Origin of the sequence: Ancylomarina sp. 16SWW S1-10-2, assembly GCF_009669305.1 — a bacterium.
In the GTDB taxonomy this organism is placed as follows: domain Bacteria; phylum Bacteroidota; class Bacteroidia; order Bacteroidales; family Marinifilaceae; genus Ancylomarina.
This window is the reverse complement of sequence record NZ_SADB01000012.1, coordinates 1-57,671: the sequence shown is the minus strand read 5'-3', so window position 1 is coordinate 57,671 and position 57,671 is coordinate 1. Positions and strand designations below refer to the sequence as shown.

The 57,671-nt window shown below is 33.4% G+C and carries 45 protein-coding genes; 27 read left to right on the top strand and 18 right to left on the bottom strand.

Annotation, left to right across the window (positions count from 1 at the left end):
• Positions 1-406: 406 nt before the first annotated feature.
• The 6 genes from EMN46_RS11630 (at position 407) to EMN46_RS11605 (ending at position 5,121) form a co-directional block, all read left to right on the top strand.
• Complete coding sequence (locus EMN46_RS11630; protein WP_154200983.1) at positions 407-733, top strand: hypothetical protein; 327 nt, start codon at positions 407-409, stop codon at positions 731-733.
• A gap of 41 nt (positions 734-774) precedes the next feature.
• Positions 775-1,191 (top strand): hypothetical protein, encoded by a 417-nt coding sequence (locus EMN46_RS11625; protein WP_154200982.1) that lies wholly within the window; start codon positions 775-777, stop codon positions 1,189-1,191.
• 158 nt (positions 1,192-1,349) lie between these two features.
• Positions 1,350-2,279 carry a glyoxylate/hydroxypyruvate reductase A gene (locus EMN46_RS11620; RefSeq protein WP_154200981.1) on the top strand — a complete coding sequence of 310 codons (930 nt, stop codon included), beginning with the start codon at positions 1,350-1,352 and terminating at the stop codon, positions 2,277-2,279.
• A 154-nt stretch (positions 2,280-2,433) separates the two neighbouring features.
• Positions 2,434-3,078, top strand: a complete 645-nt coding sequence (locus EMN46_RS11615) for a flavodoxin family protein (RefSeq protein ID WP_154200980.1) — start codon at positions 2,434-2,436, stop codon at positions 3,076-3,078.
• A gap of 96 nt (positions 3,079-3,174) precedes the next feature.
• Positions 3,175-3,852: a 4Fe-4S binding protein gene (locus EMN46_RS19975; protein ID WP_229130347.1), complete on the top strand. Its 678-nt coding sequence runs from the start codon at positions 3,175-3,177 to the stop codon at positions 3,850-3,852.
• Between the two features lie 261 nt (positions 3,853-4,113).
• Positions 4,114-5,121: a 4Fe-4S binding protein gene (locus EMN46_RS11605; protein ID WP_154200979.1), complete on the top strand. Its 1,008-nt coding sequence runs from the start codon at positions 4,114-4,116 to the stop codon at positions 5,119-5,121.
• A 397-nt stretch (positions 5,122-5,518) separates the two neighbouring features.
• Here the strand turns inward: EMN46_RS11605 and EMN46_RS11600 are convergent, their stop codons facing one another.
• The gene (locus EMN46_RS11600) at positions 5,519-6,031 is read right to left on the bottom strand and encodes a hemerythrin domain-containing protein (protein ID WP_154200978.1); all 513 of its coding nucleotides are present in this window, start codon (positions 6,029-6,031) and stop codon (positions 5,519-5,521) included.
• A gap of 261 nt (positions 6,032-6,292) precedes the next feature.
• On the opposite strand from EMN46_RS11600, the gene EMN46_RS11595 reads away from it, so the two are divergent.
• Both EMN46_RS11595 and EMN46_RS11590 read left to right on the top strand, forming a co-directional pair.
• Positions 6,293-6,703: an NUDIX hydrolase gene (locus EMN46_RS11595; protein WP_154200977.1), complete on the top strand. Its 411-nt coding sequence runs from the start codon at positions 6,293-6,295 to the stop codon at positions 6,701-6,703.
• 187 nt (positions 6,704-6,890) lie between these two features.
• Positions 6,891-8,903, top strand: coding sequence for a cation:proton antiporter (locus EMN46_RS11590; RefSeq protein WP_154200976.1), 2,013 nt, complete (start codon positions 6,891-6,893; stop codon positions 8,901-8,903).
• A gap of 392 nt (positions 8,904-9,295) precedes the next feature.
• On the opposite strand, the gene EMN46_RS11585 is transcribed toward EMN46_RS11590, so the two are convergent.
• The 4 genes from EMN46_RS11585 to EMN46_RS11570 form a co-directional block, all read right to left on the bottom strand.
• Positions 9,296-9,502, bottom strand: a complete 207-nt coding sequence (locus EMN46_RS11585) for a DUF2892 domain-containing protein (RefSeq protein WP_154200975.1) — start codon at positions 9,500-9,502, stop codon at positions 9,296-9,298.
• 33 nt (positions 9,503-9,535) lie between these two features.
• Positions 9,536-10,060, bottom strand: coding sequence for an SRPBCC family protein (locus EMN46_RS11580; protein WP_154200974.1), 525 nt, complete (start codon positions 10,058-10,060; stop codon positions 9,536-9,538).
• 159 nt (positions 10,061-10,219) lie between these two features.
• Positions 10,220-11,257 carry an aspartate--ammonia ligase gene (gene asnA, locus EMN46_RS11575; protein WP_154200973.1) on the bottom strand — a complete coding sequence of 346 codons (1,038 nt, stop codon included), beginning with the start codon at positions 11,255-11,257 and terminating at the stop codon, positions 10,220-10,222.
• 399 nt (positions 11,258-11,656) lie between these two features.
• The gene (locus EMN46_RS11570) at positions 11,657-12,181 is read right to left on the bottom strand and encodes a DUF4251 domain-containing protein (RefSeq protein WP_154200972.1); all 525 of its coding nucleotides are present in this window, start codon (positions 12,179-12,181) and stop codon (positions 11,657-11,659) included.
• A gap of 491 nt (positions 12,182-12,672) precedes the next feature.
• Here EMN46_RS11570 and EMN46_RS11565 point away from each other — a divergent pair, with 491 nt between their 5' ends.
• From EMN46_RS11565 to EMN46_RS11550, 4 genes are all read left to right on the top strand, one after another.
• Positions 12,673-13,263, top strand: a complete 591-nt coding sequence (locus tag EMN46_RS11565) for a hypothetical protein (RefSeq protein WP_154200971.1) — start codon at positions 12,673-12,675, stop codon at positions 13,261-13,263.
• A gap of 232 nt (positions 13,264-13,495) precedes the next feature.
• Entirely contained in the window at positions 13,496-14,173 is a 678-nt protein-coding gene (locus EMN46_RS11560) for a hypothetical protein (RefSeq protein ID WP_154200970.1), read from the top strand.
• A 1,448-nt stretch (positions 14,174-15,621) separates the two neighbouring features.
• Positions 15,622-16,554: an alpha/beta fold hydrolase gene (locus EMN46_RS11555; protein ID WP_154200969.1), complete on the top strand. Its 933-nt coding sequence runs from the start codon at positions 15,622-15,624 to the stop codon at positions 16,552-16,554.
• Positions 16,555-16,821: 267 nt separating this feature from the next.
• Positions 16,822-17,364 carry a DUF4287 domain-containing protein gene (locus EMN46_RS11550; protein WP_154200968.1) on the top strand — a complete coding sequence of 181 codons (543 nt, stop codon included), beginning with the start codon at positions 16,822-16,824 and terminating at the stop codon, positions 17,362-17,364.
• A 289-nt stretch (positions 17,365-17,653) separates the two neighbouring features.
• Here EMN46_RS11550 and EMN46_RS11545 read toward each other — a convergent pair whose 3' ends face one another.
• Positions 17,654-18,028 (bottom strand): thioesterase family protein, encoded by a 375-nt coding sequence (locus tag EMN46_RS11545; RefSeq protein WP_154200967.1) that lies wholly within the window; start codon positions 18,026-18,028, stop codon positions 17,654-17,656.
• A 130-nt stretch (positions 18,029-18,158) separates the two neighbouring features.
• Positions 18,159-19,733, bottom strand: a complete 1,575-nt coding sequence (locus EMN46_RS11540) for a peptide chain release factor 3 (RefSeq protein WP_154200966.1) — start codon at positions 19,731-19,733, stop codon at positions 18,159-18,161.
• A 584-nt stretch (positions 19,734-20,317) separates the two neighbouring features.
• On the opposite strand from EMN46_RS11540, the gene EMN46_RS11535 reads away from it, so the two are divergent.
• The 3 genes from EMN46_RS11535 (at position 20,318) to EMN46_RS11525 (ending at position 26,253) form a co-directional block, all read left to right on the top strand.
• The gene (locus tag EMN46_RS11535; protein ID WP_154200965.1) at positions 20,318-20,818 is read left to right on the top strand and encodes a metallophosphoesterase; all 501 of its coding nucleotides are present in this window, start codon (positions 20,318-20,320) and stop codon (positions 20,816-20,818) included.
• Between the two features lie 1,764 nt (positions 20,819-22,582).
• Positions 22,583-24,847: an aconitate hydratase gene (locus EMN46_RS11530; protein ID WP_154200964.1), complete on the top strand. Its 2,265-nt coding sequence runs from the start codon at positions 22,583-22,585 to the stop codon at positions 24,845-24,847.
• Between the two features lie 95 nt (positions 24,848-24,942).
• Positions 24,943-26,253 carry a citrate (Si)-synthase gene (locus tag EMN46_RS11525; protein ID WP_154200963.1) on the top strand — a complete coding sequence of 437 codons (1,311 nt, stop codon included), beginning with the start codon at positions 24,943-24,945 and terminating at the stop codon, positions 26,251-26,253.
• 67 nt (positions 26,254-26,320) lie between these two features.
• On the opposite strand, the gene EMN46_RS11520 is transcribed toward EMN46_RS11525, so the two are convergent.
• From EMN46_RS11520 to EMN46_RS11505, 4 genes are all read right to left on the bottom strand, one after another.
• On the bottom strand, positions 26,321-28,111 hold the full coding sequence (locus tag EMN46_RS11520) for a hypothetical protein (protein ID WP_154200962.1): 1,791 nt from the start codon (positions 28,109-28,111) through the stop codon (positions 26,321-26,323).
• 166 nt (positions 28,112-28,277) lie between these two features.
• On the bottom strand, positions 28,278-28,787 hold the full coding sequence (locus tag EMN46_RS11515) for a methylated-DNA--[protein]-cysteine S-methyltransferase (protein WP_154200961.1): 510 nt from the start codon (positions 28,785-28,787) through the stop codon (positions 28,278-28,280).
• A 356-nt stretch (positions 28,788-29,143) separates the two neighbouring features.
• Complete coding sequence (locus tag EMN46_RS11510) at positions 29,144-29,869, bottom strand: ThiF family adenylyltransferase (RefSeq protein ID WP_154200960.1); 726 nt, start codon at positions 29,867-29,869, stop codon at positions 29,144-29,146.
• A gap of 28 nt (positions 29,870-29,897) precedes the next feature.
• A complete protein-coding gene (locus EMN46_RS11505) occupies positions 29,898-30,569 on the bottom strand; it encodes a TatD family hydrolase (RefSeq protein ID WP_154200959.1) in 672 nt (223 codons plus the stop codon).
• 560 nt (positions 30,570-31,129) lie between these two features.
• Between EMN46_RS11505 and truA the strand changes: the two genes are divergently transcribed.
• Complete coding sequence (gene truA / locus EMN46_RS11500; protein ID WP_154200958.1) at positions 31,130-31,894, top strand: tRNA pseudouridine(38-40) synthase TruA; 765 nt, start codon at positions 31,130-31,132, stop codon at positions 31,892-31,894.
• Positions 31,887-32,366, top strand: a complete 480-nt coding sequence (locus tag EMN46_RS11495) for a ribonuclease HI (RefSeq protein ID WP_154200957.1) — start codon at positions 31,887-31,889, stop codon at positions 32,364-32,366. Before truA ends, EMN46_RS11495 begins: the two co-directional genes overlap by 8 nt.
• A 101-nt stretch (positions 32,367-32,467) precedes the next feature.
• On the opposite strand, the gene EMN46_RS11490 is transcribed toward EMN46_RS11495, so the two are convergent.
• The 5 genes from EMN46_RS11490 to EMN46_RS11470 form a co-directional block, all read right to left on the bottom strand.
• Positions 32,468-33,703 (bottom strand): DUF3999 family protein, encoded by a 1,236-nt coding sequence (locus EMN46_RS11490; RefSeq protein WP_154200956.1) that lies wholly within the window; start codon positions 33,701-33,703, stop codon positions 32,468-32,470.
• 45 nt (positions 33,704-33,748) lie between these two features.
• Positions 33,749-36,118 carry a DUF2339 domain-containing protein gene (locus EMN46_RS11485; protein WP_154200955.1) on the bottom strand — a complete coding sequence of 790 codons (2,370 nt, stop codon included), beginning with the start codon at positions 36,116-36,118 and terminating at the stop codon, positions 33,749-33,751.
• Between the two features lie 186 nt (positions 36,119-36,304).
• On the bottom strand, positions 36,305-37,045 hold the full coding sequence (locus EMN46_RS11480; protein WP_154200954.1) for a shikimate dehydrogenase: 741 nt from the start codon (positions 37,043-37,045) through the stop codon (positions 36,305-36,307).
• Positions 37,046-37,354: 309 nt separating this feature from the next.
• Positions 37,355-38,290: a DUF368 domain-containing protein gene (locus tag EMN46_RS11475; RefSeq protein ID WP_154200953.1), complete on the bottom strand. Its 936-nt coding sequence runs from the start codon at positions 38,288-38,290 to the stop codon at positions 37,355-37,357.
• Positions 38,291-38,365: 75 nt separating this feature from the next.
• A complete protein-coding gene (locus EMN46_RS11470) occupies positions 38,366-39,769 on the bottom strand; it encodes a lipopolysaccharide assembly protein LapB (protein ID WP_154200952.1) in 1,404 nt (467 codons plus the stop codon).
• Between the two features lie 723 nt (positions 39,770-40,492).
• On the opposite strand from EMN46_RS11470, the gene EMN46_RS11465 reads away from it, so the two are divergent.
• The 4 genes from EMN46_RS11465 to EMN46_RS11450 all read left to right on the top strand — a co-directional run bounded on the left by EMN46_RS11465 (position 40,493) and on the right by EMN46_RS11450 (position 44,843).
• The gene (locus EMN46_RS11465; RefSeq protein ID WP_154200951.1) at positions 40,493-41,641 is read left to right on the top strand and encodes a hypothetical protein; all 1,149 of its coding nucleotides are present in this window, start codon (positions 40,493-40,495) and stop codon (positions 41,639-41,641) included.
• Between the two features lie 198 nt (positions 41,642-41,839).
• Entirely contained in the window at positions 41,840-43,084 is a 1,245-nt protein-coding gene (locus EMN46_RS11460) for a glycine betaine/L-proline ABC transporter ATP-binding protein (protein ID WP_154200950.1), read from the top strand.
• Between the two features lies 1 nt (position 43,085).
• Complete coding sequence (locus tag EMN46_RS11455; RefSeq protein WP_154200949.1) at positions 43,086-43,946, top strand: proline/glycine betaine ABC transporter permease; 861 nt, start codon at positions 43,086-43,088, stop codon at positions 43,944-43,946.
• Positions 43,947-43,973: 27 nt separating this feature from the next.
• Positions 43,974-44,843 carry a glycine betaine ABC transporter substrate-binding protein gene (locus tag EMN46_RS11450; RefSeq protein ID WP_229130346.1) on the top strand — a complete coding sequence of 290 codons (870 nt, stop codon included), beginning with the start codon at positions 43,974-43,976 and terminating at the stop codon, positions 44,841-44,843.
• A gap of 178 nt (positions 44,844-45,021) precedes the next feature.
• Here EMN46_RS11450 and EMN46_RS11445 read toward each other — a convergent pair whose 3' ends face one another.
• Positions 45,022-45,597, bottom strand: coding sequence for a GPR1/FUN34/YaaH family transporter (locus tag EMN46_RS11445; RefSeq protein WP_154200947.1), 576 nt, complete (start codon positions 45,595-45,597; stop codon positions 45,022-45,024).
• An 844-nt stretch (positions 45,598-46,441) separates the two neighbouring features.
• Entirely contained in the window at positions 46,442-47,662 is a 1,221-nt protein-coding gene (locus EMN46_RS11440) for a 6-phosphofructokinase (RefSeq protein WP_154200946.1), read from the bottom strand.
• A gap of 272 nt (positions 47,663-47,934) precedes the next feature.
• On the opposite strand from EMN46_RS11440, the gene EMN46_RS11435 reads away from it, so the two are divergent.
• The 6 genes from EMN46_RS11435 (at position 47,935) to EMN46_RS11415 (ending at position 57,287) form a co-directional block, all read left to right on the top strand.
• Positions 47,935-49,266, top strand: coding sequence for a TolC family protein (locus EMN46_RS11435; protein WP_154200945.1), 1,332 nt, complete (start codon positions 47,935-47,937; stop codon positions 49,264-49,266).
• 40 nt (positions 49,267-49,306) lie between these two features.
• Positions 49,307-50,392: an efflux RND transporter periplasmic adaptor subunit gene (locus tag EMN46_RS11430; RefSeq protein WP_154200944.1), complete on the top strand. Its 1,086-nt coding sequence runs from the start codon at positions 49,307-49,309 to the stop codon at positions 50,390-50,392.
• A 34-nt stretch (positions 50,393-50,426) separates the two neighbouring features.
• Positions 50,427-53,621, top strand: a complete 3,195-nt coding sequence (locus EMN46_RS11425) for an efflux RND transporter permease subunit (protein WP_154200943.1) — start codon at positions 50,427-50,429, stop codon at positions 53,619-53,621.
• A 1,155-nt stretch (positions 53,622-54,776) separates the two neighbouring features.
• Positions 54,777-54,905: a hypothetical protein gene (locus tag EMN46_RS20230; RefSeq protein WP_255447786.1), complete on the top strand. Its 129-nt coding sequence runs from the start codon at positions 54,777-54,779 to the stop codon at positions 54,903-54,905.
• A gap of 83 nt (positions 54,906-54,988) precedes the next feature.
• The gene (locus EMN46_RS11420) at positions 54,989-55,909 is read left to right on the top strand and encodes an NAD(P)-dependent oxidoreductase (RefSeq protein ID WP_154200942.1); all 921 of its coding nucleotides are present in this window, start codon (positions 54,989-54,991) and stop codon (positions 55,907-55,909) included.
• Positions 55,910-56,387: 478 nt separating this feature from the next.
• A complete protein-coding gene (locus EMN46_RS11415) occupies positions 56,388-57,287 on the top strand; it encodes a hypothetical protein (protein ID WP_154200941.1) in 900 nt (299 codons plus the stop codon).
• Positions 57,288-57,671: the final 384 nt, after the last annotated feature.

The following is a 57,671-nucleotide window of genomic DNA, read 5'->3' as shown; positions in this document are numbered from 1 at the left end:
GCTGTCGGATTCTAAATAATGTATAATTAATGTGAATGAAAACATAATAATGTAAAAATAGGGTGATGGACAATCTTATAAATGTAGAGAAGATCAGTTTGGCACCAAAAATTTGGAAACCTGCAATATTGGGGTGATTATAGTTATATAAGATCTACCAATATGCATTTTTTAAATAAACATTGAACAGGTCCGTTCCAACACCTAGTTGACCTGTTTGTATTTTTATATTTCACTTGGCTTGAACGATTCCTACGTATGTAAATTCATTTTTTTTCTCATATTATGTATTGTTTAATAGTATTTATCCTTAACTTTAATTTGATAAATGAGAGTTACATTTATATACGTTGTTTAAGTGACTATTTTAGGATCGCTAAATCAAATCTGAAAACTAAATAATAAGATGAACGAACAAAAGAATAATTCGAAACTGATTTTTGCTTTATCAATGCTTTGGGGACTTTCACTCATAGCTGCACAATTTTGTTATTACCTAGGCAGTACTGAAGAGCTTGCAGGCGCAATGGATGAAATGATTCAATATATACCTACATCAGTGGCCATATTAATGTGTAGTTGGGTTGCTGGGCGAAGTGCGGCTAGTGCACAGTTCAATATTAAACTAACAAAGAGTAGATTTATTTTAATCGGAATACTATGTTTATTCTTTTTTCCAATTGGATTATTCTTCTTATTTGGTACAACGAAATATAAAGAATTAGAGAGTTAAGTATATCAATCGACATAATATTAACCAGATATATATAGAGAATGTCTAAACTAACTATAAAACGTAATTCGGAATGGAATAACCGATCAAGATTCTTCAAGGTTTATATTGATGGAGAAAAAATAGATGTGATTGGAGATAATGAAATTAAAGATTTTCAGCTTAAATCAGGTAAGCATAAACTGGTATTAAAAATTGACTGGTGTCGAAGTCGAATCTTTGAATTTGACCTTAATGAAGGTGATGGTAAGATAGTTGAGGTGTCTGGTTTTAAATATGGAAATATACTAACACCTGTCGTGTTTTTATTATTCCCCTTATTTTATATTGATTCACACGTTGAATATAATCTACAATTTTTATTGGTTATACCAATTCTAAGTTTTGCCTACGTGATGTTCTTTGTAACATTTGGAAAGAATCGTTACATAAGATTAGTATCAGACTGTATTGATTAAACCAAATAAGAATGAATTTTTATGATCTTGTTGATTTGAATTACAAGCTTCTATTTTTTAATCTAATAAGGCATGTGTTCGTATCTCCAAAACTTATTAATCTTTTAAGTTTGTAAACTCAATCGATTTTATACAGTTTTGTATTAAATATTGATGACATGAGCATACTATTGGTTTTTGAGAACAAGGATGTGAAACCTTGGGCGGATTTATTAAGAGCAAAATTACCTAATACGCGTATTGAAGTATATCCTGATGTTAAGGATAAATCCTTGGTCGATTTCCTTATTTGTTGGAAACCCAAAAAGAATCTATTAAATGACTTTCCTAATGTGAAAGTTATTCAATCGGTTGGAGCATCTATAGATCATATTACGAATTCCCAAACTTTAAATAAACATCAACAGCTTACAAGAATTGTTGATGAAAATTTGTCTAATGATATGTGGGAATTTCTGTTGACAGTTGTTTTAGCAGAGATGAAAAATATAGACCGTTATCGCCAATCTCAAAGGACGAAGAATTGGTTCCCGTTAAGTTATAATTCAATTCGCAGCACATCGATATCTATTCTGGGCCTAGGATGTATTGGAGGCTATGTTGCTGCAAAATTTGCCCAACTTGGATTCAATATAAAAGGGTGGAGCAGTTCTGAAAAACAAATTTTGGGTGTTGAAAGTTTTACTGGTGACAAAGGACTTGATGCCTGTTTAAAAGATTCGGATTTTCTTATCAATCTACTGCCTTTAACAGATAAAACAAGGGATATCTTAAATAAAGAAATTCTTCAAAAATTACTTAATCATGCTTTTTTTATCAATGTTGGGAGAGGAGAGCATTTAGTCGAATCGGATTTAATAGATCTTATTGATTCCTCAAAATTGGCAGGTGCTTTACTCGATGTTTTTAGAACAGAACCTTTACCTTTGGAACATCCCTTTTGGAATCATCCTAAAATTCAGATAACACCACATATAGCTAGTTTAACAAATGTGATAAGTGCTGCAGATCAAATTATCGAAAATTATAGACGTTTTCAGAATAAGGAAGATCTTCTGCACAGGGTATCAATAGAGAAAGGTTATTAGAACAAAAAATTGAAACTAGCCTCAAAATTCAGGATTGCTATGTGCTTATTGTTTAAAAAGTTGAGAAATATAGCAAGATGATGTGATTGACAGAAAGACAATGATTTGAGGCAGTAAATATTTATATTATCGTAATAAAATTTAAAAAGTATATATGACTTATTTTGAGGAACTCAAAAAAAAAGCCCAAGAGATTACTAAGCCAACGAATCAAGTTTTAGCTGTTTCTGGGAGTCCCAGAAAAGGTGGTAATTCAGATGTTATCATGAAGCAAATACTTTTAGGTTTGGAATCTGAAAATATTGCTTCAGAGAGTACTAATCTTGGCAGTATCGATTTTAGCGGATGTATTGGCTGTGAAAAGTGCAGAAAAGATAAAATTTGTACAATGCTTCAAGATGGAATGTCTGTTTTGTACCCAAGTATTATGGATTCCAGAGGTTTAGTTTTAGTATCTCCTGTGCATAATTATAACGTAACTTCTTGGATGAAAGCTTTTATAGATAGATTATATTGCTTTTATGAATTTGACAATAATACAAGACCACGCAATTGGAGTTCTAATCTTGCAAACCAAAATAGGAAAGTCGTTATTGCTGCAATTTGTGAGCAAGATAATATAGAAGATTTGGGATTTGCTATTGAGGCAATGCAAAGACCTATGGAGGCTTTAGGTTTTGAGATTGTTGGAACGCTACCTGTTTTTAATTCCTTTGAAAAAGGTGCCGTAAAAAAACAAAAAGAGATAATGGATAAAGCATTTGAACTAGGAGTTCTAATGGGACAACAACTAAAATAAACTGTGATTTTAGGTTGTTTTGTGTTTGTAATGCTTAGAAAAGTATTAAAACATGTTCTTTTGCCTGATTTAATGACTTATAAGAAATAATGAAATATGGATATAGCTGAAATTTACAAGTATGCAGACCAAATAGGCGTTTTAACTTTTTCGACAATTTGCGATGGGGAAGTGCATTCTCGTTCTGCTCATTTTAATGGTTTTGATGAAGATGGTATCTATTTTAGAACTATGGTTAATAAACCTTTTGGAAAACAATTGATTGAAACAGGAAAAGTAACAGTTTGTGCTTGTTCCGACCCAAGAGTATTGGAGCACAATGAGGATGGAATTCCTGTATTCACAAGAAGTTATACCATTCGTATTATTGGTGAGGTAAGGAGAGTAAGTGCCAATGAAATAAGAGAGAAAGCTAAAACGAATAAAGCATTACAAACAGCAGCTACCGATATCGATAAATATCCAGCAATGGCCGAAGGTAATTTTATAATACACAAAGCTAAAGGTGAAATTTTTGATGTGGATTTCGAAATGGAATGTAGAGACCATAAGGTTTTGAGAACGCGATTTGCTTTTGGTGGTGCCAAGGTTAATCCCGCTGGAGTGCGTATTACAGACGCTTGTATTTCCTGTGGTGCTTGTTTCGAGGTGTGCTCGTTTAAAGCTATTCAAGAAGGTGTTCCCTATAAAGTTATTAGCGAAAATTGTGACGATTGTGGAAGTTGCTTGCAGGTGTGTCCCGTTGGTGCAATCATGGAATCGCTGGCCATGTAAGTTAAGAATTCATTTTTGTTGTCAGGCACTTGTGTATTTGGTGTTTAGTTATCCTTCTGCGTTTTCGAAAGTGATGTGATTTTCGGTTAATGATGAAATTTCAAACTCTAGAATATTGGGGTTGGTGTCATTTCCCGTTTCACAAATAAAGTAGACTTGCCTTTTGTGTTATCTCCAAGAATAAAGAAATTGATAGAATATGAGTTTAAACATTGAGCGCAAGTTATATATGAGCTATTTTTTTAGCTTAAATTAAATATTATGAAATTTTTTAGCAATATAAAAGGTTTACAAAAGTGGAGGCTTTTGATACAGGTTATTTTTATTCTTCTTAGTATATGGATAGGAATTGATTTTTATCTTTTTAATCATTATTTAGCAACAGATGGACAGGCAGTTTTTTATAGTCGTCCTCCAGGTGTCGATGCTTTTTTACCTATTAGTGGGTTTTTGAGTCTGATTTACTTTTTTAAAACAGGGATTATTCATCCAGTTCATCCAGCAGGATTTGCTCTTTTAGTTAGTTTTCTACTGATGTCTTTTGTTTTTGCGAAGTCGTTTTGTAGTTGGGTATGTGTATTTGGAACTTTATCGGAAAAGCTGGCTGATTTTGGCGAATTTATCTTCAAGAGAAAGATAAAAATGCCTAAGGTTTTAGATATCATTTTCAGAAGTTTAAAATACCTTTTGTTAGCCTTTATCATTTTTGCCTTTTTAGGCATGTCAACTCCAGCATTAAAGGCATTTCTCGATGGAGATTTTAATGTAATCTGCGATGTTCGAATGTTTAATTTCTTCGCTGAAATTAGCAATTTAACGATTCTAATATTTTGGGGCTTAATGCTACTGTCTCTTGTTTTTAGAGGTTTTTGGTGTCGTTATTTGTGTCCTCTCGGTGGTGTAATGAATATTATGGGGCTTTTAAGTCCTCATAAAATAAAAAGGAATAGCGAATCGTGTATCAATTGCAAGAAATGTTCGGAAGTGTGCCCTGCTTTTATAAAAGTTGACAGTCTTAAAATGGTTGTTTCTGATGAATGTTCGTCATGTATGAAATGTATTGACATTTGTCCTGTGAAAGATACATTAACGCTTAAGCCCATTGTATCCAAAAAAAGTATACAGAAAAAATGGGTTATGATTTCGGTCGTTTTTATCTTTTTGGCAATTACTGCTATTGCAATGTTGATGGGGAAATGGCAAAATAATGTAACCAAAGAAGACTATTTGGAGATTTATCAGAATAGTAAAGAATTAAGGTATTATTAAATTTGGCTCCATGTCAAATACAGTGGGTAACTATAATATACCACAAAGTGGTTAAATTTGAATAAGCACACCTTGAAAAGTGTGGTAGTAATTGTGTAAATCATCATCCCTGAAAGGGATGAACTAATTAAAATTTACCCACTTTGTAAATTCTTACCGATTGATATAATTAACCACGGCAGGTGGTTATCAAATTCAGCCCTATTTTGCTTTTTTTAAGAAGTATCTTAAGAAACATATCATCCAGCTAAAACAACTTAGAACCATAAGTTTTAATGAATTGAATTTCATGACTAATCAATCATGCAGTGTTTGACCGTTCTAAGAGGAACTATCTTAAACCAAAAATAGGCTTGTCACTAATGACAAGCCTATTCCCATATTTTTAAGCTATATACTATCCTTTAAGCTTATCGAAAAGCACTTTAGTTTCAAGCTCTCTATAGTTCGTTAATTTGTCGTTCAATGCTTTTAAAGAATCATAAACCAGGTTGTAAGTTCTGCATGCGCCTTCAGGAACGGTAAATGTATTGGTAAGTCCTGAGATATTTTCTAGAACGCTTTCAAAAGCAATATGGTTGCCTGCTAATGATGAAATTTCAAACTCCAGAATATTGGCATCACTCTTAATATCATCAATCAAATCAAATAGCATCGCTTCTTTTTGAGTATGTACTCTAAGCTCTGCTACAAGTTGTAGAAAAAGGCTACGAACCGCTGGTAGGTGAGGATGCAATTCACCATGAACTTTAACCACCTTATCGATGTGAGGCATTAAATCATTTATGCTAGCTTCAGTATTTTTGTGATATTCAGTTTCAATAAACGTAATGAGTTTTGCTAAATCCCAACTTTTATAGGTTTCTATGCTTTCAATATTGGTTTTAGGTGCTTGGTATGATAATTCCATCTGTTTGGGTTTTATTTTGTAATCAAAAGTAGCGGACGCGTATGTCTCTTTCTCTTGTGTATCGCAAAGCTAAACTTAATATTCAATATACCATACGCTAGAGCTTGATTTTGAATAGGGGAATATTGATATAATATTCTAGATTGAATTACTGAAACTTTTTATGATATAATTCTAGAATTCTTGTTTTACTTAAAATGAAGCAATTGTAAGCTTTATTTTCTAAATTTGATAACATTATAAAAGATATAGCTTAATATGATGGAGAATTTAAGGCCAAAAGTTGGTGTTGGAGTTGCTGTGATAAAAGAAGGCAAAGTACTGTTGGGCAAAAGGAAAAATGCACATGGTGAGGGAACATGGTCTTTTCCTGGTGGACATTTGGAGTATCAAGAAACTTGGACCGATTGTGCTATTCGTGAAACGCTTGAAGAAACGGGTTTATCCATAAAGAATGTACGATTTGGAACTGTAACAAATGATATTTTTTATGCAGAACAAAAGCATTACGTCACCATTATTATGCTGTCGGACTATGAGTCGGGCGATTTACGAATTATGGAACCTGATAAATGTGAGAAGTGGGAATGGTTCACATGGGAAAAACTCCCTGCTCCACTTTTTGTATCTATTCAGAGTCTTTTGAAAGAGAATTTTAATCCTTTGAAATAAGGATATGACAATTTTCATTATATATAAAAATTATATTTAACTACTTTAATCTATATTGAAAATTAATGTCTATTTATAATAAGAAGTGATTGGTGAGTATAGCCTGTGTAAAAAAGAAGATCATAAGCTTTCATTTGAAAAAAAAGATTAACTTATAAGTCAGATTTAGCAACTGACCTAATAGCCTATGGATACCTATCTTGATATAATTCTCTTCTTAGCTGGATTTTTAATTGTAGCTGTTGCAGCCAGTCGACTTTCCCTCTATTTTTTAAAAGTAAAATTGCCAATAATTACTGGTCTTCTAGTCATCGGAATTATTGCTGGGCCTTTTGTTTTGAAACTTATTCCTGGAGAATCCTTATCTCAACTTAATTTTATTAATGATATATCGCTTTCTTTTATTGCTTTTGCAGCAGGAGCAGAGCTCTATCTGGCAGAATTGAAGGGGCGCATGAAGAGTATTAAATGGATGACTTTTTCGCAGCTCTTTTTTACTTTTGTTTTGAGTTCCATCGTTATTTTCTATTTTAGTGAGCGTATTCCATTCATGTCAGGATTTACCAACGGGGTTAAAATTGCCATTTCTTTGTTGATAGGAGTCATTTTTGTGGCTCGTTCGCCAGTTTCAGCCATAGCTATTATTAATGAGATGCGTGCAAAAGGGCCATTTGTTAAAACTGCAATTGGTGTAACAGTAGTGAAAGATGTTATTGTTATTATTTTATTCACGGTTTGTTTTGCTATTGCCGATGCTCTTATTTCAAATATTCCCATAGACTTTATTCTAATCGTTATTCTTATTGGAGAACTTTTATTGTCTTTCTTTTTAGGATGGCTATTAGGTAAGCTGATGAATTTTGTTCTTGGCTTGAATATGGGAACAGGAATGAAAGCCTTTGCATTAATTACTTTGGGTTATCTATCTTTTTTTCTTGCTCATCAGTTGCATCATTATAGTGAATTATGGTTGGGTTTCCATATTTATATAGAGCCATTGTTAATTTGTATTCTAGCAAGTTTCTATGTGGTTAATTATGGTAATTACCGTCGCGAGTTTAATAAGATAATTGAGCGTGTGGTGCCTAAAATTTATATTCTGTTTTTTACATTAACTGGAGCTGCACTATCTCTAGATAGTTTTGTAGAAGCTTTTAGTATTGCGATTATCTTCTTTTTTATTCGTCTGATAAGTATGGCAATTGGAGCTTACGTTGGAGGACGCCTGGCAGGTGATCCTAAGTCTTACAATAAAATCTCGTGGACGCCATATGTTACTCAAGCTGGAGTTGCTTTAGGTCTAGTATCTATTGTAAGTCAGAAATATCCTGAGTGGGGAGCTGAGTTTGCTACTGTTCTTATTACGCTTATTGTTATTAATCAGATTGTTGGTCCTCCCTTATTTAAATGGGCAATTTTAAAAGTTGGAGAATCTCATATTAAGCACGATATTCTGAATGAGAAGCGAAATAAAAAGGTATATATTTTTGGAATAGAGGGTGAATCGTTGGCTTTAGCTCGTCAACTTAATGCAGCTGATGTTCAGGTAACGATGGTAACTAGAGATAGAAATAAATCCATGCATGAATATGATGGTGTGAAGGTTGTGCAGATGAAAAATTTTGGTTTAGAAGAAATGAAACGTAATGGGGCTGATAAGGCTGATAGTTTTGTTCTTTTTTATCAAGACGAAGAGAGTTTAGAAATTTGTGAATTGGCTTATGAGCATTTTGGTACGCGTCATTTGGTTGTGCGTTTGAATAATAGAAAATTTATGAAACGTTTCAACGAATTGGGCGCTCTTATTGTTGAACCTGCATCTATGCTGATTAATTTAATGGATCATTTGGTTCGTTCACCAATCGCAACTTCTATTATTCTGGGAATGGACGAGAATCAAGATACTGTTGATGTTGAAATGCAGAATCAAGATTTTCATGGTATGAGTTTGCGTGAATTACAAATGCCTGGGGATATAATTATTTTAGCAACCAAGCGAAATGAGAGTCCTATTATTTCAACAGGTTATACCCGATTGAGAATGGGTGATGTTTTAACGCTTGTTGGTTCTAGAGAAAGCCTTGAAAAAGTAGAACTGAAGTTTGGACATAAAAACGAGGCTGATTTTAGTCGATTGAAAGGCATGCAAATGAATTTGTTAACCAAACAGAGATCTTCCAAAGAAGATGATTCTTTTTAGATAGAAACACAAAATAATAAAGGCTGCTTTATTAAGCAGCCTTTATTATATCAATATCCAATCCCGTCCAAAATGTTTTTGTTTATGCCGTGTATTTCATTTCTAGATATACACTTAAGCTTAATAACAGAAATGAGGGGTTCTTTTTAAGCTCCTCAAAATATGGCATCTCTTTTAAATGTTTTTTGTTTTACGAAAGCTTTAGAAAGACCGGGAAGTTCCGAGCTTGCCGAGGAAATCACCCGGCCGCACTTAAGTATGAGGCAAATAAGAAAGATATTTAAAAAGTAGCCTTGATCTTTTTTGCTTCGTTTTTTGGATCAAGCCAAAAAATGAAGTCGGGTTTGGGCGAAGCGCCAATTTATTTTGGACGGTATAGTTCAATAGCCTTCTTATTCTTTCCTTTTGCAGGAGTTGAAGCCCATTAGAGCGTATGGAGGACAATTACCAATGATAGCTGAAATTAGCATGATCGAAGCAAGAACGGTAACAATAATTCCAATAGTTCCTGTAATCACGTTAAAAATGAATAAGGTAATTAATGTTAGTGCGACTATCGAACGTATAATACGGTCGATAGGACCCATGTTTTTTTTCATATCTTTTAGATTAAATGATTAATGACTTGCTTACTATTTTTCGATATAATTTTTAAACTTGCTTAAGCCTTTTTCAAAGCTAGGCGCAATCTGATCTTCCATGTCCATAAACAACATGATAACGCTTATTGGAAATTTGTGTTCTCCACGAAATCCCCAAGTCACTTCGGTGTTGTTTTCTATTTCTTTAAGCTTGAAGAAACCTATACTTGTTGATTCGATAGGTTTAAAAAAGCGTAATTCTGTTTCAATAGCTGTGTTAGGATTAATTTTCATCATTTCTTGTTCCCCTACGCCAACTTCTTCGTTACCTGTCCAGTATGTGACAGAACCAACTTCACCATCAATACCTCTGTAATCAACCTTCATATCAGGATCCAAATCGGCCCATGGAGACCATTTTTGTTGTTCTTTTAAAGAACAAAGACTTTTAAATACAGTATCAATTTGAGAAGTAACAACAACTTTTCGTTCAACTTGATAAGTTTTGGGTGCAAACAAATGAAGAATAAATACTAAGATGACTAAAATGCTAAAGATCCAAATAACTTTTTTCATAAAGCAAGGTTTATAGTTTAGTTTGTAAGTGAATAGTTTGGCTTCTGTCATAAATAAAAGACAAGCGTCTCCTAAATTTAAGAAAATATTCTTAAATAGGATTTACTTGTCTTAATATTCTTGTTAACCTTATGATTATCTTTTGATAAGAAGTGTTTTTTAGAGTATGAAAATTGACGATTCTTTACACTTTTCTTTTAATTCATCGGGCCAAATACTTGATTGTACTTCTCCAATGTGTGCTTTTTTAAGAAGAAACATACATAATCTCGATTGACCAATTCCACCACCAATTGTATAAGGTAATTCGCCTGCCAGTAGTTTTTTATGAAACATTAAAGTCTTTCTCTGTTCTTCGCCTCTAATTTTTAGTTGTCTTTCGAGGGCCTCTTCGTCAACACGAACACCCATCGATGAAATTTCAAAAGCTATTTCTAGTACAGAGTTCCAAAGAATAATATCGCCGTTTAAGCCTTTATAACCGTTAAGGGTAGGGGTACTCCAATCATCATAATCTGGGGCACGGCCATCATGTGGTTCACCGTTTGCCATTTCTCCACCAATTCCAATTATAAAGACAGCGCCAAATTCTTTAGCCACTTTTGTTTCTCTTTCCTTTGGTGTTAAATCAGGATATTGAAGTAAAAGTTCTTCGGCATGAATAAAATAAATATCTTCGGGCAGCATCGATTTAATACTCGGATAATTCTCCTCTAGCATGTACTCAGTTCTTTTAAGTGCAGCATAAATTTGTTTAACCGTCTTTTTTAAAGTGTCGAGGCTACGTTCTTCTTTGGTAATTGTCTTTTCCCAATCCCACTGATCAACATAAAGGGAATGAATGTTAGTGAAATCTTCATCAGGACGAAGGGCGTTCATATCCGTATAAAGACCTTTTCCCGCTGGTACTTTAAGCTCCCCAAGCATATATCGCTTCCATTTGGCTAAGGAGTGAACAACCTCAGCTTTATCATCGCCCAAGGCTTTTATGGGAAAAGCAACAGGACGTTCAACTCCGTTTAAGTCATCGTTTAATCCCGTATGTTTCATTACAATTAGAGGTGCTGTAACACGTTTAAGGCGAAGATCTGCCGATAAATGCAATTGGAATTGATCTTTGATAAGTTTAATGGCTTTTTCTGTTTGATCTAGGCAAAGTAAGCTTTTGTAATCCTTTGGAATAATTAAGTTTTTCATGATTCTGGTTCTATTTGAAATTGATTTTTTGATATAAAAAAAGCCTTTCCGAATGTGGAAAGGCTAAACAAATGCATGTTGGTATCCTTTCTCACCTTTTAGGGAAAATTATTATTATTATTATTATTATTATTTAGATTGAAAAGATACATGGTCAAGTAAAATAAGGTTAAAAAAAAAGCCTTCCGTTTCGGGAAGGCTTAAAAGTTATATGTTTTGTTAAACAACTACAAGCTTCCCATTTTCGATGAATTATTATTCATCAAATTATTAAAAGCATTATTGTTGTTGAATGATCTCATTAATTTGTCTTTGTTTGTGACTGCTAAACTAGATAAGTTTTTTAGAAAACAGCATACATTATTGATTTTTTTTCAAAATAAATTTTCGAATTCTAATTTACTTGTTCGTTAAATCTCCTTTTTTAAGTTCAATAATTCTTCCTGAATAAGAGATATGAGCTCTGCTGCTACATTGGATAATAACTGATACAGATTCGTTTGAAAAAGCTTCTAGGATTACCTTAAATAGCTCTTTGTCTCTGACTTCAAAGGTGTAAGTGAATTTATTTTTTTTACTATTCTGATTAAATTTTTCATTAAGAATTTCGCCTTTGAAAATCATTCCACCGTCACCACCATATTTCAATTGATAGGCACGACCAAAAAAAGGCAGATCTGCTTCACTTTTATTTTCGGAAATAGTCACAAAGCCATAATTTGTTGTCAAATCTATGGACGAACCACCTTGAGGATAGGCTTTTTTTGCCTCAAATTTAAATTCACCACTTTTTATCAATTGCACAGACTCTTGTAGAGCTATCAACTTTTTAGCCCTTCGTTCTAGTTTATTTTGAGCAGAAATTTCCGTTACAAGAACAATAAGCAGGAGGGAAGCAATTAGTTTTTTCAATATTGATTTCATAGCTCATTATTTTGATTTATACCCCATAAGTTAATCAAAATAGATGTCATAAAAAAAGGCTTAAGGCTAAACGAAACGTTATACCTTAGTCCAAGTAACATAAAAATATTTTTATGTAGATATTTCTTATTTTATTACAAGTCCAATTCCCGATTATGTAATTACCCCACCTTATTTTTAAGGAGGGGTGGCAAGCTTTGCTTGTCTGGGTGGTTTAAAATTTAACTAAGTAGATGCTTTTTATTTCCTGTATAATTAATAAACTTTTCATACCAAATATATTGTTTGCTATCTATTTTTCATAACTTTGATCGACGTGGAAATAATGTGTTTATTTTAATAATTGAACTTATTAATTAAACCAGGACAATAAGTACACAATACTGACTTATTTGGTATGTATTGTGCACTTTCAAACTCGATATATTAAAAGTATGTGTATTTGTAGTGTATATCCTAAGAAGTTGATTCTCATTTTATAAAAAACAAAAATGACATTAATACACAGAACATGGATGGATTTAAAGCCCAATGAAAATATGGAAGGAAATCCAGAAGTGTTCAATGATTATTATGCTAGAATGAGCACCAGATTTGAATATGAAAATATTCCTAAAGAAGTTTTTAAGCAATGGATCTATCCCCACCATGGAAATCCCAGAACTTTAAATAATTATTCATGGATTGATTACGAATCTGTTGAATTTGAATTAGTAGAATGGGATTATGAATTGCTCAAAGATTTATATGTAATTGAGAAATATAGAACATTGACAGACTTAAGAGGTAACTATAATGATTTTAATGACTTCTGTTGTATTGAAAAAGATCTGAAATATTGGAAAGAAAAAGGTACATGGAGAACACCATCTATAATATTGGATGTTAGATCATTAAATGAAAACTATCCTGAGTGGAGCGAATTACATGGCTATTATCAATTAGTAGAAGGTCATTCACGATTTGGATATTTAAATTCAATGAAGAGAATCTGTGATATTGGTAAAGGAAACATTACTGAGAAACATAAAATATATCTAATGAAAAACGTACGAATGTACAGCAAAAGCTTAATTTCATGAGCATATTGAACGTTTGTACAATTAATAAACATAAGGAAGCCAATATAATTTAACTTTCACAAAATATAAGAAGTAAATTTAATAGGCTTGCTTCTTTGGTGGCTTAATAAATTACTCTTTTAAATTGTCTTCGCAACTTAAGTAAGCCCGTTACCAGCAATTTATTAGGAATAATAATCTCTGCTTTGGATTAGAATGAAATAAGAAATTTAATGAACACAAAAATAGCCATATGCCACATGTAGTCGAGTACAATCAAAATCAATCATTGAGTAAGAACTTCACAGCAGAAATTCTTGCACCTTCAATTGATCTTTCTGTGGATTACTCTGAAATCTATTTAGATGATCTTATTGAAAACGAAGCATTAAAAGAAATTCCGTTAGTTAAGAGTGTAGTTGGAGTAATAAAGGCTGGGATTTCAATCAATCAGTTTTGGTTTGCTAAAAAGCTATTGACATTTATCCAAGAATTTAATTCTAATTCTATAGAGCCAGAGAAGAAAGAGAAATTTCAAACGAGAGTTTTAAATGATTGTAAGTTCAGAAAAAAAGTTGTTGAACAAACTATGGTATTTATCGATCGACACATAGTGGTAACCAAAACGAAAATATCTGCTCAACTCTTTAAAGCTTTTGTAGAAGAAAAAATTGACTTTAGCGAATACACCGCTCTTAATATTAGTTTAGAGGAAATGCATCCTGATTCATTTCAATTCCTAGATGAACTATCATTATCCAATTTTGAAGTTAGTCAAGATAAGAAAGCAGACAAAAAATTTGATGAACAAGCGCTTTTATTGTCCTCAGGTCTCGCTAGGGAAACTTCATCATGGTCACATGGTTTTATAGTTAGTGAAAGTGGCAAAAAGCTATTTGAGCTGGGAATAAATCCAATATTTAAAAAATAAAAAGCTGGTAACAAAAGCTATATGTAATGCGGGTTCAGCAGGTAAATCAACCGCAGTTCTCCGTTGCAATATCGTCAAATCTTTGATTTGACGCAGATTTGAATTTAAGGGAAATAAAAGATTTGGCTAAGTGTGGATTTGAAAGTGAAATGTTTCGAAATTCCGCAAGTTTCTAGATATATGAAAAAATCAACATTAAAATTTACATTAATAGCTTTAGTTCTTTTAAGCATCTTAGCTGACATTTTACTTATAGATATTAGTGTAGAACAGATACCTCGGAGCTTTGATGCATTCGTTTCAATCCTAAAACCAACATATTGGAATTCAATCCTACCATATTTTCACATAAGTAATTTATTGATACACTCATTCAATATCTTTCTTATCCTTTTTGCTATGATTGGAGTTTATAAATATATGCGATATGATAAATCTAACAAACTCCTTTTGATATATTTGAACTATAAAATTATTTTTTCTTTAATCACGACTTTTGTTTGGTTAAAGTATTTCCCTCAAGGCATGCATTCTCTGAATTTAACTTCTAAAATTGGGTATTATGTTAACACAACAACACCTTTCTTTTTTTTGATATTACTTTATCCATCGAATTATCTAAAGACAATAATTCGTCCAAACTACGAGCAAAATATTGGGAAAATGCCAAATTTGTCTAGATTATTAAATGTTATTATTGACTCATTTATAGTCATAGTGTTTTTTTTAAGTCTACCATCAGTACTGAATGGTTTATGTATAAATTTGATAATTGATTTAATTGTTATTCTCTCTATTTATGTGTTTGTATGCATAATATACTTTCAGAATTCAATTTCAACGATTGTTACAAAGAAAATGTTTTATAATATGTTGAAGAAAAACCGCTAACAACTAAGCGTTCGTATGGCAGGAACTGCCCATCATGTACGGTAGCTTGACTTAACCGTTAAGAGAATTGTTACATTATAGGGAATGATCTAATTTGCGGAACTTTTAGGAAAGTGAATCTTGCAATAGAAAGTCCTTTAAATGCAGTGATTTCCCCCGTCTACCGCAAGTCTGTGACTTGTGGTCATAACAATGTATGTAAGCCCAATGTTTAATTATTAAATGTATTGGGCTTCGTTCTATATTTGACTGCCGATCTAGCTAAATGATGTTACATTAGTTTATTCTTATCTATAAAACAATTATAGGGGGAGTTACAAATTTCTAATTTATGTCAACAGAATAGTAAGCTCATAGAGTTAGTAGTTGGGAAAATCTTAATTCATATTATTCAGGATTAAAGACCACAAGTTGCAAACTTAAGGCATGTGGGGGGAATCTCCAAAACGGTTCGTTGACGTTTAGAAAGATTATGTGTTTTTAAGTCCATTAGCCCATTCAGTTCACCCTTAGCGGTAAACTAAAAGACAGAATTGATAATTATAAATAAAACCAATATGAAATTTCGTGCAGCAATTAAATTAATTGCATTTTTATTAATTAGTAACTCTTGTTTTTCTCAAGAGATAAAATATGAAGAATGGTATCTTAATACAAAAGATACAGTTCAAATTTATGTTAAGGAATTTGGACAAGGGAAAGATACAGTAATAGTAGTTCATGGTGGGTTTGGAGCAAACCAAAATTATATGTGGAAAGCTGTAGAAGGATTAGAAGACGATTTTCATTTTGTTTTTTACGATCAACGTGGGTCATTATTATCTCCTTGTAAATCATCTAAAATCACCCTTGATAATCACATTGAAGATTTAAAAAGATTAACAGATGAGTTAAATCTAAAAAAAACAAAACTATTCTGTCATTCTATGGGAACAAGAATCGGGATGGAATTTATTAATAAATATCCAGAAAGAACCTCCAATTTAGTGTTAGTGGGTTCTGTATTCTCAAAAATGGATAGTCTTACAGATCTATTTGACAAAAGGTTTTATAATCAAGTAAAATACTTGCATGAACGTAAGGAAGTGCAGAAACTATTAGCATCATACAAAAACGATTCATTACTCACTGATAAAGAGAAAACTAAAAAATGGCGTATCAGATTTGCATCGCTTAATGTTTTTGACATATCCAAAAGAAAAGAAATGCAGGGGAGTGGATATGCATTTTACAAGCAAAGTTCAGCGAATGCAATAATGAAAAATGGATTAACTTGGAATTACGATTACAGAAAAGTATTAAATAATGGCAACGTTACTATTATAATGGGCTCGCATGACTATATAGATTTTAGCGCAGAAAAACACAAAGAGCAACTTAAAGACTACCCAAATATAACGTTAAAAGTAATTGAAAATTCATGTCACTCTGTATGGGTTGATAATCCAGACATATTTAGAGCTGAACTAAAGAAGGCTTTGATAAAATAAAAGTCTACAGCTAACAACGAAGCGATGATATGGCTGTTTTTTCCCAACATGAACCGTTGGTTGCCCTATGCGATGACAGAATTCATACTCTTATGGTGAATGGTGTTTGGAAAGTATTTTATCGTAATGTATTTTTAGGCTACATAAACGATATAAAACAAAGAGGAAATTGTATTCGGTTAACAGACAATATAGTGTAAACCATGTGACTTGTACAAGAGTAAACTATCTCCCTTTATATATATATTCTAAACGAACTAAAACAATATGGATAAAGCCTTACAAACAATGATTGATAATATGCCTGAAAAAACAGGTAAATCATTAGCGGAATGGAAAAAAATTCTCCTAGGAAAATCCTTTGTTAAACATTCTGAAGGAGTTAAATACCTAAAAACTGAGCATGGTGTAACACACGGATTTGCTAATACCATAGTGACTTTATCTAAGGAAGAAAAAAACACTTCAGATGACTTAATAGAAGCACAATATAATGGTAAAGAACATTTAATACCGCTTTATGAAAAACTAGTTGAATTTGTCAATACCTTGGGTTCTGATGTAATAATTACTCCGAAAAAAGGCAGTGTAAGTATTATACGCAAGCGACAATTTGTTTTAATTAAACCGGCTACTAAAACAAGAATTGATCTAGGCTTCAAACTGAATGACAAACCAATAACCGAAAGACTTGAAAATTCTGGACCTTTTGGTACAATGTGCACACACAGAGTTAGATTATCTGAGATAACTGAAATTGATGATGAATTAAAAGGATGGATTACTGAGTCTTACGTAAAATCAATATAAAAACTGGCGCTAACAACTAAGCGTTGATATGGCTGTTTTTTCCCAATAAGAACTCTGAATTTACACAACCTATACTAGGGTTGTTATTTATGGTTAATGCTTTGCCAAGGAGAACTTTTAAGAAAGAAAATTGCAAAAAGAAGCCCATTCGGATGATCTCCAAATGGGCTATTATTTATCTTTCTAACAGTCTAATAGTCTAATAGTCTAATAGTCTAACAGTCTGTCAATTAAGCAATTTAACCATCTAACTCCCGATGACTATCGGGATAAACAATCTAGCAATTTATTAAGCTCTCTCCATAAATTTAACAGGATCAATAATATAGCGTTTGTGTAAAGCTGAACCAATTTTTCCATCTTCGTCAGCAGCTTCAATTTCGAAAGTCAATTTTTTACCATCAACCTCAGTTAATTTAGCAGTACAAGTTACTTTTTTACCAACTTTTGTTGCTTTTTGATGCTTAATATTTATCTGAATACCAACTGTGTCAAGTTTTTTATCCAAATCATTAGCGATACATTTTACAGCTGTACTTTCCATAAATGCAGCCATTGCAGGTGTTGCATAAACAGGAAGACTTCCAGAGCCATGAGCAATGGCTGTATTTTCTTCTTTAACAGTTAGTTCTTGTGTGCAGCTTAATCCTTTTTCTAAAGACATATTTATATTTTTTAAAAATCTAAAATCTATATGACCGTTGACGATCGTTAATATTTATGAACTGATATGATTTTAGATTATCAATTAGTATTACTTAATCTGTGCAAATCGGTGTTATCTGCGGGATAAATTAGAATTCTGAAGTGAAATGGAACTCCAAATTCTTATAATTTGCTTGTGCCATTTGTAACATATAACCCGAATCAGCTAAGAAAACATCTCTTCCTTGCTTGTCTTTGGCTATAAATTGGTATTTCGCTTTTTTAAATTCTTTCAATTCTTCATCGTCGTTCGATTTAATCCAACAAGCCTTGTGCAGGTTAATGTGTTCCCAACGACACGATGCGCTATACTCGTGAAGCAAACGGTATTCGATAACCTCGAACTGAAGAGCACCTACGGTACCAATAACCTTACGACCGTTAAATTGCGAGGTGAAAAGCTGTGCCACACCTTCGTCCATTAACTGATCGATCCCTTTAGCAAGTTGCTTCGATTTCATTGGATCAGCATTCTCAATATATTTAAACAGTTCTGGAGAGAATGATGGAATACCTTTAAAGTTGATCTTTTCACCTTCGGTTAAAGTATCACCAATTTTAAAGTTTCCGGTATCGTGTAAACCAATAATATCACCAGGATACGCTTCTTCAACAATCGATTTTTTCTCGGCCATAAAAGCTGTCGGACTCGAGAATTTCATTTTTTTTCCATTTCGAACGTGCAGGTAAGGGGTATTTCGTTTAAAAGTTCCCGATACAATTTTCACAAAGGCAATACGGTCTCTGTGATTTGGGTCCATATTAGCATGAATCTTAAATACAAAACCAGAGAATTTTTCTTCTGTTGGTTGTATAATACGCTCAACAGTTTGGCATGGAAGTGGAGAAGGAGCAATTTTTATAAAGACATCAAGCAACTCTTGTACACCAAAGTTATTTAAGGCAGAACCAAAAAATACAGGTGCAATTTCAGCATTAAGATAATCTTCAACACTAAATTCAGGATAAACACCCGATATGAGGTCTAGCTCTTCACGAAGTACTTTAGCATCTTCACCAATATGATCTTCTAATTCAGGACTAGATATATCGTTAAATTCGATAGTTTCCTGAATAGTTTGAGTTGCAGGTGTGAATAAACTTAAATTCTTATGGTAAATATTGTAAACACCTTTAAAATCTGGTCCCATATTAATAGGCCAACTCAAAGGATTTACATTCAGTTGTAATTCTGCCTCAATTTCATCGAGCAAATCGAAAGCATCCTTACCCGATCTATCCATTTTATTAATGAATACGATAACTGGCGTTTTTCTCATACGACAAACCTTCATCAATTTTCTGGTTTGTGCCTCAACCCCTTTGGCAACATCAATTACGATAATAACTGAATCACAAGCAGTAAGTGTACGAAAAGTATCCTCAGCAAAATCCTGGTGACCTGGCGTATCAAGAATATTTATTTTATGTCCTTTGTATTCAAAACCCATTACCGATGTAGCAACAGAAATACCTCTTTGTCGTTCAATCTCCATAAAATCGGAGGTTGCCGTTTTCTTAATTTTATTTGATTTAACGGCACCAGCTACATGGATTGCTCCACCAAATAACAAAAGTTTTTCGGTTAGTGTCGTTTTACCTGCATCGGGGTGAGAGATGATACCAAAAGTACGTCTTCTCTTTATTTCGTCTAAAAAAGCCATTGCTAGTCGTTTTCTTTCAATTAAAAGGATTGTTGAATTCTATATCGAGAATTTGATTCATCGGTTTACAAAATTCAAACTTGCTTATTTGTCTATATAAAAAGCACGCAAAATTAAGCATTTTTAGTGGATTTTAGACTTTGCTTTTTAGAAAATATGGAAATCAAATTTGTTTCAATTTCATTCAGCAAAAACAATAGGGTAATCTACTTTTTTAATCATTCATATTTCTTTGGGCAAACCCCTTCGGGTCGGGCTATTCGCACTCGCTCTTTGTCAAAAAAAAAGACAAAGGAGCTCAAACAAATGCTACTATCCCTTTTGCAAAACACGAGCACTTATACATCTGTGAGGTATGAGAAGTAGAAAAGCTTTGAAAACGTCTATTTATTTTCTGTGATTATCTGCGAAATTTGCGGGATATATTTATAGTTCCTAACTCATAATTTTAAAAAATACGTTTAATAAAAGGAAGCTTTTCTAAAGAAAACACGTCAATATTATCATACGAATGAATATATCAATGAAAATTCAATTATTTTTGACTTTCATAAAAATTCACATTACGCAAAATACTTATATTCATGAAAAGAATAGCCTTACTTTCAGATACGCATACCTATCTCGATGAAAAATTATTTAAACATTTGGAAGGTTGCGATGAAATTTGGCATGCAGGTGATATTGGCAATATTGAAACAGCCGATCGTTTGGCAGCAGTAGCACCTTTAACAGCTGTTTATGGTAATGCTGATGGACAAGATGTTCGCTTAGTTTATCCATTGCATCAAAGATTCAAATGTGAAGATGTTGATGTGTGGTTGACGCATATTGGTGGTTATCCCAAAAGATATGATAAAACGATTAGAGAGGAGATAAAACGAAATCCGCCAGCACTTTTTATCTCAGGACATTCACATATTCTTAAGGTGATGTTCGATAAGGAACTCAATTTGTTGCACATGAATCCTGGCGCAGCAGGTTTGCAAGGATTCCATAAAGTACAAACCCTACTTCAATTCACGATTGATGGCAAACAAATAAAGGATCTAGAGGTTCATGAATTTGGCACAAAAGGCTTGTAGTTTGATTTAAAATTTCATTTTGCTACTCCTGATTTGTAATCAGGAGTTAATGAGTGGGTGATTTGTAATCACCTAAGCTAAAAATTAGGAATTGTAAATCCCAAACTCTAAATCTGTAGTAGTTGACCTTTTCTCAAAATATGCTTATGTTTCTCTTTTTAGTTCCGTTAGGAACGCTAGTATGGTAGCAGAGGAATAGCGTATATCTTTTTAAGCTCCGTAGGAGCGATAGAGTTAATGTATTCGAAATAATTTATCTGTCATCCCTCTGGGATTTTGTTAGTATTATATGGTAATTCTACCATACTGTTAGCTCACCGAGCTTTTCCACCCTCGCTGCTTTTTATTTGTAATTAGGAGTTTATGAGTAGGTGATTTGTAATCACCAAAGCTGAAAATTGGGAATTGTAAATCCCTTTCTCAAAATCTGTAGTAGCTAAGTTTTTTTATAAAGTTGCTTGTGTTTTTCATTATTTAGTTCCGTAGGAACGTAAGTGTGTTAGCTAAAGAATTGTGTATGTCTTTTTAAAGCTCCGTAGGAGCGATAGAGTCAAATGTATTCGAAATAATTTATCTGTCATCCCTACGGGATTTTGTTATGATTCTATTTTAATTCTACCATACTGCCAGCTCTCCGAGCTTTTCCATCTTCGCTGCTCCTGATTTATAATTAGGGGTTTCTGAGTTAGTGATTTGTAATCACTTATGCTCAAAAACTAGGGATTAAAAATCCCTAACTCTAAATCTGCAGATAACATATCTGTAGAAGCTGACCTTTCCCAAAAATATACTTGTGTTTCTCTTTTTAGTTCCGTTAGGAACGCTAGTATGGTAGCATAAGAATTGTGTTTGTCTTTTTAAGCTTCGTAGGAGCGATAGAGTCAAATGTATTCGAATTAATTTATCTGTCATCCCTCTGGAATTTTGTTATAATTATATTTTAATTCTATCATATTGCCAGCTCTACGAGCTTTTCCACCCTCGCTGCTTTTGATTTGTGATTAGGGGTTTTGAGCGAGTAATTAGGAATCACCTAAGCTAAAAATTAGGAATTGTCAATCCCTAACTCTGAATCTGCAGATAATATATCTGCAGTAGCTGACCTTATATTGCTGCTCCTGATTTGCAATCAGGAGTTAATGAGTGAGTGATTTGTAATTAAAGTTCCGTAGGAACGCTAGTATGGTAGCATAAGAATTGTGTATGTCTTTTTAAAGCTCCTTAGGAGCGACACTTTTACCCCAGAGGTCGAAAGTCTTGTTGATTATATTGCTGTACACGCATCTTTTGTATAAACAAGCGTGTAGTCAAAATGATATTTCAAAACAAATAAAAGAACGCTTCTATTTCTAGTCAAATGTTCAATTTAAGCCTGATTAGAGAATATTTTTACTATTTTTTATTAAAATTTTAACTTATCATTCTTATATATTTTTTAACTAGCATAAATTATTATAGCTTTAGTTAAAGTGAATCATAATAGCTGATTTATGCATACTATATATGCTGTAATTTATTAGATATTAATATTAGTATATAGAATTGAATTATTTATATGCTTTTAGTATATTTAGGTATCTAAATTCGTTAGGATATTTAATAATGGCAACAAGCTATAAAAACAGTAGATGAGAACTTAATAAAAGAAGACTTTGATGTCTTATATTCTGTTTTTTTTATTAATTTAGGGACACGAAAAAATAAAATCAAAAAAAAGAGTATAACTCTTTATATATTTAACACTAAACCAAAAAAAACAATAATATGCTTTTTGACCTCGAATTGATTAAATCCGTTTACAAAAATATGCCAGCACGAATTGAAGCTGCGCGAAAAAAATTAGGAAAACCTCTTACTTTAAGTGAGAAGATTTTGTATTCACATTTGTTTGCAAACGAATCCTTAAAGGAATACAAGAGAGGAGATGCTTATGTGAATTTTGCACCCGATCGTGTTGCCATGCAGGATGCAACTGCTCAAATGGCCTTATTACAGTTTATGAATGCTGGTAAATCAAAAGTAGCTGTTCCTTCAACTGTTCATTGCGATCACTTAATTCAAGCATCTACCGGAGCTGATGAAGATTTAAAAGAAGCTTTATTACAGAACAACGAAGTTTATAATTTTTTACAATCCGTATCAGATAAATATGGTATTGGATTTTGGAAACCAGGAGCGGGTATTATTCACCAAGTGGTTTTAGAAAACTACGCTTTCCCAGGTGGAATGATGATTGGGACCGATTCTCACACGGTAAATGCTGGTGGTTTAGGAATGGTTGCAATTGGTGTCGGTGGTGCTGATGCTGTTGATGTGATGGCAGGAATGGCTTGGGAGCTTAAAATGCCGAAGTTAATTGGTGTAAAATTGACAGGTAAGTTAAGTGGTTGGGCATCGTCTAAAGATGTAATTCTTAAAGTTGCAGGCATTCTAACTGTAAAAGGTGGAACTGGAGCTATTGTTGAATATTTTGGCGAAGGTGCTGATGCTTTATCCTGCACGGGAAAAGGTACAATTTGTAATATGGGTGCTGAAATTGGAGCAACAACTTCGATATTTGGTTACGATAAAAATATGAGTACGTATTTGCGTTATACTGGTCGTGAAGCAATAGCTGATTTAGCTGATGAAATTATGCCTCACCTAAGATCTGATGATGAGATTGCTTTAAATCCTGAGAAATACTACGATGAAGTTATTGAGATTAATCTTTCTGAACTAGAACCTTATATTAATGGTCCTTTTACGCCAGATTTAGCACATTCATTGACTGATTTTGCCGATGCGGTTAAAAAGAATGGCTATCCTCAAAAATTAGAAGTTGGGCTTATTGGTTCATGTACGAACTCTTCTTACGAAGATTTATCGAGAGCTGCATCGCTAGCTAAACAAGCAAGAGATAAGAATCTAAAAGTTAAATCGGAGTTTGTTGTAACGCCAGGATCAGAGATGGTTCGTTATACAACCGAAAGAGATGGTATTCTGAAAGAATTTGAAAATATTGGTGGTGTGATTATGTCCAATGCTTGTGGTCCATGTATTGGTCAGTGGAAACGTCATACGGATGATCCAACTCGAAAAAATTCGATTATTACTTCGTTTAATAGAAATTTTGCGAAACGTAATGATGGTAATCCTAATACGCATGGTTTTGTTGCATCTCCTGAATTGGTAACTGCATTTGCTATTGCTGGAGATTTAACCTTTAATCCTATAACGGATACTTTAATTAACGAAGATGGTGTAGAAGTTAAGTTGGATGAGCCTAAAGGTTTTGAATTACCACCTCATGGTTTCGATGTTAAGGATGCTGGTTATTTAGCGCCTCAAAAAGATGGATCAGGTATTAAAATTGAAGTTAATAAGGAATCTGAACGCTTACAATTATTGTCACCATTTAAAGCTTGGGATGGACAAGATTACAAAGGACTTAAACTTTTAATTAAGGCTAAAGGAAAATGTACAACTGACCATATTTCAATGGCCGGACCTTGGTTACGTTTCCGTGGACATCTTGATAATATCTCAAATAATATGTTGATTGGAGCTATCAATTATTTTAATGATGAAAGTAATTCTATCTTCAATCCTATATCTAAAAAGTATGAAGAGGTGCCAGCAACAGCACGAGCTATTAAAGCAGAAGGCTTTGCAAGTTTTGTTGTAGGAGACGAGAATTATGGAGAAGGTTCATCAAGAGAGCATGCAGCTATGGAACCTCGTCATTTGGGTGTTAAACTTGTGTTAGTGAGATCATTTGCACGTATTCATGAAACGAACTTGAAAAAACAAGGTATGCTTGGTTTAACATTTGCCAATAAAGCCGACTACGATAAAATTCAAGAAAAGGATGAAATTGATGTTTTAGGTTTAGCTGATTTTAAACCAGGAAAAAACTTAACTCTTGTTTTGAAACACGAAGACGGAAGTAAAGATACTATTGAAGCTTGCCATACTTACAACCAAGCACAAATAGACTGGTTTAAGGCAGGAAGTGCATTGAATCTTATCCGTAAACAAAACAATTAGTATATATAATAAGGTTCATTTATATTGATATGTAGATGAATCTTAAAAATAAAAAAAAACAATAAAACCACTAATATTATAATGACATTAACCATATGAGAGAAACTTTAAAATCAAAATTATCTAAAAAAATAACAGAACATAGACCAAGAACTGCGCGTTTATTACAAGAATATGGTGATGTTAAAGTAGATAATGTAACCGTCGCACAAGTAATAGGAGGTATGAGGGGTATCAAATCTCTTGTGACTGATATTTCTTATCTAGATCCTGAAGAAGGTATTCGTTATCGAGGTTATACACTTGATGAGGTTATTAAAAATTTGCCCAAGCCAAAGGGGGCTGAAATGCCATCGGTAGAGGGTTTGTTTTACCTTCTTTTAACGGGTGATTTCCCTACACATAATGAGGTTGATCAAGTTATAGAAGAGTTTTCGAAACGTCGTATTGTACCTCGTTTTGTTTATGATGTAATTGATTCATTCCCAGAGTCAAGTCATCCAATGGTTATCTTTTCGACAGCTATTTTAACATTAAATAGAGAGTCGGTATTTAATCGTCAATATAAAGCAGGTATATGTAAGAAAGATTATTGGGAAGCAACTTATGAAGATGCCTTAAATCTTTTGGCTAAGTTACCTGAAATTGCAGCTTATATTTATAATAAATTATATCGTAAAGGAGATCGTATTTGTTCTGATCCTAATTTGGATATGGGAGCGAACTTTGCTCAGATGATGGGTATCAAAAAACCTTATGATGATGTGTCTCGTTTGCATTTCCTTATTCATTCTGATCATGAAAGTGGTAATGTAAGTGCTCACACAGGTCACTTGGTGGCTAGTTCCTTGTCTGATATTTATCTTTCTATTTCGTCGATGATTAATGGTTTAGCAGGACCTTTACATGGTTTAGCTAATCAGGAAGTATTGCGTTGGTTACATGAGGTTATGGAAAAGATGGACAATAAATTACCATCTACCGAAGAAATGGAGCAGTTTGTTTGGAATACGCTAAATTCAGGTCAAGTTATTCCAGGTTTTGGTCATGCGGTATTACGTAAAACAGATCCACGTTATAAGTTACAGCGTGAATTTAGTAAGAAACATCTTCCAAATGATCCAATCTTTAAATATGCAGACTTACTTTATAAAGTTGTGCCTCCAATACTAAAGAAACAAGGTAAAGCAAAGAATCCATGGCCTAATGTGGATGCACAATCAGGTGTAATTCAATGGCATTATGGGGTGAAAGATTACGATTTCTATACTGTTTTATTTGGTATTGGACGATCAATAGGTATTTGTGCTAATATTATTTGGGATAGAGCATTGGGGTATCCACTTGAGAGACCAAAATCAGTAACAACTGATATGCTTGAAAAATTGGTTGGTATTAAGAAATAGAATTAGTAAGACACAAAAAAATCCCTTTAAACATGAGTTTAAAGGGATTTTTTTTAAGAAAGTTGTTTTAAGAAAGGATATTAATTTGATTAAGTTCACTTTCTAGTTTATACATATCTTTTTGAATACCATCTATAATCTGATCGTATTTACCATTTATTTTTTCAGATAATGAATTGTAATATTCAATGCCACTAAGAAGTTTTTTCTTGAATTTTTCTAAATTACGAAGACACTTCTTATCAGGATCTTTTAATTCTGAAATTTCTTCTTTTAGGTAATTGATATAGATACTTAATTCTTTAACAAACATATTGGGACGATCGGAACGCTTAATCAAATTGAAACGTCCGTAAATATGATCTACCATTTGTTTTAAAGTGGCAGTTTCCGAAAAGTAAGCCATATTTGGACCAGGACAAATTGAAACGCCATCGCCATCAGCAGAAGTATCTAAACCATTTACAAGGTATGATGAAGCAGATAAACCCTTACAAAGACAGGTTTTACGACTCATTTTTTCAATCTCAAGATCATAAGCCTCTTGACTCAAATTTTGTGATTGTAGATCTTTTATTTTAAGGTTTTGATATTGTCTAGAAGCTGTACAGATTGTATTTTCTGTATAATCTTTATTAGAAACAAGTAATCGCTTAGTACAGATACTTCCTGGTTTTCCATTCTTAAGCTCTTCTTTTTCCATTTTATCACGCGTGTTTCCTTTCAAACTATAAAAGCGAACACCTAGAGGAGAGGAGTGACTTAGGTATAAGTCTTCTTCTTTAGCATTGGAAAGTGTTTTGAAAGTTGTTTCATCAACATCGCAAACTTCAGGAACTAATAAAAAAGGAGAACCCCAACCTACAGAATTGATTCCGTAATAATTTAATAAAAAATCATGTTCCTCTGATGTGCCGACACCACCCTGAGCGGTAATTCGTAGATCTAATTTTCCTTCTGGAACAGGACGATTTTTTGTTTGGAGTGCAGCGTATAGTAGCTCACTAGTATCTGCGATTAAGTCTGATTTATTATTTTTAAATTCTTCAAGAATTGGTCCCATTAAAGAACCATCTGTAGCAAAAGCGTGACCACCACAATTAAGACCAGATTCAATCCTGTATTCAGAAACCCAAATTCCTTTTTTAGCTAAGAATTTACCCTGAATTAGTGCTGAACGGTAGTCACTTACCTTAAGCGTAATTTTCTTTTTGATATACCCATCTTTATTAGGATAAAAATCGTTGAATTGTTCCAAATAGCCATATAGACGTGGATTCATACCAGCCGATAAAACCAATGATGATTCAAGTGTACTATTGGCATAGCCTCTTAGTGCAGCATGTGCGTCATTGTATTCAGATGGTAATTGTTCTCCTTCAAAGCAATTTTCCTTATCTACCTTGGTCATAATGTTAACATCAATGTTGCCAAGAGGCAAATTGTCGTTTAACCAACCCTTAATATCGTTTAGGTAATTGTTGCTTTTGACTTTGTCTTGAATCTCTTTTTTAAGTGTAGACACATCTGGAAGAAGATCCATATATTTTTCAAATTCTTTTCCCTTTTCTATGAAAGAATCTTTGACTTCTTCGAATTTAGACTTAACCATTTTATCCATAAGGTTAAGGTATGCAGTAATTCTTTCGGCCCTACAATCCATTGTTTTACTGGAAATAGGTTGGAAAGGCAAATCCATTTGTTTGCTATAAAAATTACGCAAATTTTCGAGAAGAACATCATCAATAATAGAAACTACAGACGAAATACCATACTGAGCTACTCGTAATGGCGTGTTCACTGTATATCCTGTTCCCATAACAGGAATGTGGAATGTGTGTGCAGTTTTATTGGTCATTTAGTTTTGTTTTTTTGATATGTATTATGCAAAATGTTAAGCAAATCGCATTAAACAGTCCGCAAGGTATTGCTTTTAGTCTGTTTATCAAACAGAATAACGTGAAAGTAGAGTCTTGTTAAGGTATTTTAATATTATCCATTAATAAGATAGCTAGTATTATTAATTAAAAAAGTTTGTACTGATTTGGGTAATGTTCTGTATTAATACCTTCTAATTCTAGTAACGTTTGTTTTCGATTGAGACCTCCAGCATAACCAGTTAATTTACCGTTTTTCCCAATTACTCTATGACAAGGAATTATGATAGGAATAGGATTTTGGGAGTTTGCTCTTCCAACAGCTCTACAAGCCGAAGCTTTATTAATATTATTCGCTACATCTTGATAAGAACAAACTTGTCCGTGGGGTATTGCCATAACTTCTTTCCAAATCTGTTTTTGAAAAGGTGTGCCATGCGGATTGACTTGAATTGAAAATTGTTTTAAATCACCAGCAAAGTAGGAATTAAGCTCATCTTTTATTTGTTTTAAGAATTCAGAGCCTTGTATCCATTCCGATTTGATGGTGTGAGTTTGTTTTTTTGTTTGAAAAACAATTTTGATAAGCGTAGATTCTTGGGTAATAATAAGTAAATCACCTACAGGAGAAGGCAGTATGTCATAGTAAAGTTGCATGCTCACTCGGCTTTTTTAAGTATATTTATTAATACCTTAAAGGTAATAAAAAGTGAGTTGAATTAAATATTGTTAAGCTGTTTTTCTTAGGTGTATTTTTTAAAAGTGTGAACAAAACAGGTTTTTTCTTCTTTATATTGGTTTAGTTGTCTTTTAAAATACTCTTAGTCAGATTGTTGTTGATGTGTGGTAAGTTTACCTATATAATAGATTAAAAGGCGTTTGTAAGTTTTTATCATATCTCGCAAACGCGCTCTAATTTCATGTAAATTTTTCTATTCTAATCGTATATAATGTTGCCTCGTTTTTCCTTTTTCCCCTTTAACCTTTAGCCTTTTTTCTACTTTCATCTTGGTTTAGTTTTTCCCTGCTAAGTCGCGAAGAACGACCGAAGCAATATAACAGCCAAATATTGGAGGCATATAAGAGATTGTACCTACGTTCGATTTTTTATTTTTAGATTCCACTAATACCACAGCTTTTTTATCTACATCCTCGGGCGAAAAAACAACTGTTACACCCTTGCGAACGCCAATTTGATGAAGCTTTTTTCTTAACATTCTAGCTAATCTACAATTGTATGATTTGGAAATATCTTTGATCTGAATTTGGCTAGGATCCATTTTGCCTCCAGCACCCATCGAACTCACAACTTTGTAGTTGTTTTTGAGACTATGGAAAATAAGTATAATTTTTGGTGCTAATGTGTCAATGGCATCTACAACATAATCGTATTTAGTTTCTTCTAGAACTTCTACCATTCGATCATCTCGTAGGTATTCATTAATAACTCTAAGTTTTAAATCTGGGTTAATAGCTAGTAATCTTTCAGCCATAACATCCGTTTTATTTTTACCTAAAGTTTCTGTTGTAGCTGGCAATTGCCTATTAATATTTGAAGCCTCCAAATCATCATTATCAACAATGGTCATTTGTCCTATGCCAGCTCTACAAAGCAGTTCGGCAGAATATGCACCCACACCACCAAGTCCAACGACTAAAATGTGGGCATTTTTTAACTGTTCTAATTTTTCTTCTCCTAGGAGCAGTTCTGTTCTGCTCAACCAATCTGTATTTTTCAATATTCAAAAATTAGTTATTATAAAAGTTTCATTTGTTAGCATTGAATACTGTTTTGTAGTTATCAAAAAGCTTTGCTTTTAAAACTTCTAACTGTAAGCCCTTTATATGAGCTGCTTTATTGTAAACTTCACTAATCGTGTTTTCGCTATCATCTGTTTCTAAGAATATCTTATCTAAAGGCATTTCAATAAACAAATTCTGATTGTTTTTATCAAACAGTAAGGCTTCTCCAAATGATAGGTAACAATTTTGTTCCAATAGCATAGATGCTATTTTCCTGTTTTTTCTAAAACCATGAATTAACCATGGCGTAGAGCCTTTTACTCTTTTTTTTATTGAAAGTAACTCTGAAAAATATTTAACACAATGTATAATAAGAGGCTTGTTTAGGTTCTCAGCTATTTCAATTTGTTCTATAAAATACTTTTCTTGTATATCCAATGGCATATCGATAGTTCTATCTAAACCAATTTCTCCAATTGCCAAAACATTCTTTTCAGAAGCAACTGTTTTAATCAAATCAATCATCGAAGATGCATTATCCTTATTAACATGCCAAGGGTGCAAACCTATCGAAATTCCACGCTCATTGTTATTACCTATTTTGATTTGTTCGGGAAAACAATTCAATATAGACAAAGTACCATCTATGTGAATAGAGTGATGCGTATGGATATTTATAAAGGATGTTTCGAGCATTTTGGATTATTAGCTCGCAAAAGTATAAAAATATTAGAAATTGCAACTTTTATTGGAGAATAAATTGGAAGGGTGGGTTGAGGTTTATTCTAGTGGTTCTCATTTAATTACCACCCATTTAATAAAGATAAGCTTTTAATTTGACTCAAAAAAGCTTTCCGTCAAATAGCGTTATTTCTTCTACATCCCTTGTAAACACAGAATTTATTACTTACTTTGCATGTAAGAAATAAACGTTCTTTACATATAAGATAAAAGCATATCGCATTAGTTATCGATTGTTAAACTCAACACTTACAAGTTACCGAGAAAGCTACACGTCTGCAAAAGCAGGCCTCAACCTTAGGGTTGTCTTAGGACACAGGGGACACTTGACCAGATGGGCACTCAAATCCTGTCATATAGGAGTTTAAAATCCAATAGCTAGTGCGATTTTTTTATGTCTTTTATTCTCTTATAACCCTTTAAAACCTCCAATGTTCTGTTTGTTTTCATTTAGATAATTTCTTTGAAATGATTACTTTTGTGCAAATTGCAGAATAACTATAAATACGACTATTTTGACTCAACGATATTTTATAAAGCTTAGCTATAAAGGAACTAATTATCATGGTTGGCAAGTTCAGCCTAATGCAATTACTGTTCAGGAAATTTTGAATAAAGCTTTGAGTACCATTTTAAATCAAAAGATAAATGTAGTAGGCTGTGGAAGAACAGATACAGGTGTACATGCTAGCGATTTTATGGCTCATTTTGATATTGCAGAAGCTCGAGATGTTGAAAAGGAGAAGCTTGTGTTTAGGTTAAATCGCTTTTTGCCCTATGATATTGCTGTCGATTCAATGTTTCCGGTTAAGCCAGATGCACATACCCGCTTTGATGCTGTAGCAAGAACTTACCAATATTTTATAACAAAGAAAAAGAATCCTTTTCGATCCAACTCCCACTGGCAGATGCCTCATCAGCTCGATGTTGAGAAGATGAATAAGGCTGCAAAACTACTTTTCGAATATAGTGACTTTACAAGTTTTAGTAAACTGCACACAGATGCTAAAACGAATATTTGTAAGATTTATAAAGCAGAATGGGAGGATAGAGGCGATGAACTTGTTTTTACGGTATGTGCAAATCGTTTTTTAAGAAATATGGTTAGAGCTATTGTGGGAACCCTAGTTGAAGTTGGTCGTGGAAAGCTTGATATGGCTGGTTTTCGTCAGGTTATAGAAAGTAAGAATAGATGTAGTGCGGGCTCGTCAGTTCCTGGTCATGGCTTATTCCTTTGTACAATTGAATATCCCAAAGGCTTAAAATTGGAAGATGTCTGATGAAATCTATTTGTTTACAGATGGAAGCGTAAATACTAAAACAAAAATAGGTTTTGGAGCTTCTTTAATTGTAGAGGATTTAGCAATATCTCTTGATAAAGCTAAAGAATTGGTACAGCTGAAGCAATTTGAAGAGACTTCATCTACAAAGTTAGAATTGCAGATTTTATTAGACACACTCGCGAAACTCGAAAAGAGCAAGAAGCAAGTGATTGTTTATACGGATTCTCAAAATATTGTTGGTTTGTCTGGTAGAAGGTTGCGATTAGAGAAGAACAAGTACATTTCAAAGAATGGGCGATTAATCGATAATCATGAATTGTATAAAGTGTTCTATCGAATTACAGACTTATTGGATTGTAAGATTGTGAAAATTAAAGGGCATAAAATCTCATCTCTCAAAAATAAAATTGATTTCTTTTTTACGCTTGTCGATAGGGCGTCTAGAAATGCGCTTCGTGAGAGTGTCTAATTCTTTGATTCTATTTAGTAATCCTTGAAAGCTATAAACAAATTTTTGAAGGCATTTAATCGAGAAAGTAAGTTGTAACTCGCTAAGCATCTTTATTATTTTTATTGTTTCTCTGTTTTGCCCATCATTTTAAATGTGAACCAAGCTAAAAGAAGTATTACGATACCGATAATTCCCCACAACCACTTTTCATTCATGAATAAGGCTTCTCTACGGTCTTTTGATTTCTTTGTGATTATTCGTTCTGTCCCTAAGTTAAGCTCGCTTATTTTGTTTGGAATTTTACTTTTGAAACGAGTAATGTCGTAATTCGGTTTTTTTGTGCTAGAATTGCCATAAGTAAGGTAATAAGAAGTGTTTTTCTTAAAACGTGCAAGCAGTTGCCAGATGTATCCACTTGCTTCAATACCACTTATATTTAAGGATTCATTATCGTGATTAGAAATGATTACCTGTAGGTGTTGAGCTTTAATACTCTTAAATTTGAATTTATTTTGTTCCAAGGATGTTAATGTTCCCGAAGTGATTGTTCGATAATTTCGTTTCCACCCTTTTTTAGTTTTTACACTATCAATTACATAGCGAATACTGATCGGTCGATAATAGTCGTATGTTGCTTCAATCTTAATTTTCAATTCACTAAGCAGAACAGGAGAAGCTAAATCGATATTAATTTCTGTTGTTTTGTTCTTTTTATTTTGCTGTATTTCAAGTTTGTTGATTTGATATTTTCTTAATTTCCCATTGATTACCTCTTTACAAGATATCTTTGCACTTTGTAATTCAGGTTTTTCGGCATTTTTGATGTGCACCCTGAAATATTGAAATTTACTATTGGGAAAGTTTAGTCGAGCGTGTTGATAATTGGTATACTTATTTTTAATCGATAGAATTCTATAGTCTTCAATTATGGTGTACCAATCCTTCTGGTTTTGGCTTCCCTCTAAAGATACGATCCAATCGAAATTGTCCTGCTTAAAATCCAATTTAATTTGATTGATTTCATTTTTTGATGGCACTTTGAAAGAATAATAATAGCCATTTTTATTGTGTGATTGATTCAATAATTTGAAATTGATATCCTTATTTGTAATACTCTCTTTACTTACCTGAATTAAATAAGGAGCCTCAATTGTATCTTTTTGTGACGAGATGCCAATTATTCTGATATCCGATAAGTCTGAAGAAAGTTTAGCAAAAATGTCATTTGGTAAGTCTAGTTTATGCCATTGATCTGTTACGCCAATAATCTCTCTTTGGTATTTGAAGTCTTTCGTTTGTGCAAAAGTATTGGTACAAACGAAAAGTAGTAGATATATACAGATTCTATTTTTCATGTATTCGAGTTTTGTATGCAAAGAATCTTCCGATGCTATGTTTATTTAGTTGATCTCAATATCAGCTTCTTCGGAAATATTGCTTTTGTATTTATTGTACAAAAATGAAATAACTAAAAGTAAGATGCCAAGGGAAACAAAAACAATGGTTTTAGCAATTGTACTTAAGTGTGAGATATCGTAAAAGAATAGTTTAATCAGCGTAATGGTAAATAATCCAATGGCTGCAATTCGTATATGTTGTTTGTTTTTCCAGATACCAAAAGCAATTAGAAGTAAAGAATAAGAGCCCCAAAGAATACTTAATCCGAGTTTGTAAGATTGAGAAGAACCAGTAATGTCCATCCAGTTAAGCAATTCGCTACTAAGTATCCATAAAATAGATGTAAATAGTAAATATTCAAAACCAAGCTTAAATATTCTCGTATTTAACCTCTGTTTAACTTGTATGTATAATACACCTAAAGAGAATGCAGCAAAAAGGATAGAGATGTAACGTATTACAATATTGTAAACACCATGCTGGAAGAACTCCGATTGTTCGTTGCCCAAATAAGTACCTCTTAATTCGCTTATCGAATAAAGCCCTTTAGTTAAGAATAAAATCACAGATAAGGTGATTAATCCAACACATGCATAATCGAGTTTTATATTTTTAATTTTTTTGATGTTAAAGATAGAAAGCAGAGAAAAGAACAAGAGAGAATAGTTTAAAATCCATATCGCTTGAAAGTTTTTAAGATCAAAGTTTCTAAAGGTACTTTCGTAGTCTTGACCATTGACTTGAACCGAGATGGCAGAATCGGAAAAAAGTTGTTCCCAATAGGTATCAATTTCCATCCTTATCGAAAAGTATAGCGTGAAAATTAAAATAATTGGAACCAAATAGGAAACCAATTTGCTTAGGCGTTTCTTTGATGTGATTTGTGATGGATATTTTGGATTGTAATTAATGTGATTAATAAAACTGAATGAAATAACGAACAGTATAGCTCCTAAAAAATAGACATTAAATACAGGTGTAATTCTAGTTAATGAATCGGAAGCATAATAGGAATAGTACATTTCCGACCAATCTTGCATGATGCTGAAGAAAGCTAAAACCATCATAGGGTAGGATAGTAGCTCGTATATTGAAACTTTTTTGGTTCTCCCAATCCAAAACAGAAGAGCGGATTCACAAACCCAAAGTAAAGTAACCCAATTGCCATCTAACTGAACTGGAATTGTGATGGTAATAAAGATCAATACCAAACCCGATATCAGATAGAAAATATTTTTGTCGGCAAGATTTCGTTTGTATATTAATAGACTTACTATACTGTGCATAATTGCATTGCAAAGTGTGAAAAGTCCAAGATATTCTGCGTAGTTTTCTTTTAAAAGTGCACATCCTAAGCCATAAAAAATAAAAGAATTACTTAGTAATATGGAGCTGTTGACTTTTTGAAATGATTCTTTACGGAACACTTTGTAGGCAAGGAACATGAGGTAAAAGGTGATAAAAAACACGAGAAGAAATGTACTGGCAATACCGAAATATTCATCGTAGGAATAATCTCCCACAAACCAAGAAAAATAAATTAACCAGCTTAAAGAGAAAGCCGAATAGTATAATGATTTCCAGTATTTTTTGAAAGCTAGAAACAGAATTCCAATGTTTATAATAGTCATATAGCTGAAGAGAACGGCGACTTGACCCGAGCCTTCACTCAGAAGAAAGGGAACAGCATAAGCACCAACAAAACCGATATGTGCAATAGTTTGCTTATTGTAATTAATTGCTGTAACCACAGTGAAAATAGTGAACAGCAGCATAAGAATAAAGGCAAATGTTTGAGGAAAGAGCTGATAATAGCTGTATGCAGCAAAGGTGATGAAGTACATAATTGCAATTGCTCCACTTACTAAAACGGCGCTGTAGCTTTCGTATTTTTCCTTTAGTTTTATTCCAAAGCCTAATAAGCCTAAGCCAGCTAAATATCCAAATATAATTCTAGTTAAAGGACTAATTAAATCATTATCAATTGAGTATTTCGCGCCAATGGATACGCCAATAATGGTAATTGCAATTCCGATTTTATTGATGAGATTTTCTCCAATAAATTTTTCTAGATCAGACTTAGATTTTGTCGTATTTTTAGCTTTTGGAGCTGTTGCACTTATTAGACTTGTCGTTTCAAGCTTTTGTTCATCCTTTTTTATTGGAGATATTATATTTTTTAGATCATCAAGAACCGTTTCATTCAAAGATATAGTCCTGCTCTCTTCAATTAGAGGTTTTGCTTCAGCATTCTTTAAACAAATTATTTCATTTCGTAATTTGTTAATTTCATTCGACAGATCTTCTTGTTTATTCCAAAGAGCTTCTTGCCTTTTTAAGAGTTGATTTATTTTGTCCTTATTATTTGACATATAGTTTGTTTATAAGGTATGGTAAATATCTAAAAAAGGAAGCGTTTACTAAAGAAGGTGAATTTATATAAAGTATTTTGATAAACAAAATAGAAAGCAACCTAGACTTTTGTTTGAAAAATGAGTTTGTTTAAAGACTAACGGTTCAGAGAATTGAAATTAGTCTGTAAATTTATATCTGTAGAATTATTTATTCCAAATATCCCAGTTTCTTACAGCTTGTAAATGGAGCATTGGTAAACCGTTTTGCGTTTTGGCTTTTTGTTCGGCTCCTTTTTTCATGAATAGCGTTTCTGCCGGATTGTAAACGACATCGTATAAAAAATGGTCTTCGCTAAGGAGTTGATAGGGTATGTTGGGGCAAGTATCATTCTTTGGAAAGGTGCCAAGAGGTGTGCAGTTTACAATGAGATGATAGTCTGTCATAATTTCGGGCGACAGCATTTCGTAGCTTAATCTATCTTCTGTAGCAGTTCTCGATACAAAACGGTAGGGTATGTCTAATTCTTCTAAGCCAGTTGCTACGGCTTTGGAAACACCACCAGTACCTAGAATTAAAGCTTTTGGTTTTACGCCATTAAGCAATGGAGTTAAGGATTCCATAAAGCCGAAAATGTCAGTATTGTAACCTTTTAAATGGGTTTTTCCATTTTGACGACTAAATTGTATGGAATTAACGGCTCCAATTCGTTTTGCTAGAGGGTCTATTTCATCTAAATAAGCCATAACTTCTTGTTTGTATGGAATAGTGACGCATAAACCGGCAAGCGTAGGATTATCATGAATAACATCAATAATCTTTTCGATACGAGGAATCTCAAAATTCAAAAATTGAGCATCAATCTTATCATTCAGGAACATATCTGTGAAATATTGTTTCGAAAATGAGTGTCTTAGAGGATTACCAAGGATGCCGTAAGTTTTCATGATGATGAGGTTAAAGTCCCGATAGCCATCGGGAAAAGGTTAGAAATGGTTAAAGTTGAAAGTGTAAAGGTAAAAAAGTATAATGTGAAAATATGAAATAGTAAAAAGTGAAACTGTAAAAAAGAGAAAGTGTAAAGTAAAAAGGTTAAAAGTGAAATACAAAAATTAAGCTAGTCTCTTTTTTAGGGGAGATTTAAGAAGAGGGAGTCTTTTGTTATAAAGATGTCTATTCTTTCTTATTTTTCGTGTGTTTTACTCATGTATTGATATTAATACATTAGTGAATCAGCTCATTACCTTATTATCGGTCTATTTTTTTGACTCAGGACTGTACTTATCCATAATTATAATGACTAAGAAACCAAGAATTGCAAGTCCTATGGCAAATATCAGATTAGCATTTTGTCCACTAATGCTTTCAAAGGTATGTGGAAGTATGTTCTCTTGTAAGAGTGGCTTTACTACATCATGACGATCAGTAAAGGTAGAAATGGTTTCTTTCCAAGGCCATACTTTATTTAAGGAGCCAATCATAAATCCAGATAGAAGTGCGATGGTCATATTGTGATATTTCTTTAGTAACCACGAAAGAAAATTTGAAAAGCTTAATAAACCGACTACGGCACCTGCACCAACAACAGCAATTACATCTAGTTTAAATTTACTTAGTGCATCTAATACAAATTCGTATTTTCCTAATAATAAAAGAATAAAAGCACCAGATATACCTGGTAGAATCATAGCACAAATGGCTAAAGCTCCCGAAAGAAATAGAAACCAATAGGCATTGGTTGTTTCAGCAGGAGTGACTACAGTTATCATATATGCAATTCCTATTCCCACAAGCATTGCTATGATACTTCTTAGTTTCCATTCCGTTATTTTTTTAGCAATAACAAGGGCCGAAGCAACAATTAAACCAAAGAAAAATGACCAAATTAATATAGGCTGATGTTCTAATAGGTATTTAATGAGATTAGCAATAGACAAAAAACTGATTGCGATTCCAACAACTATTGATAATAGAAAGTTCCCATTTACGGCTTTCCAAAAGTCTTTCAATTTAAATTTTAAAAGTAGTTTTATCGAATTTAGGTTAACCGATTTAATACTTTCAATAAGTTCTTCGTAGATTCCTGTTATAAATGCGATTGTTCCTCCAGATACGCCAGGAACAACATCTGCTGCTCCCATTCCAATACCTTTTAGGGCTATTAGAATATAGTCTTTAATAGTTCGTGTCATTGTATAAGTGCATATAATAGACCTGCTGTATATCGTGAGTGAATCAAAATACAAGACCTAAAAAAAAAGCTAATTTTATTTATTAGCCTTTATAATCTGTTTGAATTTATTATTGTTTTCTAGCTCAGGAAACTGAATAAAGATATCTTCAATTTTGTTTTCTGGATTTGCCATTGCTTTTCTAAGATAGTGTTCGGCAGCTTTGGTATCGGCAGCTAACATATAGTAAGCAGCTAAATTATTCTGAAGTTGAAGGTTATCTGGACAATGGTCTAAGCTTTCGAGTAAAACATCAATTGCAGCTTCTTCTTTATTGTTTTGGTGATAAAACTCGGCTAAAGTAATAGCATAAGTTGGATCGTAAGGATCTAAATTGATTGCTTCACGAAAATTAAGAACGGCTTTTTGAGCATCGGGCATACGAGAGTATGCAGAACCTAGTGCAAACCAGTAATCTGAATTTGTATCATCTAAATTTTTTGCCTCGCTCAGATATACAATACTTTCATCAATCTTATCTTGATAAAGTAGCATCAAACCCATGCCAAACCAAGGATCTGCAAATTTTTCATCTTCCTTTATCGCATTTTCATAATAGATCATAGCTTGATCGTACTCTTCCAGCTTTTCGAAACATTCTCCTATATATGAGTATGTTGAGGCATGATCATCTTCGAATTCTAAGTATTCAATATAACACTTAATAGCTTCTTCGTATCTATTGCAAATAGCGAGGGCATTAGCCTTATTAAAGTAAGCTTTACTGTGTTTCTCATTTATAGCAATACAGAAATCGTAGGCTTCTATGGAGTTGATACTTTGATCGTTTCTATTATATAGAATACCAAGGTTATACCAAGCATTATCCGAAAAAGGATCAAGTTCTAGGTAAGCTTTGTAAGCATCTATACTTTGATTATCGTGTTGTAATTTTTCGTGACAGTATGCCATTTCGAAAAGAACTTCGGCATCTTCGCTATTAAGTTTGTGAATTGCTTCGAAGTAGGGCAGAGCGAAATCATATAATTCTAGAGACTCAAAAGACAGGGCAATTCGAAACAATAAATCTTCTTTGTCATCGTAGCACAGGTCTAAAGCTATATCGAATTGGATTTTAGCCTTATGGGGTTTCTTTATTATATTGTATATGTTTCCTATAAGGATATAGATCTTTTGATTCGTGTTCTCAATCTTCCTTAGTTTTTTTAGAATAGCAAGCGCTTTAATTTCTTTACCTCTACCAATAAGCATTTGTGCTTGCTTTAATTGAAGGGAAATTGAAGAAGGATGCTGCTCCAAAGCCATTTCTGTAGCTTGATTTGCTTTGGCCAATTTATCGTTTTCAATATAATGGTCGACTAGGGCTTCAAACTCATGTACGTCAAAGTAACATGTCTTGTTTTGCTTGAGCATGGTTTCGAATCTTTTTACCAATTCAAGAACATCATCGTCGAAATAATTCTCAGTATTATCTATCATTTATTTAGTTGAAGTGATAATTCTAGGAGCAAAAATAGTTTTTATTTATAAATTTTCAAGCTTAAGTTATCAACAATACTTGTTTTTAGGTTAATAGCGACTTAAATATTTATATATTAGATCTGTATTTTAATACTAATGATGTCTTTAAGACTACTAATAAGATGATGGTGAATTCTATATTTAATTAACATAGAGGCTCTTTTTTAGCTTATTTCGTTTTACTAAAACTTTATGGATAGAATTTTAACCCATTCTTTATAGCTCATAACCGAAATTAGTCTAAGAAATGTTCCACGGTTTGCATTTTTTGTCTCAAGTTTGAAAAAAGAAGTAAAATAAAAAGTTCTTTTCTATTGAATAGTGAGGACTTAAACATCCATTACCTAACTTTATGTCAGACTATAGTATTTCTGAAGTTTAACAATATTAGTGTTATTTTGATCTGTTTAAAAGCGAAATGTATTTATAAATCAGTCTATTAACTTGTGATGCTGTATTTATTAACTATCTTTGTATGGTATGGGATTAAAACAAGGTGAACTTCACAATAAAAGAAATATCAGAATCTATAGTTTTCAGTTTCTTATTTTCAGAGTACTGTCCGATAGATTTCTTCCTCCATCCAATAATTAAGCATACCTATATATCCGTTAAAACGGATACTTGATTGCATGCATGTCATATTTTGCATGTGTATATATATTCATTTAAATTACACTTATGTTTTATTTAAAAACGTGGCTGGGAATTTGTTTCCTATTGTCTACTATTTCTGTTAATGCGCAGGAGAAACCTTCTGTTGATATTGGCGGAGCATTACGATTCAACTACAACTATTCAAGCTGGAAAGATGCACAAAAAAAACGCGGTGGCGATTTGGGTTTCGATGTGTTTCGACTAAATGCGAAAGCAAAATATAAAGGTTTAAAACTTAATGCTGAATATCGATTCTATTCTGATTCTTATGGCGGAGGCATGTTGAAACAAGGTTGGATTGCGTACGACTTTAATGAAAACGACGAATTACAATTTGGTTTAACTCAGGTGCCTTTTGGTATCACAAAATACAATTCAAACTCATGGTTCTTTAGCTTAAACTACTATGTTGGATTAGAAGATGATCACGACATGGGGCTAAAGTATACGCATCAAGGGGAAAAGTGGGACTACAGTCTAGCCTTCTTCAAAAATGCCGAAGACTTTGGAGGTACGGATGCTTCCGATAGCCGTTATTCTTATGACGTTAGTTCGATTAAGGAAGGTGAGAATATGATTTTGAGAAATAAAGAGGTGAATCAACTTAATGGAGATTTGTCTTATAAAATCAACAATACCAATGCTAAACATCGTATTGGTGTCTCTGCTCAATATGGTGGTTTATACAATATAGATACCGAAGAAACAGGTAATCATTATGCTCTTGCTGCCTATTACGAATTAAAAGCAGGTCAATTCGGAGTAAAAGCTCAAATAGCCAATTACAAATACAGTCCTGAGAATCCAGATGGCGAACGAGATGATGTTGTAGCTATGACTGCTTATGGTGCACCCTATTTGGTTGCTGCCGAAGCTAGCATATATACACTTGGATTAAGTTATTCTATTCCTTTAGAATGGGGACCAGTATCGAGTGTTATTATTTATAACGATTTTGGATATATGGATAAGGCAGAAAGCTCTTTCGAAGATTCAATGATGAATGTAACCGGTGCTATGTTTACTGCAGGTAATATTTACACTTATATCGATATGGCTGCTGGTAAAAATCAACCTTGGTTAGGATCTCAATGGACGGGTGCTTTGGCTGAAGGAACTCCTGATGCCGATTGGGCAATGCGTTTCAATATTAATGTGGGCTATTACTTTTAATCAATAGAATTCTCGAGGCTTGTTTCGGGGGTATAAGGTTGAAAATGAAAATGTTTTATTTTCAAAATGCTTTTTTAAAACGTATTTTTACTATTGGATGAGAGGCTTGCCTCTTAAAATGCTTATTTCACGAAAGTGAGATGTCTTTAAGTACTTCTAGGGTTTGCCTGGAAGTATTTATTAGAAAAATGAGATGTTATGCCGGATAAAAGAAAAATAAAAATTAAGGTTGAGGATTTAACCCTGATTTTTGGAAAACGTAAACAGGAGGCACTTGCCTTACTGGATAAGGGAGTTTCAAAAGAAGAAATTCTAAAGAAAACAAAATGTACTGTTGGGGTAAATAAGGTTAACTTTGAGATTAAGGAAGGAGAGATATTTGTTATCATGGGTTTATCAGGTAGTGGAAAATCTACTTTAATCCGTTGTTTAAATCGACTTAACGAACCTACCGCCGGTAAAGTTTTTTTCGATGAACATGATATTACTCGTGAGTCAAATAAAGAACTATTGGAAACCAGACGTACCGAGATGAGTATGGTATTTCAAAAGTTTGGCCTTTTGCCACACAGAACGATTCTTGAGAATGCTGCTTTTGGATTAGAGATTAGAGGAGAAGAAAAGCAGGAGCGGGAAGAAAAAGCGCTAGAGGCACTCGAAACTGTAGGCTTAAAAGGTTATGAATATCAATTCCCTTCATCCATGTCAGGAGGAATGCAACAGCGTGTCGGTTTGGCACGCGCTTTAGCAAACAATCCTGAAGTTTTGCTTATGGATGAAGCATTTTCTGCACTTGATCCACTTATTAAATCGGATATGCAGGATGAACTATTGGCCATACAAAGCAAGCTGAAAAAAACGATCGTATTTATTACTCACGATTTGGATGAGGCAATGAAAATTGGGGACCGTATTGCTATTATGAAAGATGGTGTTGTGGACCAAATTGGAACTGCTGAAGAAATTCTAACAAACCCTGCAACTGAATATGTTGAAGCATTTGTTAATAAAGTAGATCGAAAAACTATTATTACGGCAGAAACGCTCATGTTTACCAAGAATACGCTGGTTCAAATGCCTAAAGATGGTCCTAAAGGAGCTATCCGAAAAATGCGTACTATTGGAGTTGATGTGCTTCCTGTTGAAGATGAAGATAGAAAATTTCTTGGTTACGTTTGGTTACAAGATCTTTTGGAATTGGAAAAAGAGAAAGCAATTTCTGTTGAGAAAGTTCTGAAGACAAATGTTCCGAGTGTCTATAAATCCTATTCTGTAGAAGATATGTTACCCCTAATTACAGGGATTAAATATCCTTTAGCTGTTATAGAGGAGGACACTGGGAAGTTACTTGGTCTGATATCTCAAGCTTCGTTGATTATTGAAGCTACGCGATTTGGGAAAAAAGAGATAAGTGAATTAAAAGAACAAGCAAACGACATGTAATATGGAAAAATTAATTGATCTTGGTACATATATAGAATCTGGAATTAATAAACTGGAAGAGAATTTTTCGGGCTTGTGGGGTGCTATTGACGACGTTATTACGTGGACCGTTGATGGTATGAATGACATATTGTTGGGAATTCCTTTTTATGTTATTATTGTATTAGTAGCCTTAGCAGCTTATTATGCCAATGCTGGGAAAAATGCCTTTAAAGTAGAAGGATTAAAAAAAGGAAGTGGAATGGCAATATTTGTCATTTTAGGATTATTCTTAATTTTCGCAATGGGATACTGGAAAGAATCTATACAAACAACCACCTTGGTTCTAGTTTCAACCCTTATAGCTCTGCTTTTTAGTATTCCTCTAGGAATTTTGGCTGCTAGAAGCAAAACTGCTGATGTAATTATTCGGCCTATGCTTGATTTAATGCAAACCATGCCAGCTTTTGTTTACCTTATTCCAGCAATTTTCTTTTTCAGTGTTGGAAATACGCCGGGTGTAGTGGCTACAGTGATTTTCTCGCTTCCACCAGCTGTGCGTTTAACCAGTTTAGGAATTAAAAATGTTCCCTCGGATGTGATTGAAGCAGGACGTGCTTTTGGTGCAACCGAAAAACAAATCTTATTTAAAATACAGTTGCCTTTGGCAAAACCGACTATTCTTGCTGGTATTAATCAGGTGATACTATTGGCGTTATCAATGGTGGTTATCGCCTCAATGGTAGGCGCTAAAGGACTTGGAAGTATTGTTTACCAGGGAATTCAGCAAAACGACGTTGCAAAAGGTTTTGAATCGGGATTAGGCATTGTCATTTTGGCTATTATCTTGGACAGAGTCACACAAGCTATTGCAAAAAAATAATTATAATAACCTATAAATAGAATTATGATGAAATTAAGAAATTTAGGAATTTTACTTGTTGCTGCTTTATTAACTGTCTCAGTTAGTTCATGCAAAAACAGTGGAAAGAAAAAAGAAAGAAGTAAAGATAAGAAGGAAGTTAGCATCTTTTATCCCAATTGGAGTGAAGGTATTGCTTTTACTTATTTGTCTAAAGCTGCTCTTGAAGCACATGGTTTTAAAGTAGATTTGACCAATTTAGCGCCGGGTATGATCTATGGCGAATTGTCAAAAAAGGATTCAAAAGGGGATGTTTTTCTTGATGCATGGTTGCCAAATACACATAAAGATTATTGGGCTAGTTATGGTGATGACTTAGTAAAATTAGGTGAATCGTTTAGCGAGGGGACTACTGGTTTAGTTGTTCCTGCGTATGTTACGATTAACTCTATAGAAGAATTAAATGCCAATAAAGATAAATTTGATGGCGAAATCATTGGTATTGGTGCTGGTGCAGGTATTCATGCCAACACGCTTAAAGCAATAGACGAATACAAACTAGATTTTGAGCAAATTACATCGAGTGGACCAGCAATGGTAGCTAGTCTTGAGAAAGCAATCAAAAAACAAGAATGGGTTGTTGTTACGGGTTGGAAACCTCATTTTAAATGGACCAAAAACGACTTGAAATATTTAGAAGATCCTAAAGGAATTTACCCACAGGATGCTTGTACAATTATTTCACGAAAAGGATTTGCACAAGACAAACCTGAAGCGGCTACTTTTTTCAAAAACTTTAAGCTTGAAGAAGCACAGTTGTATGAATTAATGACAGCTATTAAAGACAATGGAGAAGAAGCAGGAGCTACTAAATGGTATAAAGCTAATAAAGTATTGGTTGATTCTTGGATGAAATAATCTAGAAACTGAAGCTTTAAATTAATATATAAAAAGAGCCACATTGATAAAATGTGGCTCTTTTTGTATCTCAGAAATAAGATATTTAAAAAGCCCTCATCAAATGAATGATGAGGGCTTAACTGAACTCACACAGGTGGAAGCCCAGTGTGAGAAAGATCTTATATCAGTCCTTTATTTATAAAGGAAGAATTTGACGACCATATACCGTTTCAAAAAGTTGTGCCATTGCAATATAAACCGCAATAGAGCCACAAATAACACCTTCGATACCTGCAATAGTATGAATCATGTGATTACCTGTGAAGTTGGCAATTGCTAATAAAGCAAATAATATAACAACTGTAGCAAATAGAATGGCTAATGCTCTACCTAATTTTAGAGTTGCTACAAAGAACCCCAATGAAAGAATACCCCAAACAGATAAGAAATACCCCATTGCTATAGGTGTTGGAGCTGTTCCTAAGCCCATTTTTGGAAGAATCAATAGAAATACTAATGTCAACCAAAAAATACCGTAAGATGTAAAAGCCATGGTGCCAAAGATGTTATTCTTTTTCCACTCCATACTTCCTACAATAACTTGAGTAATACCACCAAAAAAGATTCCCATTGCAAGAATCATCGTATCTAAGCCAAATAAACCAGCATTATGAAGGTTTAATAGGATTGTGGTTAATCCAAATCCGCAAAGTCCTAATGGTCCTGGATTCGCTGTAGTATCCTTTTGAATAATTAATTGTGTGTTTTCCATTTTTATTTTTTGTGTGAAAAGCAGCCGCAAAAGTATTCTTTTTATCAGATATAGCATCCTTAAAAGTAAGTTATTACAATTTGTAAATTTGTATCTAGTTATAAAAGTAACTACGTGCATGTTTGTGGGGCTTTGTGTGTCTTGAATTACATTAGTAATCAGTAGTATGTGGTGTTTGTACTATTGTGTATAGAGTTGATATAAATAGCGATGAGTTTTCTTAATATGATTTATTGAAGGGATTTGAACGCGAAATTATTGAACGCTTTTTATTATTAATAAAGCCGAAATGCAAACAAAAAGCCCTTACCAAATAAATGATAAGGGCTTAGCTTAACTCACACAGGTGGAAGCCAGGTGTGAGAAAGATCTTTATATCTAATTCTTAATTAAAAGAATGATTTGATCAGATGTTGATTTGAAATAAATTAGAATGTCTTTATTTTTTCAAAGCGTTGGCAAAAGTAGAGTTTTTATCAGATAAAACAAGCGATTGAGGCTATTTTATTTAAAATAATATTTAGATTTTAATTGTGTTTTGATAAGTTTTGTGGTTAGTTGTTAGCAGTCAGACAACTATGAGCCAATGGGAGTTTTAAATAAATGGATTACGCCTAGTAGTTAGTTTTATTTTACAATTTATCAAGATATTATTGGCTTCTTGGTGCTGATAGCTTCTTCTACCAACATATTGTTGCATCAATAGTCTTTTACGAAATTTGTTAACGTATTATTTTGGTGTTTCTTTCATTAATAAGTTTTGGATGAGTTGAAAATAGCAGATAAAAGAAAACCCAAATCAATGATGTGATTTGGGCTTTAAGTAATTATAAAAAGTACTATTTTATTCCCAGTTCAAGATCTTTTTGAATAAATAGTTTTCTGCATCTGGTAAGTATGTTTTAGCCGCTTCCAAATCTTCTTCACATAAATAATGTAAGTTGTTGTTCATTACTGATTGAACTTTCTCACTATTAATATCAACCAAACGAGGTTTAACTTTACCATTCTCATCTTCTACATCTTTAAGAAACAGAGGGGCAGAATCTCCTTTAGGATCAACAGTTACCATACATTTCGATTGTCCAGCTTTAAATAGCTTGTAAACACCATTTCCTAACATAGTACATAAATCTAAATCGTAAGCAACGGGGGGACAACAACGTAATCCAAAACCTAATTCTACTGGACGAGTACCAATATTTAGATTGTACGATTTAATTTTACGTTGAATAAACATATTAAATACGTGCGATTTACTTACGTTAAACAACTCTGGGTGACCATGGTTATCGTATGTGAAGTTGATACCTGTACTTTCAATTTCTTTGGTATCCATAAAGTGGAAAACACCTTCACTTATAATAGCAGCACCATAGTTTAATCCTAGAATACGGCGTTTTATTATTGATGAAATAACCAAGTTGGCAATTTTATCAGCAGAGATATCAGTCTTGTTAAACATTTCAGGAATAATAATCATTGGGAAATGAGTAGAAACACCAATCTCAAAAGCTAAGTGACCTGCTTCACGTCCCATTGCAGCTAATACAAACCAGTTTTGCGATGTACGAGCATCTTCATAAACTGTTGTCGCAATACGCACACCTTCATTTTTGGCAGAATGAAATCCAAAAGTAGGAGAGCCCACAGGTAATGGAAGATCATTGTCAATAGTTTTAGGTACGTGAATATTTGAAATTGAAATTTGATTATCTTCTAAATATTTAGAAATACGATTTGCTGTAGATGCTGTATCATCTCCTCCAATGGTGACTAATAGCTTCACATTGTTCTTAACAAAGAAATTCGTGTTGAAATCGGTGTCTTTAGGTTTAAAACGACTCATTTTAAGAGAAGATCCACCTTTACTGAAAATACCGTCAAGAAATGGAAAATCTAAATCTTGAGTTTCAGGATTTTCAGAAAAAAGGCCTTTGTATCCTTCATGCATACCAATTACGCGATATCCATTCTTAAGAAATATTTTTCCTACACTACTTATTACGGTGTTAATTCCTGGAGCTGGTCCACCGCCACACAATATTACTACTGAATCTTTCATGGTTTTTAGTTGTATTTTAATTCTAGCCTTTAGTTTAAGTCTAAGGACAAGATTTTATTGCTTTTTTAATAATTAAGTGGCAAAGATAAACCTATCGTATTTAATACAAAATATAATTTGCTCATATCAAGCTAAAACCTTAATTTTCTTTAATATAAGAATTGATGTGGTTAATCTATAAGCTAATAGAAAATTTAGATATATAGATAGTTGTATGTGTGCCGATTTTTATATAGTTTTGATGCGTTAAAGAATTCAAAATCATAAAATATATGCGAAATATAACTTGTCGATTGATTATCTTTTTAGTGCTTTTTAGCCCTCTTTTTGCTGTTGCACAGTCAAATGGTGTTAATATCAGTCTTAAGGAAGCTTTATTAAAAGCCGAAGAAAACAATAAGGAGATAAAAAAGTCTAAATCTCGAGTTGAAATTGCGAAGGCAAATTATCAACAATCTAATTCCTTATTTTTACCTGGAATTAACCTATCTCATACCGCTGTTAGAACAAACGACCCCTTAGCAAGTTTTGGTTTTAAGTTGAAACAAGAAGTCGTAACGTCTGGTGATTTTAATCCTGTTTTATTAAATGATCCAGGTTCTATGTCGAATTTTCAAACTCAGATAAAGGTAGAACAACCTCTTTTGAATTTTGATGGTATTTATGAACGTAAAGCTGCAAAGTTAGGTTTCGATGCAGTAAGCCTTCAATCGGAGAGAATGGCTGAGTATGTCAAGTTTGAGGTGAAAAAAGCCTATAAACAATTGCAGTTAGCACAAGAAGCTGTGAATGTTTTTGAAAAGGTTAAAGCCGGTACTGATGCAAACCTGAAACAAAGTTTGGACTTTTTTGAGGAAGATTTAATTAAGGAGGCTGATGTTTTAGCTGCTAAGGTTCGTGCTTTAGAAGTTCAGAATAATTTGAACCAATCGATAAATCAAAGACAAGGTGCTTCTGATTATTTGGCTTTTTTAATAGGAATGGAATCAAGTGATGTTTTATCAGCTACTGATGTTTTTCAAGAACCACTTATGAGTTCAAATCTTAATGATGAAAAGAACAATGAAGATAGATCTGATATTTTAGCCTATAAAAAAGGTGTTTCAGCAAAGGAGCAGATGTTAAAATCGGCACGGAATAAATTTTTGCCACGCATTAATGCCTTTGGTGCTTATGAATGGAACGATAAAGATTTTTTAGGTACAAGTGCTAATAATTATATGATTGGTGCTTCATTATCGTGGGATCTATTTAAAGGATACAAAAATATAGCTAGTGTTAAAAAAGCTAAGGCGGAACTACAACTTCAAAAATTTGATTTTGATGATTATCTAGAGCAGAATAATTTGAAGATAAAAGATGCTAAACGTTCACTCATTTTGAGTATTCAAAAAATTGAAACGGGCCGATTGGCAAAAGAGCAATCGGAAGAAGCTTTAAGAATTCGTACAAACCGTTTTAAACAAGGTCTTGAGAAAATGACTGATCTTATTCAATCAGAAACACTTTATGCTAGTAAAAACTTAGAATATTTGAATGCAATAAATACATTTTATACAGCTAAGTATTATTTGGAATTTCTTCTTGAAAAAGAATTAAAATAAAATCAAAAAAAATAGATAACCACCATTCAATAGATATACTATGAACACAAAATATTATTTAAGCATTTTTGTTGCAATCGGATTATTAGCTTCATGCAGTAGCGAACCGGTAAAGAAAAAAACAGAAAGCTTCGACTTGACGGTTGATGTTGCACAGGTAGAAAACATAAAGGAAGCAGAATTATTGAGTTTTACAGGAAAACTTGAAGCTGCATCTTATTCGAAACTAAGTACCCGAATTATGGGACAAGTTGAGAATATACATGTAAAACTTGGAGAGACTGTTCGTAAAGGTCAGCTTTTATTACAAATTAGTAATAAGGATATTCTAGCAAAGAAAAAACAAGCAGAAGCTAACCTTAAGCTTTCAGAAACCTTAATGGCTGATGCTGAAAAGAATTTGGAGCGATATCAAAATTTATTTGACAAAAAATCAGCGTCAAAGAAAGAATTGGAAGATATGCAGATTCAGAAGAAAGTTGCTGATGCGAAACTTGAAGCTGCTAAAGGTATGTTGGTAGAAGTTGAAGAATCATTGAAATATGCGAATGTAAGCGCACCGTATAGTGGTCGTGTGACTAAGCAGTTCGTTAAAGTTGGAGATTTAGCATCTCCGGGAATGCCTTTACTTTCAATCGAGAAAAAAGGAAACTATCAAGTGCTTGCTCGTGTTCCCGAATCGGAAATATCGCAAATTAAGCTTAACGATTACGTAGAAGTTGAATTGACAGCACAGAATAAACGTCGTTTACGAGGTAGAGTATCAGAAATTAACCCTTCAGCAATTGATTCGGGAAATCAGTTCGAAATTAAGGTTCAACTTGATGCGCTTAAGGATTCAAACTTGAAACTTTATACAGGCATGTTTGCGAAGGTCTATATTCAAATGGGAGAGACGAATCGAATTGTGATTCCTAAGTCAGTTTTAGTCGAAAGAGGACAGCTTATTGGTGTTTATACGCTAAGTCAGAGCAATACGGCTTTGTTACGTTGGATTCGTGTCGGAAAAACTTATGGTAATTCAATTGAAGTGCTTTCAGGCTTAAGTTCAGGCGAAAAGTATATTGCATCGTACAAAGGTAAAATTTGGGATGGTGCTAAGCTTAAGGTGAATAATGTAAAGTAAACATGAAGTATTCAAGATTAATCTTCTAAAACATATGAAAACAGGATTTGCTGGCGGAATAGCCAAACTCTTTATAAATTCGAAACTAACTCCTTTATTAATGGTCGCGTTTTTGATCATTGGAGCTTATAGTTCGTACCTAACTCCTCGAGAAGAGGAGCCTCAAATTAGTGTACCAATTGCTGATATATTTTTAGCCTATCCAGGTGCCAGTCCAGCTGAGGTTGAATCAAGAATTGTGAAGCCACTAGAGAAAGTGGTTGCTAATATACCAGGCGTAGAATATGTGTATTCAACATCTATGTCGGAACAAGCCATGTTAATTGTACAATTTTATGTGGGAGAGGATGTGGAACGTTCTCTTGTTAAAATGTACAACGAGATTATGAAACATATGGACGAGATGCCCAAAGGTATTTCATTTCCACTGATTAAAACACGTGCAATTGACGACGTTCCCGTTTTGGGAATAACCCTTTGGAGCGAAAAATATGACGATTTTCAACTCCGACGAATGGCTCAGGAATTGAATAACGAAGTTAAAAAAGTGAGCGAAGTGTCTTCTACCGCAATTAGAGGTGGACGTTCGCGACAGCTTCAGGTCATTTTGAACAGAGAATTGATGGCTAACTACCATGTTGATGCTTTAAGTGTTGCACAGCAAATTAAAGCTGCTAATCAACAAATGGGTTCTGGTTCTTTCAATAATAAGGATAATCAGTTCTTGGTTAAGACAGGTTGTTTTATAGAAAATGCCGAAGAGCTTTCCAATCTTGTTGTTGGTATAAACAATGGTAGCCCTGTTTATTTAAAACAATTTGCTGAGGTGGTTGACGGACCAGAAATTCCTTCTCAGTATGTGAGTTTTGGGTATGGAGAAGAGAACGATAAGCACGCTGCTTTTAAAGGCGAGTATCAGGCCGTAACACTTTCAGTAGCGAAACGGAGTGGTGCTGATGCAATGAAAATATCGGAGCAGATTCTAAATAAATTGGAATTATTGAAGAAAGATTTAATTCCTTCGGACGTTCATGTGGAGGTGACTCGAAATTATGGTGCAACTGCATCCGATAAGGTGTCAGAGCTTTTATTACACCTTTTGGGTGCGATTATAGCTGTAACTTTTGTCGTAATGCTAGCAATGGGCTGGCGTGGAGGATTGGTTGTATTCCTTTCGGTACCTATCACCTTTGCGCTTACCATGTTTAGTTACTATTATCTAGGCTATACTTTAAATCGAATTACACTATTTGCACTGGTCTTTGTAACGGGAATTGTGGTAGATGACTCCATTATTATTGCTGAGAATATGCACCGGCATTTCAAAATGAAGAAGATGTCCTTTATGGATGCGGCTCTTTTTTCTATCGATGAGGTAGGGAATCCAACCATTTTGGCGACTTTTACCGTAATTGCTGCCGTGTTGCCTATGGTATTTGTATCAGGTTTAATGGGACCATATATGAGTCCTATGCCTATTGGTGCTTCCATTGCCATGATATTTTCCTTATTGGTTGCTTTAACCATTACGCCTTATTTAGCCTATCGATTGTTGAAAGGTGGAGAAGATAAAAACAAAGATATTGAGAGTCAGTTTAAGCTTGAAGATGGTTTTATATACAAGATTTATAACAGAACCATGCGCCCTATGTTGGAGTCTCCAAAATTGAGATGGACATTCATTCTTTCGGTAACGGTTCTTTTATTGGCTTCTACAACTTTGGTTTATTTCAAAATGGTAGCCGTTAAAATGTTGCCTTTCGATAATAAAAACGAGTTCCAAGTGATTATCGATATGCCAGAGGGAACAACCCTTGAGCGTACAGCCGTGGTTACAAAAGAGCTAGCAGCTTATATTTCTCAGCAAGATAATGTGATGGATTATCAATGTTATGTAGGAACAGCTGCACCAATGAATTTTAACGGTTTGGTTCGTCATTACGATTTACGTAGAGGTTCTAATATGGCCGATATTCAGGTTAATTTGACGCATAAGGACGATCGAAAAGAACAATCGCATGATATTGCTAAAGGGATGCGTCCAGGTTTGCAAGCCATTGGTGAAAAATTTCATGCCAATGTTAAGGTTGTTGAAGTACCACCAGGACCGCCAGTTATGTCGACTTTAGTGGCTGAGGTTTATGGTCCAGATGAGAAAGAGCAAATCGATATTGCATCTCAATTGAAGACGCTATTCAGTAAAACACCAGATGTGGTTGATGTGGATTGGATGATTGAAGATGATCAGAAAGAATATCAGTTTGATGTGAACAAAGAGAAAGCGATGCTTGCAGGTGTTAGTACACAGCAGGTTGTTCAAACTATCGCCATGACACTTAATGGTCAAGATGTTTCTCAATTATATCAAGAAAATGAGCACAACCAAATTGGGATCAATCTTCGCCTAAAAGAGGAGGAGAGATCAAGTATTAATGATCTTAAAAAAGTGAATATTCTAACTCAAAATGGTGAAATGTTAGCCATTGGCGATATTGTTGATATTCGTGAAGTGACTAAAGAAAAGAGTATCTATCGCAAAAACCAGAAACGTGTGGTTTATGTAACGGCTGATGTGGCTGGTAAGCTCGAAAGTCCTGTTTATGGTATAATGGGAATCTCTGAGAATCTTGGAGAAATTAAAGTACCAGAAGGTTTTTCTTTAACTGAAGAATACACGCAACAACCCTCTATGGAGGATGATTATAGTCTGAAGTGGGATGGTGAGTGGCAAATTACTTACGAGGTTTTTCGCGATTTAGGAACAGCCTTTGCAGTGGTGCTACTTGTTATTTATATGCTGATTATTGGTTGGTTCCAGAACTTTAAAGTTCCATTTGTGATGATGGTATCTATTCCCTTATCTCTAATTGGTATTTTAGTTGGTCACTGGTTAATGGGTGCTTTCTTTACAGCAACATCCATGATTGGATTGATTGCCCTGGCGGGTATTATGGTTAGGAATGCCATACTGCTCATCGACTTTATCAACCTCCGATTGGCAGAAGGTAGTCCGCTTAAGGAAGCCATCATTGAGGCCGGAGCAGTAAGAACTACGCCAATCTTATTAACAGCTGGAACGGTTGTAATTGGAGCCGTTGTTATCTTGTTCGATCCTATTTTCCAAGGATTAGCCATTTCATTAATGGGTGGAACTATTGCATCAACATTCTTAACGCTACTAATCGTTCCTTTGATCTATTATATCACAGAGAAAAAGAACTATAAATAAGACAAATAATAATGATCTAAAATCCCCAAGCCACAATCAGGTTTGGGGATTTTTTTGCGATATAGCTTAGACACAGATCTTAATGATTCAAACAAGATTGATTTCCAAACGTAAAGATCATAATGAGATCATCTTTAATCAGCGTCAGGATTTTTTGTTTTGCAATATAGATTAGACGCAGATTTTAATGATCTAAATAAGATTGATGTTCAATTGTGAAAATCATAATGAGATCATCTTTAATCAGCGCCAAGATTTTTTGTTTTGCAATATAGATTAGACGCAGATCTTAATGATTGAAATAAGATTGATGTCCCAACGTAAAAATCATAATGAGATCATCTTTAATCAGCGTCAGGATTTATTTGTTTTGCGATGAGGATTAGACGCAGATCTTAATGATCCAAATAAGATTAATGTTTAAACGTTAAGATCATAATGAGATCATCTTTAATCAGCGTCAAGATTTTTTTGTTTTACGATTAGGATTAGACGCAGATCTTAATGATTCAAATATGATTAATGTCGAAACGTAAAGATCATATTGAAATCATCATTAATCAGCGTCAATTATTTTTTGTTTTACGATTAGTATTAGACGTAGATCTTAATGATCTAAATAAGATTGATGTCCCAAAGTTAAAATCATAATGAAATCATCTTTAATCAGCGTCAATTTTTTTTTGTTTTACGATGAGGATTAGACGCAGATCTTAATGATTCAAATAAGATTGATTTTGAAACGTAAAAATCATAATGAGATCATCTTTAATCAGCATCAGGATTTTTTGTTTTGCAATATAGATTAGACGCAGATCTTAATGATTCAAATATGATTAATGTCGAAACGTAAAGATCATAATGAGATCATCTTTAATCAGCGTCAGGTTATTTTGTTTTACGAAGAGGATTAGACGCAGATCTTAATGATCTAAATAAGATTGATTTCCAAACGTAAAGATCATAATGAGATCATCATTAATCAGCGTCAATTTTTTTTTTTTTACGAAGAGGATTAGACGCAGATTTAAATGATCCAAATAATATTGATGTCCAAGCGTAAAAATCATAATGAGATCATCTTTAATCAGCGTCAAGATTTTTTTGTTTTTCGATGAGGATTAGACGCAGATCTTAATGATTCAAATATGATTAATGTCGAAACGTAAAGATCATATTGAAATCATCATTAATCAGCGTCAATTATTTTTTGTTTTACGATTAGGATTAGACGCAGATCTTAATGATCTAAATAAGATTGATGTCCCAAAGTTAAAATCATAATGAAATCATCTTTAATCAGCGTCAAAATTTTAGCAAGATCGACACAATTATATTAATTTGCGCTCATAAACAAACGACAAAGAATGGGAAATATTAAGTTCAAACAGATTGTTATAATCGATTATACAGGCTTACAGCAATTTGCTCTAGAAAAGCTTCAAAGCCTATCAGAAAAAAGCATAATAGCCTATAATGATATACCGAAAGACGATGCTGAGATTATAAATCGTATTCAACATGCAGATTGTGTCTTTGTATCGTGGAATACACGAATTAATGCTTCTGTCTTGAGTCACTGTCATCAGCTAAAATATATTGGCATGTGTTGTAGTCTAATCGATTTCGACTCAGCCAATGTCGATGTTTCTTATGCTATAGAAAAAGGAATTACCGTAAAAGGGGTTAGAGACTATGGCGACGAAGGTGTTGGTGAATTTATAATAGCAGAACTCATTCAGTTGCTTAAGGGTTTAGGTGAGCATCAGTGGCGAGAAGACCCCGTTGAGCTGACCAATAAAAAGATAGGCATAATTGGTATGGGTACAACAGGGCGTTTAACCGCTCATCGTTTACAAGCATTTGGAGCGAAAACGTATTACTACAGTCGCAATAGAAAACCCGATGCCGAGAACGAAGGTATCGAATACCTACCATTAAACGATTTGTTAGAGCATTGCGATATTATCTCTTTTCACCTGCCACGAGGAACTAAAGTTCTAAATGCCGAGCATTTTAAAACCTTTGGTAATAATAAAATACTAATTAATACCTCACTCGGATTGTGTTTCGAGAAAGAGGATTTTAAGAACTGGATTGAAACATCTGGAAATTATGCTATTTTCGATGTGGTTGCTTTTGGTGAGCATAAAGCAGAATTGAGTCAATACAGCAACTTATTATATTCCAATGCGACTTCGGGTTGGACCAAGGAGGCTAAGGAACGTTTATCATATAAAGTCCTCGAAAATTTAAGCGAATACGCAAAGAACGAGGCTCAGGAATAGCTTTGTCTAAGCATTTAAAATTAAATCCAAACCCCACCAAACCAACAAAATATCACAGGTCAGGGTCTGACTATCGGGAAGCTGTAAGTGTCAGGCTCTGACTATTAAGAAGCTGCATATGTCATTCAGAAAGTTATCGGAATTTGACTAAGTTTATTCGAATCTATTGAGAACCTTACAAAAAAGTGCATCCGTTAAGTAAGCACTGGTCAGGTCCCGAATCCTTTCGGGATGACTAAGTTTATTTGAACCTATTGAGAGCCTCACAAAAAAAGTGAGACCCTCAAAGCAACACGGGTCAGGTCCCGATTGTTATCTCATAAGTTTAAAGGCATTGTTCAACTATGTTTTATTTGGCAGTATCTCTATCATAAAAGTGAATCTAAGGAAATCTTAATCCTCTTTTTTTGTTAACTTAGACAAACGTAATGATAAAACACTTTTACGTTGTGTGGCATTACTCTAATAAAATATTTATATGAAATCATGCTTGCTTTTGAATATTCAATTCTCTTTTGGTGAGAATTATTATGATGCAGATCCTTCATCTCTTTGGGTTAGTTTATTAATAACACTCATAGGCGCTGCGTTTGGTGCTTGGTTTGGTTTTAAGTTCTATATTAAACAAGAACAAACATTAAGAGAGAAACGATTAGAATCTGAAAATCGATACTTTGTAAAGAATTTAGAAGACGCTTTAGAAAATATAAAGCAACAACAGAAACAATATATTGAATCATTTGAAAAACAAAAAAATGATCTATATCACTACTCAAAACCTGCAAGATTATGTTTTAAGAATCTTACTTATCTCTCTAAACTAAATACACATCATTTATTAGAATCATTTAGTAAGAAAAAGAATTTTGACAGTAATCTCTTTTTCGATTTTTTTAAAAGTATCGACTATGTTGAAGACATTTTAAAATCAGTTGAAATATCAGATTTTGATAATCAACATCAATATTTTAATAATATTGATTCTATTGAGGCTAATAGAATTGATTTAATAACTTCACTTAAACAAAGAGGAACATATCTCAATAATAATAACTTGACGACATCGAAAGAATTCATTTTTATTCATAAATTAATCGAAATAGACAATAGAATCAACGAAAAATTCACATTATCTAGTGGTCATGATTTTAAAAGCATAAAAGAAGTTCTTATTCGAAAAATTAAAAACAATACAACAGCTGATTTTACATCGTCTACATTATGGAAAGATATTGACATAAAGAGTCAAATAATTTCTCGTTATATAGGGAAAATCAAGGCGAATAATAAGGTGGCAAATGATATGCTAAACAATAACATTATTAAAATTACAGAAGAACTTAATTTTATAGAAGCAGTAAAGAGTAATGTCTTATAAAAGGAATAATAAAACGCCACACAATAAAACCTAAATTTCATGGTGCTGATGAGGCCGTGTGATAGTTTAGTTCAATGTCTTATAAATTATTATTTTAGTGGAGTTCGTGAATTTTAAAATCTTATATTTATTTTACTTATGGCTTGATGGTTAGCACAACGGAGATGATTGTGAATAAACTATAGAACATTGCAAATTTGTAATTGATAACTGAATATATGGATAGTAAAATAGAAACCTGAATTCAAGTTGCAAATGCAACTTTTTGATTATTTACAACATAATTATATTTTTCATTTGGAGTCAAGTAATTTAGACGCTTTCTAGGCCTATTATTTAGTTTATCTTGAACCCATTGTACTTTTTCATTTGTTATTCCATCAA

What these genes read in the sequence shown, in the direction of transcription:
- EMN46_RS11630 (WP_154200983.1), top strand. Translation starts at nt 407, where the DNA reads ATGAACGAACAAAAGAATAATTCGAAACTGATTTTTGCTTTATCAATG.
- EMN46_RS11625 (WP_154200982.1), top strand. Translation starts at nt 775, where the DNA reads ATGTCTAAACTAACTATAAAACGTAATTCGGAATGGAATAACCGATCA.
- EMN46_RS11620 (WP_154200981.1), top strand. Translation starts at nt 1,350, where the DNA reads ATGAGCATACTATTGGTTTTTGAGAACAAGGATGTGAAACCTTGGGCG.
- EMN46_RS11615 (WP_154200980.1), top strand. Translation starts at nt 2,434, where the DNA reads ATGACTTATTTTGAGGAACTCAAAAAAAAAGCCCAAGAGATTACTAAG.
- EMN46_RS19975 (WP_229130347.1), top strand. Translation starts at nt 3,175, where the DNA reads ATGGATATAGCTGAAATTTACAAGTATGCAGACCAAATAGGCGTTTTA.
- EMN46_RS11605 (WP_154200979.1), top strand. Translation starts at nt 4,114, where the DNA reads ATGAAATTTTTTAGCAATATAAAAGGTTTACAAAAGTGGAGGCTTTTG.
- EMN46_RS11600 (WP_154200978.1), bottom strand. Translation starts at nt 6,031, where the DNA reads ATGGAATTATCATACCAAGCACCTAAAACCAATATTGAAAGCATAGAA.
- EMN46_RS11595 (WP_154200977.1), top strand. Translation starts at nt 6,293, where the DNA reads ATGGAGAATTTAAGGCCAAAAGTTGGTGTTGGAGTTGCTGTGATAAAA.
- EMN46_RS11590 (WP_154200976.1), top strand. Translation starts at nt 6,891, where the DNA reads ATGGATACCTATCTTGATATAATTCTCTTCTTAGCTGGATTTTTAATT.
- EMN46_RS11585 (WP_154200975.1), bottom strand. Translation starts at nt 9,502, where the DNA reads ATGAAAAAAAACATGGGTCCTATCGACCGTATTATACGTTCGATAGTC.
- EMN46_RS11580 (WP_154200974.1), bottom strand. Translation starts at nt 10,060, where the DNA reads ATGAAAAAAGTTATTTGGATCTTTAGCATTTTAGTCATCTTAGTATTT.
- asnA (WP_154200973.1), bottom strand. Translation starts at nt 11,257, where the DNA reads ATGAAAAACTTAATTATTCCAAAGGATTACAAAAGCTTACTTTGCCTA.
- EMN46_RS11570 (WP_154200972.1), bottom strand. Translation starts at nt 12,181, where the DNA reads ATGAAATCAATATTGAAAAAACTAATTGCTTCCCTCCTGCTTATTGTT.
- EMN46_RS11565 (WP_154200971.1), top strand. Translation starts at nt 12,673, where the DNA reads ATGACATTAATACACAGAACATGGATGGATTTAAAGCCCAATGAAAAT.
- EMN46_RS11560 (WP_154200970.1), top strand. Translation starts at nt 13,496, where the DNA reads ATGCCACATGTAGTCGAGTACAATCAAAATCAATCATTGAGTAAGAAC.
- EMN46_RS11555 (WP_154200969.1), top strand. Translation starts at nt 15,622, where the DNA reads ATGAAATTTCGTGCAGCAATTAAATTAATTGCATTTTTATTAATTAGT.
- EMN46_RS11550 (WP_154200968.1), top strand. Translation starts at nt 16,822, where the DNA reads ATGGATAAAGCCTTACAAACAATGATTGATAATATGCCTGAAAAAACA.
- EMN46_RS11545 (WP_154200967.1), bottom strand. Translation starts at nt 18,028, where the DNA reads ATGTCTTTAGAAAAAGGATTAAGCTGCACACAAGAACTAACTGTTAAA.
- EMN46_RS11540 (WP_154200966.1), bottom strand. Translation starts at nt 19,733, where the DNA reads ATGGCTTTTTTAGACGAAATAAAGAGAAGACGTACTTTTGGTATCATC.
- EMN46_RS11535 (WP_154200965.1), top strand. Translation starts at nt 20,318, where the DNA reads ATGAAAAGAATAGCCTTACTTTCAGATACGCATACCTATCTCGATGAA.
- EMN46_RS11530 (WP_154200964.1), top strand. Translation starts at nt 22,583, where the DNA reads ATGCTTTTTGACCTCGAATTGATTAAATCCGTTTACAAAAATATGCCA.
- EMN46_RS11525 (WP_154200963.1), top strand. Translation starts at nt 24,943, where the DNA reads ATGAGAGAAACTTTAAAATCAAAATTATCTAAAAAAATAACAGAACAT.
- EMN46_RS11520 (WP_154200962.1), bottom strand. Translation starts at nt 28,111, where the DNA reads ATGACCAATAAAACTGCACACACATTCCACATTCCTGTTATGGGAACA.
- EMN46_RS11515 (WP_154200961.1), bottom strand. Translation starts at nt 28,787, where the DNA reads ATGCAACTTTACTATGACATACTGCCTTCTCCTGTAGGTGATTTACTT.
- EMN46_RS11505 (WP_154200959.1), bottom strand. Translation starts at nt 30,569, where the DNA reads ATGCTCGAAACATCCTTTATAAATATCCATACGCATCACTCTATTCAC.
- EMN46_RS11495 (WP_154200957.1), top strand. Translation starts at nt 31,887, where the DNA reads ATGTCTGATGAAATCTATTTGTTTACAGATGGAAGCGTAAATACTAAA.
- EMN46_RS11490 (WP_154200956.1), bottom strand. Translation starts at nt 33,703, where the DNA reads ATGAAAAATAGAATCTGTATATATCTACTACTTTTCGTTTGTACCAAT.
- EMN46_RS11485 (WP_154200955.1), bottom strand. Translation starts at nt 36,118, where the DNA reads ATGTCAAATAATAAGGACAAAATAAATCAACTCTTAAAAAGGCAAGAA.
- EMN46_RS11480 (WP_154200954.1), bottom strand. Translation starts at nt 37,045, where the DNA reads ATGAAAACTTACGGCATCCTTGGTAATCCTCTAAGACACTCATTTTCG.
- EMN46_RS11475 (WP_154200953.1), bottom strand. Translation starts at nt 38,290, where the DNA reads ATGACACGAACTATTAAAGACTATATTCTAATAGCCCTAAAAGGTATT.
- EMN46_RS11470 (WP_154200952.1), bottom strand. Translation starts at nt 39,769, where the DNA reads ATGATAGATAATACTGAGAATTATTTCGACGATGATGTTCTTGAATTG.
- EMN46_RS11465 (WP_154200951.1), top strand. Translation starts at nt 40,493, where the DNA reads ATGTTTTATTTAAAAACGTGGCTGGGAATTTGTTTCCTATTGTCTACT.
- EMN46_RS11460 (WP_154200950.1), top strand. Translation starts at nt 41,840, where the DNA reads ATGCCGGATAAAAGAAAAATAAAAATTAAGGTTGAGGATTTAACCCTG.
- EMN46_RS11455 (WP_154200949.1), top strand. Translation starts at nt 43,086, where the DNA reads ATGGAAAAATTAATTGATCTTGGTACATATATAGAATCTGGAATTAAT.
- EMN46_RS11450 (WP_229130346.1), top strand. Translation starts at nt 43,974, where the DNA reads ATGAAATTAAGAAATTTAGGAATTTTACTTGTTGCTGCTTTATTAACT.
- EMN46_RS11445 (WP_154200947.1), bottom strand. Translation starts at nt 45,597, where the DNA reads ATGGAAAACACACAATTAATTATTCAAAAGGATACTACAGCGAATCCA.
- EMN46_RS11440 (WP_154200946.1), bottom strand. Translation starts at nt 47,662, where the DNA reads ATGAAAGATTCAGTAGTAATATTGTGTGGCGGTGGACCAGCTCCAGGA.
- EMN46_RS11435 (WP_154200945.1), top strand. Translation starts at nt 47,935, where the DNA reads ATGCGAAATATAACTTGTCGATTGATTATCTTTTTAGTGCTTTTTAGC.
- EMN46_RS11430 (WP_154200944.1), top strand. Translation starts at nt 49,307, where the DNA reads ATGAACACAAAATATTATTTAAGCATTTTTGTTGCAATCGGATTATTA.
- EMN46_RS11425 (WP_154200943.1), top strand. Translation starts at nt 50,427, where the DNA reads ATGAAAACAGGATTTGCTGGCGGAATAGCCAAACTCTTTATAAATTCG.
- EMN46_RS20230 (WP_255447786.1), top strand. Translation starts at nt 54,777, where the DNA reads ATGTCGAAACGTAAAGATCATATTGAAATCATCATTAATCAGCGTCAA.
- EMN46_RS11420 (WP_154200942.1), top strand. Translation starts at nt 54,989, where the DNA reads ATGGGAAATATTAAGTTCAAACAGATTGTTATAATCGATTATACAGGC.
- EMN46_RS11415 (WP_154200941.1), top strand. Translation starts at nt 56,388, where the DNA reads ATGAAATCATGCTTGCTTTTGAATATTCAATTCTCTTTTGGTGAGAAT.